This window comes from Paractinoplanes deccanensis, assembly GCF_016862115.1.
GTDB lineage: Bacteria > Actinomycetota > Actinomycetes > Mycobacteriales > Micromonosporaceae > Actinoplanes > Actinoplanes deccanensis.
In genome coordinates, this window is record NZ_BOMI01000165.1 from 57518 (window position 1) to 112886 (window position 55369).

The 55369-nt window shown below is 73.4% G+C and carries 50 protein-coding genes and 2 pseudogenes (1 of these 52 only partly in view); 27 read left to right on the plus strand and 25 right to left on the minus strand.

From position 1 onward, the window contains the following. The first annotated feature begins 63 nt into the window (after positions 1-63). The 3 genes from Ade02nite_RS39720 to Ade02nite_RS39730 are packed head-to-tail and all read left to right on the plus strand — an operon-like array spanning position 64 to position 2494. Entirely contained in the window at positions 64-1008 is a 945-nt protein-coding gene (locus Ade02nite_RS39720) for a glycosyltransferase family 2 protein (RefSeq protein WP_203775258.1), read from the plus strand. Then, positions 1001-2092: a glycosyltransferase gene (locus Ade02nite_RS39725; RefSeq protein ID WP_203775260.1), complete on the plus strand. Its 1092-nt coding sequence runs from the start codon at positions 1001-1003 to the stop codon at positions 2090-2092. The genes Ade02nite_RS39720 and Ade02nite_RS39725 overlap by 8 nt, the downstream gene beginning before the upstream one ends. A 12-nt stretch (positions 2093-2104) precedes the next feature. Next, on the plus strand, positions 2105-2494 hold the full coding sequence (locus Ade02nite_RS39730) for a VOC family protein (protein ID WP_203775262.1): 390 nt from the start codon (positions 2105-2107) through the stop codon (positions 2492-2494). On the opposite strand, the gene Ade02nite_RS39735 is transcribed toward Ade02nite_RS39730, so the two are convergent. Together Ade02nite_RS39735 and Ade02nite_RS39740 are read right to left on the minus strand one after the other, a co-directional pair. Then, positions 2491-3864: a hypothetical protein gene (locus Ade02nite_RS39735; RefSeq protein ID WP_203775264.1), complete on the minus strand. Its 1374-nt coding sequence runs from the start codon at positions 3862-3864 to the stop codon at positions 2491-2493. The two genes, Ade02nite_RS39730 and Ade02nite_RS39735, sit on opposite strands and share 4 nt — an antisense overlap. Next, entirely contained in the window at positions 3861-4715 is an 855-nt protein-coding gene (locus tag Ade02nite_RS39740) for a hypothetical protein (RefSeq protein ID WP_203775266.1), read from the minus strand. The genes Ade02nite_RS39735 and Ade02nite_RS39740 overlap by 4 nt, the downstream gene beginning before the upstream one ends. Positions 4716-4916: 201 nt before the next feature. Between Ade02nite_RS39740 and rho the strand changes: the two are divergent. Further along, positions 4917-6035: pseudogene (rho, locus tag Ade02nite_RS39745) on the plus strand (transcription termination factor Rho); the annotation flags it as partial. Here rho and Ade02nite_RS39750 read toward each other — a convergent pair. The 3 genes from Ade02nite_RS39750 to Ade02nite_RS39760 all read right to left on the minus strand — a co-directional run bounded on the left by Ade02nite_RS39750 (position 6032) and on the right by Ade02nite_RS39760 (position 8274). Then, positions 6032-6562 (minus strand): hypothetical protein, encoded by a 531-nt coding sequence (locus Ade02nite_RS39750; protein WP_203775270.1) that lies wholly within the window; start codon positions 6560-6562, stop codon positions 6032-6034. The pseudogene rho and the gene Ade02nite_RS39750 sit on opposite strands and share 4 nt — an antisense overlap. Before the next feature lie 182 nt (positions 6563-6744). Further along, a complete protein-coding gene (locus Ade02nite_RS39755) occupies positions 6745-7482 on the minus strand; it encodes a maleylpyruvate isomerase family mycothiol-dependent enzyme (RefSeq protein ID WP_203775272.1) in 738 nt (245 codons plus the stop codon). 21 nt (positions 7483-7503) lie between these two features. Continuing rightward, the gene (locus Ade02nite_RS39760) at positions 7504-8274 is read right to left on the minus strand and encodes an ACT domain-containing protein (RefSeq protein ID WP_203775274.1); all 771 of its coding nucleotides are present in this window, start codon (positions 8272-8274) and stop codon (positions 7504-7506) included. 108 nt (positions 8275-8382) lie between these two features. Here Ade02nite_RS39760 and Ade02nite_RS39765 point away from each other — a divergent pair, with 108 nt between their 5' ends. Together Ade02nite_RS39765 and Ade02nite_RS39770 are read left to right on the plus strand one after the other, a co-directional pair. Next, positions 8383-8709: a hypothetical protein gene (locus tag Ade02nite_RS39765; protein WP_203775276.1), complete on the plus strand. Its 327-nt coding sequence runs from the start codon at positions 8383-8385 to the stop codon at positions 8707-8709. 10 nt (positions 8710-8719) lie between these two features. After that, positions 8720-9511 carry a serine hydrolase gene (locus Ade02nite_RS39770; RefSeq protein WP_203775278.1) on the plus strand — a complete coding sequence of 264 codons (792 nt, stop codon included), beginning with the start codon at positions 8720-8722 and terminating at the stop codon, positions 9509-9511. Positions 9512-9635: 124 nt separating this feature from the next. Here Ade02nite_RS39770 and Ade02nite_RS39775 read toward each other — a convergent pair whose 3' ends face one another. Continuing rightward, a complete protein-coding gene (locus Ade02nite_RS39775; RefSeq protein WP_203775280.1) occupies positions 9636-11474 on the minus strand; it encodes a pectate lyase-like domain-containing protein in 1839 nt (612 codons plus the stop codon). 265 nt (positions 11475-11739) lie between these two features. On the opposite strand from Ade02nite_RS39775, the gene Ade02nite_RS39780 reads away from it, so the two are divergent. The 3 genes from Ade02nite_RS39780 (at position 11740) to Ade02nite_RS39790 (ending at position 16962) form a co-directional block, all read left to right on the plus strand. Continuing rightward, positions 11740-14805 carry an ATP-binding protein gene (locus tag Ade02nite_RS39780; protein WP_203775282.1) on the plus strand — a complete coding sequence of 1022 codons (3066 nt, stop codon included), beginning with the start codon at positions 11740-11742 and terminating at the stop codon, positions 14803-14805. Positions 14806-14863: 58 nt separating this feature from the next. Beyond that, positions 14864-16222: an FAD-binding oxidoreductase gene (locus tag Ade02nite_RS39785; protein ID WP_203775284.1), complete on the plus strand. Its 1359-nt coding sequence runs from the start codon at positions 14864-14866 to the stop codon at positions 16220-16222. Positions 16223-16293: 71 nt separating this feature from the next. Then, a complete protein-coding gene (locus Ade02nite_RS39790; protein WP_239169380.1) occupies positions 16294-16962 on the plus strand; it encodes an SMI1/KNR4 family protein in 669 nt (222 codons plus the stop codon). A 213-nt stretch (positions 16963-17175) separates the two neighbouring features. On the opposite strand, the gene Ade02nite_RS39795 is transcribed toward Ade02nite_RS39790, so the two are convergent. Next, positions 17176-18051, minus strand: a complete 876-nt coding sequence (locus Ade02nite_RS39795) for an arginase family protein (protein ID WP_203775286.1) — start codon at positions 18049-18051, stop codon at positions 17176-17178. Positions 18052-18140: 89 nt separating this feature from the next. Between Ade02nite_RS39795 and Ade02nite_RS39800 the strand changes: the two genes are divergently transcribed. Genes Ade02nite_RS39800 through Ade02nite_RS39810 form a run of 3 tightly spaced genes read left to right on the plus strand, consistent with a single transcriptional unit; the run spans position 18141 to position 19833 of the window. Then, positions 18141-18725 (plus strand): hypothetical protein, encoded by a 585-nt coding sequence (locus tag Ade02nite_RS39800; RefSeq protein WP_203775288.1) that lies wholly within the window; start codon positions 18141-18143, stop codon positions 18723-18725. Further along, positions 18722-19192, plus strand: a complete 471-nt coding sequence (locus Ade02nite_RS39805) for an RDD family protein (RefSeq protein ID WP_239169381.1) — start codon at positions 18722-18724, stop codon at positions 19190-19192. Before Ade02nite_RS39800 ends, Ade02nite_RS39805 begins: the two co-directional genes overlap by 4 nt. Further along, positions 19189-19833 (plus strand): potassium channel family protein, encoded by a 645-nt coding sequence (locus Ade02nite_RS39810; protein ID WP_203775290.1) that lies wholly within the window; start codon positions 19189-19191, stop codon positions 19831-19833. Before Ade02nite_RS39805 ends, Ade02nite_RS39810 begins: the two co-directional genes overlap by 4 nt. Here the strand turns inward: Ade02nite_RS39810 and Ade02nite_RS39815 are convergent. Continuing rightward, positions 19830-20723 (minus strand): LysR family transcriptional regulator, encoded by an 894-nt coding sequence (locus Ade02nite_RS39815; protein WP_203775292.1) that lies wholly within the window; start codon positions 20721-20723, stop codon positions 19830-19832. The two genes, Ade02nite_RS39810 and Ade02nite_RS39815, sit on opposite strands and share 4 nt — an antisense overlap. Before the next feature lie 92 nt (positions 20724-20815). Between Ade02nite_RS39815 and Ade02nite_RS39820 the strand changes: the two genes are divergently transcribed. Further along, positions 20816-24211, plus strand: coding sequence for a bifunctional proline dehydrogenase/L-glutamate gamma-semialdehyde dehydrogenase (locus tag Ade02nite_RS39820; protein ID WP_203775294.1), 3396 nt, complete (start codon positions 20816-20818; stop codon positions 24209-24211). A 40-nt stretch (positions 24212-24251) separates the two neighbouring features. On the opposite strand, the gene Ade02nite_RS39825 is transcribed toward Ade02nite_RS39820, so the two are convergent. Beyond that, positions 24252-26891, minus strand: coding sequence for a BTAD domain-containing putative transcriptional regulator (locus Ade02nite_RS39825; protein ID WP_203775296.1), 2640 nt, complete (start codon positions 26889-26891; stop codon positions 24252-24254). 261 nt (positions 26892-27152) lie between these two features. Between Ade02nite_RS39825 and Ade02nite_RS39830 the strand changes: the two genes are divergently transcribed. Then, positions 27153-27506, plus strand: a complete 354-nt coding sequence (locus Ade02nite_RS39830; protein WP_203775303.1) for a hypothetical protein — start codon at positions 27153-27155, stop codon at positions 27504-27506. 9 nt (positions 27507-27515) lie between these two features. Here Ade02nite_RS39830 and Ade02nite_RS39835 read toward each other — a convergent pair whose 3' ends face one another. The 3 genes from Ade02nite_RS39835 to Ade02nite_RS39845 form a co-directional block, all read right to left on the minus strand. Beyond that, positions 27516-28451 carry a phosphoglycerate dehydrogenase gene (locus tag Ade02nite_RS39835; protein ID WP_203775305.1) on the minus strand — a complete coding sequence of 312 codons (936 nt, stop codon included), beginning with the start codon at positions 28449-28451 and terminating at the stop codon, positions 27516-27518. Positions 28452-28514: 63 nt separating this feature from the next. Further along, positions 28515-29459: an HAD family hydrolase gene (locus Ade02nite_RS39840; RefSeq protein WP_239169382.1), complete on the minus strand. Its 945-nt coding sequence runs from the start codon at positions 29457-29459 to the stop codon at positions 28515-28517. Positions 29460-29484: 25 nt separating this feature from the next. Beyond that, a complete protein-coding gene (locus Ade02nite_RS39845) occupies positions 29485-32031 on the minus strand; it encodes a winged helix-turn-helix domain-containing protein (protein ID WP_203775307.1) in 2547 nt (848 codons plus the stop codon). 308 nt (positions 32032-32339) lie between these two features. On the opposite strand from Ade02nite_RS39845, the gene Ade02nite_RS39850 reads away from it, so the two are divergent. The 6 genes from Ade02nite_RS39850 (at position 32340) to Ade02nite_RS39875 (ending at position 37710) form a co-directional block, all read left to right on the plus strand. After that, positions 32340-34502 (plus strand): winged helix-turn-helix domain-containing protein, encoded by a 2163-nt coding sequence (locus Ade02nite_RS39850; RefSeq protein ID WP_203775309.1) that lies wholly within the window; start codon positions 32340-32342, stop codon positions 34500-34502. A gap of 57 nt (positions 34503-34559) precedes the next feature. Further along, the gene (locus tag Ade02nite_RS39855; RefSeq protein WP_203775311.1) at positions 34560-34976 is read left to right on the plus strand and encodes a DUF7144 family membrane protein; all 417 of its coding nucleotides are present in this window, start codon (positions 34560-34562) and stop codon (positions 34974-34976) included. Positions 34977-35037: 61 nt separating this feature from the next. Continuing rightward, positions 35038-35226: a hypothetical protein gene (locus tag Ade02nite_RS39860; protein ID WP_203775313.1), complete on the plus strand. Its 189-nt coding sequence runs from the start codon at positions 35038-35040 to the stop codon at positions 35224-35226. A gap of 2 nt (positions 35227-35228) precedes the next feature. Continuing rightward, positions 35229-36128 carry a YhjD/YihY/BrkB family envelope integrity protein gene (locus tag Ade02nite_RS39865; protein WP_203775315.1) on the plus strand — a complete coding sequence of 300 codons (900 nt, stop codon included), beginning with the start codon at positions 35229-35231 and terminating at the stop codon, positions 36126-36128. A 37-nt stretch (positions 36129-36165) separates the two neighbouring features. Continuing rightward, positions 36166-36789 carry an HNH endonuclease family protein gene (locus tag Ade02nite_RS39870; protein WP_203775317.1) on the plus strand — a complete coding sequence of 208 codons (624 nt, stop codon included), beginning with the start codon at positions 36166-36168 and terminating at the stop codon, positions 36787-36789. A 186-nt stretch (positions 36790-36975) separates the two neighbouring features. Then, positions 36976-37710 (plus strand): DUF998 domain-containing protein, encoded by a 735-nt coding sequence (locus Ade02nite_RS39875; RefSeq protein WP_203775319.1) that lies wholly within the window; start codon positions 36976-36978, stop codon positions 37708-37710. A 10-nt stretch (positions 37711-37720) separates the two neighbouring features. Here Ade02nite_RS39875 and Ade02nite_RS50480 read toward each other — a convergent pair whose 3' ends face one another. The 3 genes from Ade02nite_RS50480 to Ade02nite_RS39890 are packed head-to-tail and all read right to left on the minus strand — an operon-like array spanning position 37721 to position 41440. Further along, positions 37721-38848, minus strand: coding sequence for a hypothetical protein (locus tag Ade02nite_RS50480; RefSeq protein WP_203775320.1), 1128 nt, complete (start codon positions 38846-38848; stop codon positions 37721-37723). Position 38849: 1 nt separating this feature from the next. Then, on the minus strand, positions 38850-39962 hold the full coding sequence (locus Ade02nite_RS39885; RefSeq protein ID WP_203775322.1) for an aminopeptidase P family protein: 1113 nt from the start codon (positions 39960-39962) through the stop codon (positions 38850-38852). After that, entirely contained in the window at positions 39959-41440 is a 1482-nt protein-coding gene (locus tag Ade02nite_RS39890) for an MFS transporter (protein WP_203775324.1), read from the minus strand. The genes Ade02nite_RS39885 and Ade02nite_RS39890 overlap by 4 nt, the downstream gene beginning before the upstream one ends. Before the next feature lie 87 nt (positions 41441-41527). On the opposite strand from Ade02nite_RS39890, the gene Ade02nite_RS39895 reads away from it, so the two are divergent. Genes Ade02nite_RS39895 through Ade02nite_RS39910 form a run of 4 tightly spaced genes read left to right on the plus strand, consistent with a single transcriptional unit; the run spans position 41528 to position 45951 of the window. Beyond that, complete coding sequence (locus tag Ade02nite_RS39895) at positions 41528-42688, plus strand: threonine/serine exporter family protein (RefSeq protein ID WP_203775326.1); 1161 nt, start codon at positions 41528-41530, stop codon at positions 42686-42688. 36 nt (positions 42689-42724) lie between these two features. After that, positions 42725-44182: a glutamate/gamma-aminobutyrate antiporter GadC gene (gene gadC, locus Ade02nite_RS39900; RefSeq protein WP_239169383.1), complete on the plus strand. Its 1458-nt coding sequence runs from the start codon at positions 42725-42727 to the stop codon at positions 44180-44182. Next, positions 44179-44610, plus strand: coding sequence for a hypothetical protein (locus Ade02nite_RS39905; protein ID WP_203775328.1), 432 nt, complete (start codon positions 44179-44181; stop codon positions 44608-44610). Before gadC ends, Ade02nite_RS39905 begins: the two co-directional genes overlap by 4 nt. A 3-nt stretch (positions 44611-44613) precedes the next feature. Next, positions 44614-45951, plus strand: coding sequence for a dipeptidase (locus Ade02nite_RS39910; protein ID WP_203775330.1), 1338 nt, complete (start codon positions 44614-44616; stop codon positions 45949-45951). On the opposite strand, the gene Ade02nite_RS50840 is transcribed toward Ade02nite_RS39910, so the two are convergent. Both Ade02nite_RS50840 and Ade02nite_RS39920 read right to left on the minus strand, forming a co-directional pair. Continuing rightward, complete coding sequence (locus tag Ade02nite_RS50840; RefSeq protein ID WP_369076682.1) at positions 45872-46453, minus strand: DUF1062 domain-containing protein; 582 nt, start codon at positions 46451-46453, stop codon at positions 45872-45874. The genes Ade02nite_RS39910 and Ade02nite_RS50840 overlap by 80 nt on opposite strands. A 21-nt stretch (positions 46454-46474) precedes the next feature. Continuing rightward, on the minus strand, positions 46475-46942 hold the full coding sequence (locus Ade02nite_RS39920) for an SAM-dependent methyltransferase (protein WP_203775334.1): 468 nt from the start codon (positions 46940-46942) through the stop codon (positions 46475-46477). A gap of 45 nt (positions 46943-46987) precedes the next feature. Here Ade02nite_RS39920 and Ade02nite_RS39925 point away from each other — a divergent pair, with 45 nt between their 5' ends. Then, the gene (locus Ade02nite_RS39925) at positions 46988-47221 is read left to right on the plus strand and encodes a hypothetical protein (protein WP_203775336.1); all 234 of its coding nucleotides are present in this window, start codon (positions 46988-46990) and stop codon (positions 47219-47221) included. 259 nt (positions 47222-47480) lie between these two features. Here the strand turns inward: Ade02nite_RS39925 and Ade02nite_RS39930 are convergent, their stop codons facing one another. Continuing rightward, positions 47481-48239: a dienelactone hydrolase family protein gene (locus Ade02nite_RS39930; RefSeq protein WP_203775338.1), complete on the minus strand. Its 759-nt coding sequence runs from the start codon at positions 48237-48239 to the stop codon at positions 47481-47483. A 746-nt stretch (positions 48240-48985) separates the two neighbouring features. Then, on the minus strand, positions 48986-49849 hold the full coding sequence (gene sigJ / locus Ade02nite_RS39935; protein WP_203775340.1) for an RNA polymerase sigma factor SigJ: 864 nt from the start codon (positions 49847-49849) through the stop codon (positions 48986-48988). A 34-nt stretch (positions 49850-49883) separates the two neighbouring features. Between sigJ and Ade02nite_RS49860 the strand changes: the two are divergent. Next, positions 49884-50045 (plus strand): annotated as a pseudogene (locus tag Ade02nite_RS49860) (NAD(P)-binding protein); the annotation flags it as partial. Positions 50046-51041: 996 nt separating this feature from the next. Here Ade02nite_RS49860 and Ade02nite_RS39940 read toward each other — a convergent pair. The 5 genes from Ade02nite_RS39940 to Ade02nite_RS39960 are packed head-to-tail and all read right to left on the minus strand — an operon-like array spanning position 51042 to position 53942. After that, positions 51042-51590: an HdeD family acid-resistance protein gene (locus tag Ade02nite_RS39940; protein ID WP_239169384.1), complete on the minus strand. Its 549-nt coding sequence runs from the start codon at positions 51588-51590 to the stop codon at positions 51042-51044. Continuing rightward, complete coding sequence (locus Ade02nite_RS39945; protein WP_203775342.1) at positions 51587-52039, minus strand: DUF7144 family membrane protein; 453 nt, start codon at positions 52037-52039, stop codon at positions 51587-51589. Before Ade02nite_RS39945 ends, Ade02nite_RS39940 begins: the two co-directional genes overlap by 4 nt. Positions 52040-52051: 12 nt before the next feature. Next, positions 52052-52297, minus strand: coding sequence for a DUF8691 family protein (locus Ade02nite_RS39950; RefSeq protein ID WP_203775344.1), 246 nt, complete (start codon positions 52295-52297; stop codon positions 52052-52054). Beyond that, positions 52294-53088 carry a polyphosphate kinase 2 gene (ppk2, locus tag Ade02nite_RS39955; protein WP_203775346.1) on the minus strand — a complete coding sequence of 265 codons (795 nt, stop codon included), beginning with the start codon at positions 53086-53088 and terminating at the stop codon, positions 52294-52296. The genes Ade02nite_RS39950 and ppk2 overlap by 4 nt, the downstream gene beginning before the upstream one ends. Positions 53089-53093: 5 nt before the next feature. Further along, positions 53094-53942 (minus strand): M48 family metallopeptidase, encoded by an 849-nt coding sequence (locus Ade02nite_RS39960; RefSeq protein WP_239169385.1) that lies wholly within the window; start codon positions 53940-53942, stop codon positions 53094-53096. Positions 53943-54053: 111 nt separating this feature from the next. On the opposite strand from Ade02nite_RS39960, the gene Ade02nite_RS39965 reads away from it, so the two are divergent. Next, entirely contained in the window at positions 54054-55334 is a 1281-nt protein-coding gene (locus Ade02nite_RS39965) for a diacylglycerol/lipid kinase family protein (protein ID WP_203775348.1), read from the plus strand. Here the strand turns inward: Ade02nite_RS39965 and Ade02nite_RS39970 are convergent. Next, a protein-coding gene (locus tag Ade02nite_RS39970) for a hypothetical protein (protein ID WP_239169386.1) crosses the window boundary here: on the minus strand, positions 55306-55369 show its 3' end. It continues 503 nt past the right edge of the window; 64 of the gene's 567 nt are visible here — the last part of the coding sequence; the start codon falls outside the window, past its right edge; it ends in the stop codon at positions 55306-55308. The genes Ade02nite_RS39965 and Ade02nite_RS39970 overlap by 29 nt on opposite strands.

A 55369-nucleotide genomic window follows, 5' to 3' on the forward strand; every position in this document is an offset into this window, starting at 1 on the left:
CACCGAGGCTCCCTAGCGTCCACCTCTCCGTCATCCGCCGCACGTATGCCGAAGCAGGTCGCCATGTCCTCACAGCCGGACGTCAGCGTCGTCATCCCGACGCGCAACCGCCCGGAGCTCGCCGTGCGCGCCGTGCACAGCGCCCTCGGCCAGACCCACCGCGACCTCGAGGTCATCGTCGTGGTCGACGGCCCCGACCCGGCCACCGAGGAAGCGCTGGGGCAGGTGGCGGACGAGCGCCTGCGCGTCGTCGTGCTGCCCGAGAGCGGCAAGGCACCGAACGCCCGCAACCAGGGCGTGCGGCACGCGTACGGGCGGTGGGTCGCCCTGCTGGACGACGACGACGAGTGGCTGCCGGAGAAGCTGGAGACCCAGCTCGCGCTCGCCGCCACGGCCAAGCTGGCCTCGCCGATCGTCGCCACCCGCATGATCAGCCGTACGCCGCGCGCCGACTCGGTCATGCCGCGCCGCCTGCCCGAGGCGGACGAGCCGCTGAGCGAATACCTGACCGTGCGCCGGGGCCTGTTCTACGGCGACGGCTTCATCCAGACCTCGACGATCATGGCGCCCACCGAGCTGCTGCGCCGGGTGCCGTTCACCGTCGGCCTGCGCCGCCAGCAGGAGCTCGACTGGACGCTGCGCGCCCTGCAGCACGACGACGTCGAGCTGCTGTACGCGCCCGAGGCGCTCGTGCTGTGGCACCAGGACGAGAACCGGGAGCGGATCAGCCTGCAGAACCCGTGGGAGGAGCAGCTGGAGTGGCTGCGCGCCAACCGCTCGCTGTTCACCCCCCGCGCGTACGCTGCCTTCACCATGAGCGTCCTCAGTTCCATGGCCGCGCCGACGCGCAGCACCAAGGTCTTCCGCGAGCTGCTCAGCGAGGCCCGGTCGCACGGCCGGCCGGGCGCCATCGACTATGTGACCTACCTGCAGATCTGGGCGCTTCCCCCGGCCGTACGCCATCGCCTGCGCGACGCCGTGCTCGGCCGCAAGACCGCCGATGCCTGAGCCCGCGAAGAGGGTCGCGATCTGGCGCAGCGCCATGCTGCCCGCCTCGGAGACCTTCGTGCGCAACCAGGCCGACAACCTCACCCGCTGGCAGCCCGTCTACGTGGGCGCCACGAAGATGGACTCGGTCCTGGCCCGCGACACCGACCGCATCGTCTTCCCCGCGCCCGAGGACAGCCGCGCGTTCCTGCGCCTGCGCCTCACGGGCAGCTCGCCCCGCCTGCGCCTGCAGCTCGCCGCCGTCCGCCCCGACCTGGTGCACGCCCACTTCGGCGGCGACGGCTGGCTCGTGTCCGGCGAGACGAAGCGCCTCGGCGTGCCCCTGGTCGTGACCCTGCACGGCCACGACGTGACCCGCCAGCCGCAGAGCTCCGGCGCGCACGGCCTGCGCTACCGCCGCAACCTGCGCAGCGTCTTCGACCGCGCCGACCTGCTGATCGCCGTCTCCGAGGTGATCCGCCAGAAGGCGATCGGCTGGGGCGCCGACCCGGCGAAGGTCCGCGTGCACCACACCGGGGTGCCGGTCCCCGCCTCGGTGCCGGTGGCCGAGAAGCGGTGGGACGTGGCGTTCGTGGGCCGCTTCGTCGCGAAGAAGGGCGCCGACGACCTGATCGCCGCGCTCGGCCCGTACAAGGGGCTGTTCATCGGCGACGGGCCGCTGCTGGACGAGATGCGCTCGCGGGCCGGCCGCGCCGGCGTCGACGCCACGTTCACCGGCGCGCTGCCGGCAAGCGAGGTCTACCGTCTGCTGAGCGAGTCACGCGTGCTGGCCGCCCCCTCGAAGACGGCCGCCGACGGCGACACCGAGGGCCTGCCCACCACGATCGTCGAGGCCGCCGCCCTGGGCCTGCCCGTCGTCTCGACGGTGCACAGCGGCATCCCCGAGGCCGTCCGCGACGGCGAGACCGGCCTGCTCGGCCCCGAGGGCGACCGCGAGGCCCTCGCCGCCAACCTGCGCAAGCTCCTCGGCGACGACGACCTCCGCGCCACGATGGGCCGCGCGGCCCGCGCCCACGCCGAGGCGAGCTTCGACGTGGCCACCCAGTCCCGCCGCCTGGAAGACCTCTACGACGCGCTCCGCTAGTACGCTTCCGCGGTGCAGATCGATCTCGTCACCCTCGTCGTCGAGGAGTACGACCCCGCCATCGCGTTCTTCACCGAGGTGCTCGGCTTCGAGCTCGCCGAGGACTCGCCGTCGCTGACGAACGACGGGCGGGCCAAGCGCTGGGTCGTCGTCCGGCCGCCCGGCGCGGGGACCGGGCTGCTGCTGGCGCGCGCGGACGGGCCACGCCAGGCGGCGGTGGTCGGCGAGCAGACCGCCGGCCGGGTCGGGTTCTTCCTCCGGGTGGACGACTTCGACGCGTCGTACGAGCGGATGCGGGCCGCCGGCGTGACCTTCGTGCGCGAGCCGCGCAGCGAGCCCTACGGGCGGGTCGCGGTCTTCCTGGACATCGCCGGCAACCGGTGGGACCTGCTCGGAGCCTAGGCCCGGCCGCGCTTGACCACGGCTCGCACGGCTCGGCGGCCGGCCTTCAGGCCGCCGAGGACCGCCTTGCCGGGTGCCGTCGCGGAGAGCACGGCGTTGATCTGGCGGACGCGCTTGAGCTCGGCGTCGCGGCCGCGGATCTGCTGCTCGTAGAACTCGTGCTTGGCCCGGGCCTCGGCCAGCTCGCGGGCCAGGCGGTCGCGTTCGGCGGTCAGCTCGCGGACGGCGCCGGGCGCGGGGCGCGACGGCAGCGGCGGGACGTCGGCGGGCTCCACCTCGCGGCCGGTCATGCCGGCGATCAGCGCGGTCAGCTCGGCCTCGTCGGCGGGTGCCGGCCACAGGTGGGCGATGTCGCCGCGGATGGCGGCCGCGGCGAAGTGGCTCAGGGCAACGAGCGGATCGCCGGCGGGAGCGAGGGGGGTGAGATCGGAAGCCGCCGGCGACGCGGAACCGGCGATGACCTGAGCGGCGGGAACCCCCGCCGCCGGGCTCTTCTGCCACGCGGTGAGCAGCGCGCGCATGGCCGGCAGGTCGCGCCGCTGGGCAGCAGCGATTAGCTCGTCCTCGAGGGTGCGGCCGCGCGGCGGATCAGCGGCGGCGACGGCCTTTGCGCCCACCACCGCGTCGGGCGTGTCCGCGGCGCCGCCGGTCACCACGACCCACGCGGGGGCGAGCTCCAGCGCGAGCCCGTGGCGCAGCGCGCGGGTGGCCAGGGCCGCCGGATCCGCGAGGACCTCGCCCGTCGTCGCGAGCGCGCCCGCGATCGTGGCCGACACGAAGCCGCTCAGCTCCGCGTCCGCGAGGACCTCGCGGCTGAGCAGGGCGTCGCCGTAGGCAGCGTATTCGCGCACCACGGCCAGCCGCTCGCGCAGCGCGGCGAGCCCGGCGGGCCGGTGCGGATCCCGGTCGTCGGCGACCAGCCACTCGCTGTCGCCGAGCGCCTCCGGCAGGGCGATCAGCCGGTGCACGCCGAACAGGTTCTCCACCCGCAGCAGCAGGCGGCCGCCCGGGCGCAGCAGCGTCAGCAGGTGGGCCAGGCGCTCGTCCCAGCCGTCCAGGGTCTCCGCCTCGGCCGAGCAGAGCCGGTCGAGACCGTCCAGGGCGACGATCGTGTCGAACGCCGGGGTCGCCGCCACCTTGTCGAGGCTGCCCGCCCACACCGTGACGCCGAGACCCGCCACGGCCTCCGCGTCGGGGAGACCGCGCAGCAGCACTGTCGTCCGCTCCGCCGGCAACGACGCGATCAGGTCGTGCGGGTGAGGGCCGGCCACCAGCGTACGGCCGGTGATCTCCCCCACCGGCGGCAGCGCCGGCGTGGCCGGGCGGTCCGACCAGTGCAGCATCTCGCCGCCGATCAGGGTCACGGTCATGAGGTCAACACTCCGGTGAGCTCGATGGCGGCGGTGCTGCGCGGGGCCGGCCAGCCGAAGAGACGGCGCAGCTCGGCGGGGGGCAGGAGGCGGTCCGCCCCGAGCTCGGCGACGGCGACGCGGCGCGCGGTCTCGAGGTCGACCTCGGCGCCGATCATGTCAGACCACTCGCGCAGGATCCGCGCCTGGCCGCCGAAGGCGGACTTCTCGTTCTCGAGCTGCATCGGGTCGCCGTAGACGGCCGGCGCGCACCCGGCCAGCGTGCCGTAGAAGACGGCGCTGCACAGCCTGTTCGACGCCACCCGGGAATGCCGGCGCAGCTCGGCGAGTTGCCGATACAGGAATCCGGGGTCGAGGTCCTTCCACCAGCCGCCACGGTAGCCATGGCAGATCACCCGGAAACCCGCCTTCTCGTACGTGGCGCGCACCGCCTTGTCGCGGTACTCCTGCCAGTACAGGCACACCGTCACCGGGCCCGGCTCGGTCGCCTTGATCTCGGCGATCAGGTTGTCGTGGCTGCCGAGCACGTGCTGCCCCTCCCAGCCGTGGAACGGGTACCAGATGGTGCCCTCCCGCTCGGCCGGCGCGGCCGGTTCCAGGGCCAGCAGGTACGCCCACGGCGCGCCCACCACGTACACGTCGCGCCGCCCCAGCGACCAGGCGCGCCGCCGGACCCGCTCCGACCAGAGGAACTTCGGCACGCCCGGCACGAACTCGTGGTCCGGGGCGAGACCGTCGCCGATGTTCCAGCCGTGCTGGAGGTAGCCCTGGATGCGGGGCGCCTCGTCGTCGAGGCCGCAGTAGCGCGCCAGGACGGCCGAGTGACCGTAGTAGTGGTTGGCATGGTGCACGCCGCATTCCATACCTGCCAGGCGTCCGGTTGGCAAACTGCCGATGACGTACGGGGGTCGGTGCTGTGCCCGGGCGCGGAACGGTGCTACGGTGACCTCACGTTCCGGACGCCGGCGTGCTCTTTCAGCCGCCTCCCGGACAGGCCGTGAGTCGACCGGCCATCACTTTTTCACCCGAGAGGCCCCTTCGTGGCCTCGTACAGGAGTATCCCCATGACAGAAAATGATCTCCGGCATATCGGCGCGCTGCTCGACATCGTCGACGACCGGGCCTGGCTGCGTGCCGACGGCTACCTGCCAGGCCGCCACGACGTTCCCGTCAATTCCCAGGACGTACGCCGCCACGGCCTGCGCCGCGGCGACCGCGTCACCGGCACCACGCGCCGGGTGGGCCAGAAACCCGCCACCCTGCAGGTGGAGACCGTGAACGGCCGCCCGCCGTCCCGCCGTGCCGACTTCTACGAGATGACGTCGCTCTACCCGCAGGAACGGCTGCGCCTGGAAACCGAGCCGCAGCTGCTGACGACCCGCGTCATCGACCTCGTCATGCCGATCGGCAAGGGCCAGCGCGCCCTGATCGTCGCCCCGCCCAAGGCCGGCAAGACGATCGTCCTCCAGCAGATCGCCAACGCGATCACCCGCAACAACCCCGAGTGCCACCTCATGGTCGTCCTGGTCGACGAGCGCCCCGAGGAGGTCACCGACATGCGCCGCTCGGTCAAGGGCGAGGTGGTCGCCGCCACGTTCGACCGCCCGCCGCGCGACCACACCGCCGTCGCCGAGCTCGCCGTCGAACGAGCCAAGCGCCTCGCCGAGCAGGGCGAGGACGTGGTCGTGCTGCTCGACTCGATCACCCGGCTGGGCCGCGCCTACAACCTGCTGGCCCCCGGCCGCGGCCGCACCCTGAGCGGTGGCCTCGACTCCACGGCCCTGCACCCGCCGAAGCGCTTCCTCGGCGCCGCCCGCAACCTCGAGGGCGGCGGCTCCCTGACCATCATCGCCACGGCCCTGGTCGAGAACGGCTCGGCCATGGACGGCCTCATCTTCGAGGAGTTCAAGAGCACCGGCAACGCCGAGCTGAAACTCGACCGCTCCCTGGCCGAGGCCCGCCAGTTCCCCGCCATCGACCTGTTCGCCTCCGGCACCCGCCACGACGAGACCCTGCTCACCCCGCAGGAACGAGCCGTCGTCACCCAGGTGCGCCGGGCCCTGTCCGGCGCCGACCGCCGCGACGCCATGAAGCAACTCCTCGACCAGCTCCGCGCCACCGCGTCCAACCGCGACTTCCTGCGCCGCGCGGCCCTCGCCCTCGCCGCCTAGCCGGGCAGACGCGGCTCGGCGAACGTGAACGCCTTGACCGCGATCGCCTCCAGGTCGTCACCCGGCAACAGCTCGGAGGCGTCCACGACGACGCGGACGCCGCCACCCGCGGTCCGCACCCACAGCTCGTCGTTTCCGCCGCTCCAGGCGCCGCCGCGCCCGAGGCCCCGCACCGGCTCGGCACCGTCGGCCGCGATCCCGTTCTCGATCACCTCGACCGCCTGGGTGTCGCCGTTGGGATAGAAGTAGACATCGATCGACGACGGCCGTTCGACGTCTCTCGCCGTGGCCCGCACCGCCTGCGACCCGAACGCGTTCGTGTCGTAGAGGTAGGAGCATCCGCCGACCCTCTCCACCGCCTCGACCGCGGGCAGCCCGGTCGCCAGCGCCATCTCCTCCTCGGTGACCCACCGGCACGCGCCCGACGGCGTCGCGTGCGCGGGAGCGCGCTCGGCCCCGTCACAGCCGGTCGCCACGAACGCCATCAGGGCCAGCGCCGCCGCTTCTCGCCCCGCCAAGTTGATCATGGTTGCATCATAGAACCGCTGCTCGGGACTGGTTGTTCGCGGTCGCGGGCCGACCGGCGGTTGGCGGCCGGCCACGCACCTGTCCGACGCCCGCCGGGCCCTGATCGAGCCGCGCCTGGCCGCCTGGCGCCAGGCCGGCACCGCGTCGATGCCGGCAAGAAATCGTCGGCCGCGACGTCTCCTCAGACGTCCGCGTAGTTGCGCAGCACCGTCAGGGCCGTCGCGGCGTGGGGGCCGGTCGTGGCCAGGCCCGAGTCCGCCGGCGACAGGCGGCGGGCGCCGACGCGGCAGAAGGCGGCGGCCGGGCCCGCGATGGCCGAGGCGGCGTCGTGCGGGCCGTACTGCCAGCTGGTGCCGTCGGGGGCGGTCAGGTCGCAGAAGACGTCGGCGGGCGGGAGGCCGGCCAGGCGGAACGCGTACGGCAGGGTGCTGTGGCCCAGCCAGGCGATGTGCCGCAGGCGGGCCGTGTCCGGATAGTCGAGGGCCAGCGCCGTGGTGACGTCGAGGGCGTGCGCCCAGTGCTCGGCGAGGCGGGTGGTGGCCAGGGTGCGCGGTTTGAGCGAGCCGGTCACCCAGCGGACCGGCCGGCGCGGGTCGGCGGCGCGCAGGGCTTGCACGGACGCGCGGCGGGCCGTCTGCCAGCGGTGGAAGACCTCGACGTGGCCGGCGCGCTCGGCGCGGACCATGGCGTCCATGGCCTCGTCCACTGTGGGGCCGTAGCGGTGCCAGTCCAGGGCCGACGGGTGGCCGCTTGTCGTGGCGGTCACGGCCTCCTCGGTCTGTGCGAGGTGGAGCACCACGTCGGCGACCGTCCAGCCGGCGGCCGCGGAGGGCGCCGTCCAGTCGGCCGGGGTGAGTTTCAGCAGCACCGACTCCAGTTGGTCCTGCTCGGCTTCCAGGTCGTCGATGACGTCGGGCACGGCGGGTCCTCCTCGGTCGGCTCAGGTGTCACCGACCCTCCTGCGTCCGGCTGCCCGTGGCAAGAGCGTGGGCCGTGGCACGTGGGCCATGGCCTCGCAGAGGTCGATCAGGGCCTGGGCGCGGGCGATCTCCGTCGGGGTGAAGGCGGGCCGGTGCCGGGTCAGGTAGCGCGGGTGTCCCTCGGCGTGCAGCGCGGCGACGTGGGCCGCGCCGGGCGGGGGCGGGCTGTCGGTGAGCTCGGCCGCCAGCAGGCTGCGGACGGCGTCGCCGGCGGTGGCCGAGCGGCGGGCCACGGTGAGCGCGCGGGTGGCCGGGTCGGTCAGGTCGTGGAGATCGGCCGGGGTGACCTCGGTCTGCTCACCGCCGCCGGCCGTGACCGTCTGGGCGACGGCGGCGGCGGTCAGGCCGCGCGGCACGGCGACCAGCAGCTCGTCGACGACGCCGTGCTCGGCGGGGTGGATCTGGATGGCCAGGATGTTGATGCCGCGGGCGGCCAGGCGGCCGCTCAGGGCCGCGAGCGTGCCGGGACGGTCGGGCAGCGTGGTGCGCAGGCGCATGAGGTCGCGGTCGTGGACCGGCGCGGTTTTCGGATGGCGACGGGTCCACCGGCGCCGCACCAGCGCGGCGACCACCACGATCACACCGCTGGCGACGAGCATGGCCTCGCCGTGTGCTCGTTCGCCGAGCAGGGTGACGAAGAGGTGGGCGGCGCCGACGGCGAAGAACACGGCAGCCACTTCGATCAGGTCGGCGGCCCAGTGTGCCGCGCGCGATCGGTCGATGGGCTTCATGCCGGGCAAGCCTGCCGGGATGCCGTGTCGGCGCCGATGACTGGCTGTATCGGCGGCGAAAACACTGCGCGCCCATTGTGAAAGCGGGATTAAGCGTTACGGTGCGGCATGGGCCTGACCAGATCGACGCTCGTCGTCGGCGGGATCGTCCTCACCGCGGCCCTGTGGCTGCTGTCGGGGACGTGGCGGCACGCGGGCGCGGGCGTGGCGATGGTCGCCGCCGGCGTGCTGCTGACCGTGGGCCACCGGTTGCGGGCGCGACGGCGTGAGCGGCGCGAGCGCGACCGGTTCCGCCGGCTGATCGAGGCGGGCTGGACGCCGTGCCCGCGCTGCGACGGCTCCGGCACCTTCTCCACACCGACCGGCTACCTCGGCACCCCCGTCTTCCACACCTGCGGAGCCTGCCGCGGCGAGGGCATGCTGCCACCCGCCTAAGGTCGTGATCATGAACCTTCAGCACGTCGTCGACGAGGTCGTGGCCGGCACGCCCGGCGTCCGGTGGTCGATCAGCCTGCCCGGCCTCGCCGAGCACTCCCCCGGCCTGCGCCTGCGCACCGCCAGCGTCGGCAAGCTCCTGCTGCTCGCCGAGACCGCGCGCCGCTTCGAGACCGGCGAGCTCGACCCGGCCGAGCCGCTGCGCCGCGACCCGGGGCTGGCGGTCGCCGACTCGGGCCTGTGGCATCTGCTCGCCGTCGACACGCTGCCCGCCGCCGACGTGGCCGCGCTGATCGCCGCGGTCAGCGACAACTACGCCACGAACGTGTTGCTCGAACGCGTCGGCCTCCAGCCGCTCGCGGTCCTCGCGGGCCGGCTGGGGTTGCGCGAGACGGCGCTGCTCGACCGCGTACGCGTCAGGCGCGAGCCCCATCACCCGGCGACGCTGTCGACCGGATGCGCGGGCGAGCTGGCCGGTCTCATGCGGCACGTCGCCGACGGCACGCTGATCTCGCCGGGGGTCTCGCGGCGGATGCGCGACTGGCTGGGCACCAACACCGACCTGTCCATGGTGGCGAGCGCGTGGCACGCCGACCCCTTGTGGCATCCGCGCGAGCTCGGCAACAAGACGGGTACGGACGACGGCATCCGCGCCGACGTCGGCGTGCGCGGCCGGCAGGCGTACGCCGTCCTGGCGAACTGGGATCACGCCGAGGGTGACCGGACCGCCGAGGTCCTCGACGGCATGCGCGCGATCGGCACGACGTGGCAGATGTTGGACAGAACCGGTTCTGGCCGATAAGCCGGTGGCGGCCCACCCGCGGCGCGGCAGAATGGCAGGCGGGATGGGTGCTTGTCCCCGCCAGGAGGCATCCATCGCCGCACGGGGGCCCGGATCGCTCCGGGCCCCCGTTCTCACGACAGCCTTACGGCGCCGGATACTCGGTGATGTAGACCGGGGCGCCGACCTTGGTCCGGTCCGCGGCCTCGCCCACCCCGTTGACGACGTGGTCGATCACGCCGGCGTCGAGGTTGACGGTCATGATGTGGTGCAGCTTCACGCCGGGACGGTTCGGCACCTCGAAGCCGTTCTCGGTGTGGATCTCCGGGTTGTTGCGGTTGTAGACGTAGACGCCGCCGCCGTACAGCGTGTGGTTGCGGACGTTGTTGCCGACCTTGTAACCCGCGTAGCCCTCGACGTCGCCGTTCATCCAGTCCGCCTGCGTCGGCGGGTCGTACGGCAGCTCGTTCTGGTAGAGCACCGTGGTGCCCTTCTCACCGTTCCAGACGGTGTTGTACTTCTGGAAGTGCTCGACGAACAGGCCGGTCGCCACGACGTTGTCGCCGTTGATGACCGCTCCGTAGCGACCGGTGTTGATGTTCCAGCGCTGGGTGTCGGTGAAGCCCTCGACGCCGTGGTCGGCGCGCCACACCCACGTGTGGTCGATGAGCACGTTGTCGCTGTTGACCTCGAGCGCCGTGTCGGTCTTGCCGACGTGCGGGCCGCCCACCCGGAAGTAGACGTCGCTCAGGGTGGTCGGGTTCGCCGGCGAGCTGATCTTCAGGCCGTTCTTGTTGCCGACCTGGAGCAGCGTCTTGGACTCCTTCAGGCCGGCGTCGATGGTGACGCCCGCGACGACGACGCCGGGCACGTCGGCGACCTTGAGCGGGGTGGCGCCGTTGACAGCGGTCAGCGTGGCGTGGCCGATGCCGAGCACGACCTGGTTGGGCCGCAGCACCTGGATGCTCTGGTCGATGTCGTACACGCCGGGGGTGAACAGCAGGTTCTTGCCGAGCAGCAGCTGCGCGTTGATCAGCCACTCGGGGTCGGACGGCTTCGCGACGAAGAAGTCGCTCAGCGGGATCGTCCGGCCGGCGGTCTGGCCGTTCGCCCAGGAGGTGCCGCTGGTGTCGCGCTGCGCGGACGGCACCCGCACGTTGTACTTGCCGTTCGCGTCGACGAACAGGTACGGCTTCTCCCGGCTGAGCGGGGTGGTCTCCAGGGTCGTGTACGGCGGGTTCGGGAACGCCGAGTCGTCGGGCGCGCCCTGCACGCCGGCGAAGACCTGGTTCCAGACGCCGTTCGACCACGAGCCGACCGTGCTGTTGCGGGTCAGCCACTGCTGCTGCGAGCCGTTGGTGACACCGCCGAACTTCGAGTCGGCGATGAAGCCGCCGCTGGCGTACTGCGGGCCGGCGGTGCAGTAGTCCATCAGCGTGAAGCCGCCGTCGACCTGGAGCCGGCGCAGCGACACCGCCTGCGAGACGGCCCAGAAGTTGGCGCCGGCGCGGCAGCCGTCCTGGCCGGCGCCGTTGACCTTGATGGACAGGTTCGACAGCGTGCGCCAGAAGTTGACCAGCGCGAGGCAGTTGCTGGTGCCGCCGCCCTCGAGGCAGCGGTTGTAGACCTCCACCTTGCCGTTGATGACCACGTCGGACGGCGACGCGCCGAGGCCGGAGATCTCGGTGTAGTAGCCCACCTTGATCTGCAGCGGCTGCGCGTCGGTGCCGTACGTGCCGGGCTTGAACAGGAACGCGTACCGCTGCGTCCCCATCTCGTTGTCGACCTGCTGGGCGTGCGCGGCGTCGAGCTTGGCCTGGATCTCGGCGATCGGCGTGCTCGGGTCGAAGATCGTCACGTTGGCGCCGAAGGACGGCGCCGCGGCGGGAAGGTGGGTTGCGGGTGAGGCGGACGCGGACGTGCCGGTGAGCGAAGCCGCGGTGACCACGGTCAGCCCGACGGCGAGAAGACGCCGAAGGCGCATGCGTTGAAGTCCCTTCCGTTAACGGGGAGGCAACAAACTGGATCACAGCAAGCAACAGGCGCCGGGGCATGTCAAGAGATGCCCATGCGTGAATCACCCGTGTCCGGACATCTCGCCGCGGTTTCGGAACCGACGTTGCCCGAACGGCCATCGGGCCTGGACGTTCGGCTCCGGTACCGGTTCCGGAATCGGTGTCGGACACCCGACCATGATCCGGCCGAGCGTCGGATGGCCGCGGAGGCGCGGCGCCTCCTAGCGTGGCGGCATGCGCTTCCGCCTACTCGGGCCGCTCGAGGTCAGGTCCGGCGACGGGACGCCGGTCGAGCCGGGCGGTGCCAAGCCGCGAGCCCTGCTGACCCTGCTGCTCAGCGAGGCGGGCCGGGTCGTCAGCATGGACCGGGCGGTGGTCACCCTGTGGGGCGACGCTCCCCCGCCCGGGGCCACCGGCACGATTCAGGCGTACGTGTCGCAGCTGCGCAAGCTGCTCGGCAAGGACCTGATCGTCACCCGCTCCCCCGGATACCTCGCCGACGTCCGGGACGACGACCTCGATCTCGTACGGCTGCCCGCCCTGCTCGACGAGGCGGCCCGCACCACCGACGCCCTCGCCGAGGCGAAGCTGCTCACCGAGGCGGTCGGCCTGTGGCGCGGCGAGCCGCTGGCCGACCTGCCCGGCGAGACCGCCGAACGCGCCCGGCTGACCGAGCTGCACCTGGTGGCCCGGCAGCGGCGGGCGACGGCCTGGACCCGCCTCGGGCGCAGCGGGGAGGCGGTGGCCGAGCTGGAACGGCTGGTCGCCGAGCACCCGCTGCGCGAGGGCTTCTGGGCAGCGCTGATCGAGGCGCTGTACGCGGCGGGCCGGCAGGGCGACGCGCTCGCGGCGTACCGGCGTGCCGTGCGCACGCTCGCCGACGAGCTCGGCGTGGACCCGGGCCCGGAGCTGAAGGCGCTGGAACGGGCCGTGCTGGCGCAGGAGCTCGGTGCGCCGCGGGTGCGCGAGGCCGACCGCCCGCTCGTCGGCCGGGCCCACGAGCTGGCCCGGCTCCGCGAGGTCCTCGCCGAGGTGACCCGCGGCAGCGGCGCCGTGATCGTGCTGGAGGGCGAGGCCGGCATCGGCAAGACGCGCCTGGCCGAGGCCGCCGCGTCGCTCGCCGGGGCGCAGGGCTGGCGGCCGGTGTGGAGCCGCTGCGCCGACGACGCCGGCGTCCCGCCGCTCTGGCCGTGGTCGCAGGTGCTCGAACGGCTCGGCGGCGGCCCGCTGCACGCGGGGGCCGGCGCGGACCCCGACCAGTCGGCGTTCGCGCTCTTCCACGAGCTGCGCCGGCGTCTGTCCGGCGCGGCCGCCGCCACCCCGCTGCTGGTGGTGCTCGACGACGTGCAGGCGGCCGACACCACCTCGCTGACCCTGCTCACGATGCTCGCCAGGCACCTGGACGGCGTACGGCTGCTGCTGATCGTGACGGTGCGCACCCTCGGCGAGGAACTGGCGCCGGCCGTGACCGACTGCCTGGCCGCCCTGGCCCGCGAGCCGCGCGCCCAGCGGTTGCAGCTCACCGGCCTGACCGCGGCGGACGTCCGGGAGCTGATCGCGCCGCGCTCGCCCGGCGCCGACGTCGACGAGCTGGCCCGCGTGGTGCACGAGCGCACCGACGGCAACCCGTTCTTCGCCGGCGAGCTGGTCGAGCTGATGGCCGCCGAGGGCCGCGCCGACGTGCTGCCGCCCTCGGTGCGCGACGTGCTCGACCGGCGCCTCGACCGCCTGAGCGCCGCCACCGTCGAGCTGCTCCGGCTCGCCGCCGTCGTCGGGCGCGACGCCGACCTGGCCCTGCTGGAGGCCGCCGCCGGCCTCGGCGCGGCCGACGTCATCACCACCCTGGAGCCCGCGGTCGCCGCACGGGTGCTGCGCGCCGACGAGACGGCGTGGCAGTGGCGGTTCAGCCACGCGCTCGTGCGCGAGACCCTGCTGGCCGGGCTGAGCCGGATCGACGCGGCCCGGCTGCACGCGCGGGTCGCCGCGGCCCTGCAGGACGGCGGCGCGCCCGTGGACCGGCTCGCCCACCACTACTTCCACGCGGTGCCGGTGACCGGCACCGCCCCGGCCCTGCACTACGCGCGGGAGGCCGCCGCGGCCGCCCGCGAGCAGCACGCGCACGCCGAGGCGGCCGGGCACACCCGGCGCGCGCTGTCGCTGGCCGGCGGCGACCCGGCCGCGCGGCACGGCCTGCTGGTGGCGCTCGGCGACGACCTGCTGCGGGCCGGCTCGCTCACCGAGGCGCAGGACGTGGTCGCCGAGGCCCTGGCGGTCGCACGCCGGCTCGGCGACCGGGAACGGCTCGCCGCCGCGGCCAGCGTCTGGGGCGGCATCACCCTGTGGAACTGGCGCGGCTACGGCGTCGTGGACGAGCCCATGGTCGCGCTGCTGGAGGACCTGCTGCACGGCGCCTGCGACCGCGACCGGGCGCGCCTGTACGGCACGCTCGGCGTCGAGCTGGCCTACAGCGACCGGCGCGCGGACCGCGTCGCGTACGCCGAGAAGGCCGTCGACCTGGCCCGGGAGATCGGCGACCCGGTGCTGCTCGGCCGCACGCTCAACAACTACCTGATCGCCACCTGGGGCTCGGCCGACCGGGTGGCGCGCTGGCTGCCCGCGACGTCGGAGGCGCTGGCGATCGACGGCCTGCCCGTGCGGACGCGCTTCTTCGCGCTGCTGCACCGCGGCCCGCTGCTGCTGCACCTGGGCGACGCCGACGGTTTCGCCGCCGACCTGGCCGCCGCCACCAGGCTCGGCGCCCGCCTCACCGGCCCGGACGTGCGCCCGCACCTGCTCTACCAGGAGACCGGGCGGTGCATGCTGACCGGCGACTGGGAGCTGGCGGAGGAGCTGTCCGAGCAGGCGTACCGGCAGTATCGCCAGACCAGCATGTGGGGCGCGCAGTTCTGCCGCGCGCTGCACGACTTCACGTTCCGCCGCCGCGACGGCCGCCTCGGCTCGGTGCTCGGCTCGCTGGTGGACGTCGCCGAGGAGCTCGGCATGCCGCTGATGCACGCGCTGGCGGTGGTCGCGGCCGCCGAGTCCGGCGACGTCACCGAGGCCCGCCGGCTGCGCCGCCGCTGGCCCGACGTGGTGCCGCTCGACTGGACCACCGACTCTCTGCTGGCGGTACGGGCGTGGAGCGCGCTGGCGCTCGGCGGTGACCTGGCCGCCGCGTACGAGTCGCTGCTGCCCTATCGCGGACGGCAGATCGTGGTGGGCACCGCGGGCGCGTGCTGGGGTTCGTACGACCTCGTGCTGGACCGGCTGACCACAAGAATGTCGCAAGGCCGTTCTTAAGCGGATCGCAAGCGGTCACCGGCACAGTCAGGGCGTCAACCGACGAAAGGACCCTGCCATGTTCACCGCCCTGGCCCGCGATCTCACCGGCGCCCTGACCCTGCCCGGCGAGCCGCTCTACAAGGAGCTGGCCGGCGGCTTCAACGTCGCGATCGCCGCACGCCCCGCCGCGATCGTCGAGGCCCGCGACCCGCAGGACGTGGTCGCCGCCGTGCGGTTCGCCGCCGCCACCGGCCACCCGATCGCCGTGCAGGCCACCGGGCACGGCCTCGCCGACGCCATGGACGGCGCGATCCTCGTGCACACCGGCCGCCTCGACGAGTGCGTGGTGCACCCGGACGGCTGGGCCCGCGTCGGCGCCGGCGTCCGCTGGCAGCAGGTGCTCGACGCGGCCGCGCCGCACGGACTGGCCCCGCTCTGCGGATCGGCGCCGGGCGTCGGCGTCGTCGGCTACACCACGGGCGGCGGGCTCGGCCCGGTCGCGCGCACGTTCGGCTGGGCCTCCGACCGCGTCCGGGCGATCGAGATCGTCACCGGCGACGGCGCGGCCCGCCGGGTCACCGCCGACGACGAACCGGACCTGTTCTGGGGCATCCGCGGCGGCAAGGGCGCCCTCGGCATCGTCACCGCCCTGGAGTTCGACCTGGTGCCGCTCCCGGCCGTCCACGCGGGCGCGCTCTACTTCGACGGCACCGACGCGGCGGCCGTCCTGCACGGCTGGCGCTCGTGGACCCGGTCACTGCCGCGCGAGGCCACCACGTCGATCGCCCTGTTGCAGCTGCCGCCCCTGCCCGGCGTTCCCGCGCCGCTGGCGGGCAGGTTCACGGTGGCGGTCCGCTTCGCCTGGACGGGTACCACGGAGGACGGAGAAACCGTGCTCGCCCCCATACGGGCCGTCGCCACACCGCTGATCGACACGGTCCGGACGATCCCGTACGCGGCGATCGGCACGGTCCACGCCGACCCCACCGACCCGATGCCCGTGCACGAGTCCACCGACCTGCTGAGCTCCCTGCCGGCCGAGGCGGCCGACGCGCTGCTCGCCGTGGCCGGCCCCGCCGCCGGTTCCCCGCAGGTCATCGTGGAGCTCCGCCACCTCGGCGGCGCCCTGGCCGACCCGCCGCGGCACCCGAGCGCCCTCTGCCACCGCGACGCCGCCTACTCGCTGATCACCGTCGGCGTCCTGGCACCCCCGATCGCCGCCGCCGTCCCGGCACACGGCGAGCAGGTGCGGGCGGCCCTCGCCCCGTGGGCCACCGGCGGCGCCCTGCCCAACCTGGGCGCGGCCACCGGCGCGGAACGGGTGGCGCGCTCCTACGACGCGCTCACCCTGGCCCGCCTCACCGAGCTGGCCGAGCGCTACGACCCGGCACACGTCCTGCGCGCCGGCCAGGTCCCCGTGCGCGCCGCGGCCTGACCCACCGCGGCCCCCATCACGTGCCCCCGCTGAGGCGCACGCCGGCAGCGAAGAGCATCTATCCTGGCGCCGTGATCAACCACGACTGGCCGGGCACGGCCGCACGGCTCGCCCGCATCGCGGCCCACCCCGGCGCGGGCGAGGTCTTCGGCGCCAAATGGCACGAGTGGCGGTTGCAGCCTCCGTTGACCGAGGACGAGGTGGCCGAGGTCGAGTCGCAGCTGCACGTCACCCTGCCGGCCGAGTACCGCGGCTTCCTGCTCCAAGTGAGCCGCGGCGGCGCCGGCCCGGGATGCGAGCTTTTCGACCTGCGCCGCACCGACGGCGTCTGGCGCTGGCACGGCGACGGCGGCGACCTGACCGATCGCGAGAGGCTGTGGCTGCCGTTCGAGCACACGGAGGCCTTCAACCCGGCCGACGTCCTGCCCGAACGCCCCGACGACCGCACCTTCGACACCGAGGACGAGTACGACCGGGCCGACGATGCCTGGTGGGAGCTGCACGACGCCGCCGTGTTCGCCCCCGAGCACTCCATCGGCCTGCTCTACCTCTGCCACCTCGGCGGCGCCTACCGCGAGGCACTCGTCGTCAGCGGCGCCGCCCGGGGCCAGATGTGGGCGGACGACCGGGCCGCCGGCACGGGCCTGCGCCCGCTGCTCCGCCCCGACGGCAGCCGCGTCGACTTCCGCACCTGGTACCAGACCTGGCTGCACGAGGCGGAGCAGCAGCTCGCCATCTGACGACCCGGCGGCCGCTTCTGCGCCCCTACGCGGCGACCCGCGAGATCGGCGGCCTGCGCCGCCGACGCCGGCCTGCTGGAGGCCGAGATCCTTCGCCGCCTGGGAACGGCGGCGGCGCGATCGAGCATCCAGGACGTCGCCGAGCGACTCGTCACCTGGTGGGACGACAGGCAGAGCCGCCGCGCGGGAGACTGATCGAGCGCGCACCCGATGTCAGGGGCGGGCCTCGCCGACCGGCGAGCGGGCGAGGCCGGCCAGCAACGTCAGCAGCGCCACGGCGGTGTGCGCCATCCGGCCGTGCGGGTCGTACGCCGGATCGTAGGAGGCCAGCGTCGCCGAGGCGATCGGGGCGCGGGCGGCGACCTGCCGGGCGACCTGCCGCACCTCGTCGGCGGACAGCCCGTCCGGGGCGGCGTAGCTGTTCGCCGGTGCGATCGAGGGATCGTGGACGTCGAGATCGACGTGCAGGTGGACGATGTCGACCCGCCCCGCCAGCGTCTCGACGGCCCGCCGCAGGCTCGTGCCGTCGCGGACGTGCCCGGGCGGCAGCCAGGCGACCGCGGAGCCGCGCAGCGCCGACTCCTCGGCGGGGTCGAGGCTGCGCGCGCCGGCCAGCAGGACGCGATCCTCCGGCAGCACCGTGGACGTCAGGGCCGTCCAGCACCGGCCCACCGCCATCGCGAGCCCCTGCCCGTCCAGGAACCCGGACGCGTCGGTGTCGGGGGTGTTGAAGTCGCCGTGCGCGTCGAGCCACACGAGGCCCACCCGGCGGCGGGCGGCCGTCAGCGCGGACAGCATCCCGAGAGTGGTGTTGCAGTTCCCCGACAGCAGCAGCGGTACGTGGCCGGCGTCCAGCGCCGCCGCGGCCTCGACGGCGACGAGCCTCTGCAACTCGAAGGCGGTGCGCACCTCGGCCCGCCACGCCGGCGCCTCGACAAGCCGTTCGATCACCTGATGCCCCTGGGCGCGGAGCTCGCGGACGGCGCCCGCCTCGATCAGGGCCGGCGGGCCGGCTCCCATGCGCACGGCGCGGTTCCCGGAGTCGTAGGGCACCTCGATCAACCGCACGGTCTTCTCATCGCCGGCCATGGCCGTCAGTGTGCGGGCTCGCCGCCGGCGGCGCTCTCATCCGCCCGAGATGAGGCAGCGCCGCGCGGGCGGGCGGCACGATGGGCGCGATGGGCGCGAGAGACGAGGTGAGCGCGGTGGCAGACGGTCTCGGCAAGTGGCGCGACGCGGCGCTGGGCGCCGTCTTCCAGGCGCAGGACACCACAGTCCGGATCTTCGTCGAGGTGCGTGAGGCGGGGACCGGTGCGGCCGGGCGGGTGCGCGCGGCCGGCAGTGACGCGGCCGGGCGGCTCGGTGCCGGCTTCGACGGGCTGGCCGGGCGCGGCGCGGTCGAGCGCGAGCAGGCCACCTTCGGGCTGCGCGCCCGGGCCCAGCGGGCCCGGGCCGCCCTGGACGCGGCCGTCATCGCCGTCGCGACCTCGGAGCTGGCCGACCGGGTGGTCGACGCGCAGCTCGAACGGGTGCTGCGGCCGGTGGTGCGTACCGTCCTCGACGACGTGCTGGCCCTGCTCGCCGAGGAGCCGGAGCGCATCCAGCCGCTGGTGCGCGGTCAGCGCGACACGATGGTGGACGAGCTGGTCGGGCGCATCCGCAACGGCGCCGCCGCCGGGGACAGCGCGGTCGACCGGGTGACGACCCGGGTGCTGCGCCGCGGCGGCGACCCCGTTCCGGCGCCGCCGGCCGAGCTGCGGTGAGCGACGCCGGCATCTCGGTGGCGCCGCGCGGGGACCTCAGGCCCGCACCGGTCTACGCCGGCCCGGTCAGCCGCCTGCTCGCCTACGTCGTCGACGCCCTGCTCATCACGGTGGTGGGCACCGCCGGCATCGCCGTCGTAGCACTGATCGGCCAGGTGGCCGGCGTGGTGGTCCGCGACCTGGGCACGCTTCTGGCCGGGGCGTACGCCATCCTGCTGCCGGCCGTCTTCGCGGTCTACTGCGCGGTGTTCTGGCTGCTCGCCGGCCGCACACCCGGGATGGCCCTGCTCGGCCTGCGGGTGGTCACCGCCGCGGGCCGCCCGGTGCGCTGGTTCCCGGCCCTGGTCCGCGGCGTGCTCCTGGCGTACTTCCCGATCGGCGCCGCCTGGCTCCTCGTGGACCGCCGCCACCGCGCCCTCCACGACCTGATCGCCCGGACCGCCGTGGTGCGACACCATCCCGGATGAGCACACCCCGCTCGTACCTGCCGGTGATCGCGCTGATCGCCTTCACCTACGTGCTCGGCACGTCGATCAGCGGCGCCCGGGCCATCTCGCTGATCCTGCTCGTGCAGGTCGGCACGGTCTGGTACGCGCTGCGCGTCTCCGCCGGCCGCCGCGGCCTGCGGGTCGCCGCCACCGTGGTGCTCATGCTCGCCCTGCTGGCGGCGGCCTGGAATTCCGTGCACCCGGGCAGCCGGGCGCTGCTGGCGGCCACCTTCATCCTGGGCAGCGCCCTGTATCTGATCGCACCCCTGTCGATCGTCGGCGACGTGGCCCGGCGCACCACCGCCGACCGCGAGCTCATGCTCGGAGCGCTCTCCGCGTACCTGATGCTGGGCATGGCCTTCGGCTTCGCCTACCGCTGCATCGCGACCCTCCAGCCCGGCCCGTTCTTCGGCCCGGACATCGGCGACGGCGACCTGGCCGACACCCTGTTCTTCAGCTTCGTCACGCTCACCACCACCGGCTACGGCAACACCGTGCCCGCCGGCAACCCGGGGCAGACCCTGGCCGTGCTGGAGGCCCTGGTCGGCCAGCTCTTCCTGGTCACCGCCGTCGCCAAGGTCGTCGAGGCGTGGCGCCCGAAACTGTGGAAACGCGATTAGCGACTCGCCGTCTCCTCCAGCGCCTCGCGGAAGGCCCGGGCCGCCGGGGAGGCCGCGCCGGCGAGGCGCTGGGCGGTGAAGATGGTGCGGCGGGGCAGGTCCGGCAGGTCGAGCAGGCGGCAGGAGGTCTGGCGGCCGGCCCAGACCAGGTCGGGGATGAGGGCGACCGCGTTGCCGGACTCGACCAGGCGGATGTGGGCCTGGAGGTCGGCGGTCTCGTAGCGGACGTCCGGCTCGAAGCCCGTGCTCCGGCACAGCTGCTCGGCGAAGTGGCGCGACGCCGCGCCGCGCGGCTCCATCACCCAGGGCATGTGGCGGGCCTCCGCCAGCGACGCGACCGGGTGCAGGGCGACCTCGGCGGCGGGCAGCGCGAGCCGGATCGGGTCGGTGGTCAGGGGGCGGCGGTCGAGGCCGGGATGGTGTGGCGCCGCGTGGGCCGGGTATTGCTCTGCGATCACCATGTCGAAGTCGCGGGCCCAGGTCTCGCGCAGCGCCTCCTCGGGCTCGCGCTGCACCATCTCGACCCGGACCTCGGGGAAGCGGGTGGCCATGGCGAGCAGCGTCGCCGGCATCAGCGCGAGCGCCGCGGACTGGAAGACCGCGACGCGCACGCGGCCGCTCACCGTGTTCACCGACGCCTGGAGGCGGGCCTCGGCGCGTTCGAGGGTGTCGAGGACCTCGCCCACCGACGCGACCAGCACCTCGGCCTGCGGGGTGAGCCGCACCCGCCGGCCGGCCTTGCGCAGCAGCGGCATGCCGGCCTCCTTCTCGAGCAGGCTGAGCTGCTGGGACACGGCCGACGGCGAGAAGTTGAGGGCCTCGGCGACGGCCGCGATGGTGCCGCGGACGGCGAGCTCGCGCAGCAGCACCAGGCGCCGGATCTCGAGCATGGTCAACCCCCGGGAAAACGTAAGAAGAACTGAAGAGTACTCGTCATGAACCGTCGCTTTTCCTGAACGGAACTCGGAAGGACACTTTCGGCATGACAGACGTCGCCCACTCTCCGGCCGGTACCCCCGCCGCAGACACTGACATCGCCGACGAGGCGGTTGCCCTGGTCCGCCGCTGGCTCCACGAGGCCGCGTCGATCCCGGTGGGCGGCTCCGCCGCACAGCTCGCGGGCGTCCTGCGCGACCCCAAGGGCCTCGCCTTCGCCGTCGGCTTCGTCGACGGGGTGGTCCGCCCCGAAGACCTCAAGGTCAGCGCCCGCGCCCTGCACGCCCTCGCGCCCGACGTGCCGCGCTTCCTGCCGGCCCCGCTGCGCGGCGCGGTCCGGCTCGGCGGCGCCCTCGCCCCGATCCTGCCGGGCGTGGTCGTGCCGATCGCCCGCCGCGTGCTGCGCCGGATGGTCGGCCACCTGATCGTCGACGCCACCGACGCCAAGCTCGGCAAGGCGATCGCCCGGATCAGGAAGCGCGACGTGCGCCTCAACGTCAACCTGCTCGGCGAGGCCGTCCTCGGCCGCGGCGAGGCCACCCGGCGCCTGCGCGAGACCGAGCGGCTGCTCGGGCGCGCCGACGTCGACTACGTGTCGATCAAGGTGTCGGCCACCGTCGCCCCGCACAACCCGTGGGCGTTCGACGAGGCCGTCGAGCACATCGTCGAGCAGCTCACCCCGCTGTTCACGCTGGCCGCGACCGCGCCGACCCGCAAGTTCGTCAACCTCGACATGGAGGAGTACAAGGACCTCGACCTCACGATCGCGGTCTTCACCCGCCTGCTCGACAAGCCCGAGCTGCACGACCTCGAGGCGGGCATCGTCCTGCAGGCGTACCTCCCGGACGCCCTCGCCGCGATGATCCGCCTCCAGGAGTGGGCGGCGCGGCGGCGCGCGAGCGGCGGCGCCGGCATCAAGGTGCGCCTGGTCAAGGGCGCGAACCTGCCGATGGAGCAGGTCGAGGCGACGGTGCACGGCTGGCCGCTGGCCACCTGGCACACCAAGCAGGACACCGACACCAACTACAAGCGCGTCCTCGACTACGCCCTCGACCCGGAGCGCATCAAGAACGTGCGCCTCGGCGTCGCCGGCCACAACCTCTTCGACGTCGCGTACGCCTGGCTGCTCGCCGGCCGCCGCGAGGTCCGCGACGGCATCGAGTTCGAGATGCTGCTCGGCATGGCCGAGGGCCAGGCCGAGGTGGTCCGCCGCGAGGTGGGCGGGCTGCTGCTCTACACCCCGGTGGTACGCCCGGAGCAGTTCGACGTCGCCATCGCCTACCTGATCCGCCGCCTCGAAGAGGGCGCGAGCAGCGACAACTTCATGTCCGCGGTCTTCGAGCTGGACAGCGACGAGGCCCTGTTCGCCCGCGAGCGCGACCGCTTCCTCGCGTCGCTGGCCGCCCTCGACGACGCCGTGCCGCCGCCGCACCGCGTGGCCGACCGGTTCGCCGCCGTCAGCCCCTCGCGGCCCGGCCACTTCGAGAACACCCCGGACACCGACCCGGCCGTCGCGTCCAACCGCGACATGGTCCGCGCGGTGCTCGCCCGGGTGCCCGGCTCGGAGGTCGGCGTCGCCACCATCGAGGCCGCCCGGGTGACCAGCGAGTCGCAGCTCGACTCCCGGCTCAGCGCCGCGGTCGCCGCCGCGCAGGGCTGGGGCGCGCTCACCGGCAAGGAGCGCGGCGAGATCCTGCACCGGGTCGGCGAGGCCCTTGAGGCCCGGCGCGCCGACCTCATCGAGGTGATGGCGTCCGAGACGGGCAAGACCGCCGACCAGGCCGACCCGGAGGTCTCCGAGGCGATCGACTTCGCGCACTACTACGGCGAGCTCGCGGCCGGCCTCGACAACGTCGACGGTGCCGTGCACGTACCGGAGAAGCTGACCCTCGTCACGCCGCCGTGGAACTTCCCGGTCGCCATCCCGGCCGGATCGGTCCTCGCCGCCCTCGCCGCCGGCTCCGCCGTCGCGCTCAAGCCCGCCGGCCAGGCCGAGCGCTGCGGCGCGCTGCTCGCCGAGATCATCACGCCGCTGCTGCCGGACCCCGGCCTGCTCACCCTCGTGCAGGTCGAGGAGCAGGCGCTGGGCCGCCAGCTGGTCGGGCACGCGCTGGTCGACCGGGTCGTGCTGACCGGCGCGTACGAGACGGCGCAGCTGTTCCGCTCGTTCCGTCCCGACCTGCCGCTGCTCGCCGAGACCAGCGGCAAGAACGCGATCATCGTGACCCCCAGCGCCGACCTCGACCTGGCCGTCAAGGACGTCGTCACCTCGGCGTTCGGCCACGCGGGCCAGAAGTGCTCGGCCGCGTCGCTGGTCGTGCTGGTCGGCTCGGTGGCCCGCTCGGCGCGGTTCCGCAACCAGCTGATCGACGCCACCCGGTCGCTCACGGTCGGCTGGCCCGCGAACCCGGAGAGCCAGATCGGCCCGGTCATCGAACCGGCCGCCGGCAAGCTGCTCGACGGGCTCACGAAGCTCGGCCCGGGCGAGACCTGGCTGCTGGAGCCGCAGCGCCTCGACGACACCGGGCGCCTGTGGAGCCCTGGCATCCGTGACGGCGTGCGCCGCGGCTCGGCGTACCACCGTACCGAGTACTTCGGCCCGATCCTCGGGATCATGACGGCCGACAGCCTCGACGAGGCGATCGACCTGGTCAACGAGGTGGATTACGGCCTCACGTCGGGCCTGCACACGCTCGACCCGGCCGACCTCGGCACGTGGCTGGACCGGGTCCAGGCGGGCAACCTGTACGTGAACCGCGGCATCACCGGCGCGATCGTGCGCCGCCAGCCGTTCGGCGGCTGGAAGCGCTCCGCCGTCGGCGCCGGCACCAAGGCGGGCGGCCCCAACTACCTGGTCGGCCTCTCGGCGTGGCAGCCGGCCGAGTCGCACGCCACCGCGACCATCGACCACCCGGCCGTTCGCAAGCTCCTCGACGCGGCGCCCAGCGACTTCCTGACCCGGGCCGCGCGCAGCGACGCCGCCGCATGGGCGGACGAGTTCGGCAGGGCGGCGGACGTCTCCGGCCTGTGGGCCGAGCGCAACGTGCTCCGCTACCTGCCGGTCCCGGTCGAGGTGCGCCTCGCCGAGGGCGAGCCGGTCGAGTCCCTGCTGCGCGTGGTCGCCGCCGGCCTGCGCGCCGGAGCACCGTTCCGCGTCTCGACGGCGGCACCGCTGCCCGTGGAGCTGCCGGTCGAGGTGCGCGTCGAGGACGACGCCACGTGGGCGCGTGGCCTCGACGGCGTCACCCGCGTACGGCTGATCGGCGGCTCCCTGGCGCAGGTCACCGCGGCCACCGGCGGCCGCCCCGACCTCGCCGTCTGGCACGGCCCGGTCACCGAGGCCGGCCGGATCGAGATGCTGCCCTTCCTGCACGAGCAGGCCGTCAGCATCACCGCCCACCGCTTCGGCAACCCCGACCGGCTGGCCGCCTCGGTCCTCTGAGGCACCGGGCGGGAGGGCCGGTGACGGCCTTCCCGCCCGCTCAGGCGTTGCGCAGCTTGGCGCGCAGGTTCGGGGCCGGGTGGTCCAGCTCGTCGAAGATGTCCAGCGCCTCCGACCAGGCGGCCCGCGCGGCGTGGCCGTCGCCCAGGGCCCGGCGGCAGTCGCCCAGGTGAGCCAGCGTGTCGGCGAGGAAGAAGCGCTCGCCTATCTCGCGGCACAGGCGGATTGCCTCCTCGTAGTGCCCGATGGCCGCGCCGAAGTCACCGGACTGTTCCCGGGCGTAGCCCAGGGTGCCCTGCGTGGCCGCCGCACCGTCGCGGTCGCCCACCTCGCGAAAGAGCGTCAGCGCCCGGGCACAGTGCTCCACGGCGAGGCCGTGCTCCCCCACCGCGGCATGGCACCAGCCGGTGGCGTTGAGCGCGCGGGCCATGCCGGCCCGGTCGTCCATCGCCTGGTAGACGCGCAACGCCGTCCGCGCGTGCCGCAACGCCTCGCGCCGCTCCCCCATCCGGTCGAAGACGTCGGCCAGGAAGTGATGCGTCTGCGCCTCGCTCTCCTGGTCGCCGAGCTCGCGGAAGACGCGGGCGGCGGCCAGCGCGTGCTCGCGTGCCTCGTCGTGATCGCCCGTCATCAGGTGGGCCCGGGCCAGGCTGCGCAGCAGTTGCGCCTCGGCCGCCCGATCGCCGGTGTGCCGCGCCGCGCGCAACCCCGTCCGGTCGAGCTCGACCAGGTCGCCCCACCGGCCCTGCCGCACGGCGAAATGGTCGCGAGCCCGGGCCAGCCGCCACGCGTGCCCCTCGAAGCCGGCCGTCCCGGCCAGCCGGATCAGCGCGATCAGCACGGCGTCGTTGGCGATCAGCCACTCCAGGGCGGCGCCGTCGCCGGCGATCTCGTCCACCACCGTTCCGGGCCGGGCCGGCGGCGGGGTCAGCGTCGACGGCGTGTGGTTCAGCCGCATCGCCGTGCAAGCGCCGTGCAGGTAGTGATCGAGCAGGCGGTGCAGCGCGTCCCGCTCCCCGGTGCCGGCCAGTTCCGCGGCGTACGCGCGCAGCAGATCGTGCAGGCGGTAGCGCCCGGCCGCGGCCGGCGCCACGAGGTGAGCCCGGACCAGCTCGTCCAGCGCCCGGCTCGCCGGGCACCCGGCGAGGCTGGCGGCCGCGGTGGCGGTGAACGATGGCCCGGGATGCAGCCCGAGCAGCCGGAAGAGGCGCGCGGCACCCGGCGTCAGCTGCCGGTAGGACCACGAGAAGACGACCCGCACATTGCTGCTGGCGTCGTGGCCGTCGAGCAGGTCGAGCCCGGCACCCGTGGTGAGCTGCTCGGCCAGCGCGGTCAGCCGCAGGTCCGGGCGACCGGCGGCGCGGGCGGCCACGACGGCCAGCGCGATCGGCAGGTGGGCGCAGGCGGCGCCGAGCCGGCGCACCACCGCCGGTTCGGCGTCCACCCGCTCGTCGCCGAGCCGCCGGGCCAGCATCGCCCGCGCCTCGGCCGGGGTGAACAGGCCCACCTCCACCGGCCGGGCCGTCTCGATGGCGACCAGGCTCAGCAGCCGGTCGCGGCTGGTGACGACGACGACCGAGCCCGGCACGCCGGGCAGCAGCGGGCGCACCTGATCGGCGTCCCGGGCGTTGTCCAGGATGATCAGCAGCCGGCGCCGGGCCAGCAGCGTGCGGAACATGGCCGATCGGGCCGGTAGCTCGCGCGGTATCCGCCGGCTCGGCAGGCCGAGGGCCTCCAGGAAGCCGCGCAGCGCCTCCTCGGGCGGCAGGACCGACTGGGCCGGGCCGAAACCGCCGAGGTTGACGAAGAGCTGGCCGCCGGGAAACCGGTGCCGCACCCGGTGCGCCCAGTGCACCGCGAGGGTGGTCTTGCCGACCCCGGCCGTGCCGGACAGCACCACCGGGCGGTCGTCGCCGATCGCCTCGTCCAGCCGGCGCAGCTCCTCCTCGCGGGCGGTGAAGCCGGCCACGTCGGCGGGCAGCTGGGCCGGCCCGGCCGGCTCCGGCGCCCGGGCCGGCATCGGCTCGTTGCGGCGGAGCAGTTCGACGTGCAGGTCGCGGACGGCGGCGCCGGGCTCGCTGCCGAACTCCTCGCCGACCGCGGCGCGCAGCCGTGCGTACCATTCCAGGGCCTCGGCCACCCGCCCGCCGTCGCTCAGCGCGCGCATCAGAGCCGCCACCACGGATTCCGCGGTCGGATGGTCGGCGGCGACCGGCCTCAGCCGCTCGACCACCGCTTCCGGGCAGCCCAGCCGCAGCTGAGCCTCGGCCTCCTCGGCCAGCAGGTCGAGCCGTTCCCGGTGCAGGGCCTCGCGCACCCGGGCCGCCCAGTCACCGGGCAGGCCGGCCAGCGCGACCGGTTCCCACTCGGCCACGGCCTGCCTCAGCAGATCGGCGGCGAGCTTGCCGTCCCCCGCCTGGTGGGCCTCGCGGGCGGCCGACGCCAGCCGCCGCGAGCGGTGCAGGTCGACGTCCCCGGCCGCGACCTCGGCGCGATAGCCGCCGGAGACGAACCGCAGCATCCCCGGGTCGCCGCCGGCACCGGCGATGATCCGCCGCAGCCGGGCGATGTACGGCGCGACGGCGTTCCCGGCCCGCGGCGAGTCCTCGCCCCACACCCTGTCGACCAGAGTGGCCACCGGCACGCTGCGGCCCGGCGTCAGCAGGAGCACCGCGATCACGCATTGCTGCTTGGCCGGCCCCAGGTCGACGTCCGCACCGTCCCTCCGCCACCGCAGCGGCCCCAGCAGGCGCCAGGGCGCCCCATCCCCCGATCGACTGCCCACGCCATCGAGAGAAGCACGCCCGTCTATGCCGTGCAATCCAAAAGCAACTCACCGACAATCGCGCCTCCCCAAGCTGTCTCCACCGGTAACGGCACCCGCCGCGTGCGAGGGACGCGGACCCGCCGGACCGGCCCGACCCACGACAAGGGAGGACCGATGAGGAAAACGATCAAGGCCGTGGCCGCCGGCGCGGCAACCGCGGCGGCGGCCCTGGTGATGACGCCGGGCACGGCACTCGCGGCGACGCCGATCGAGTGCACCGTGCAGAACAGCTACTGCTGGGTGGGCTACATGCCGGCGAACTCGGCCCACCAGATCTTCTTCAACACCAGCAACATCTCCGTGCCGTACACCGTCACGGTCAAGGACTCCAACAACCAGCGGATCGTCTACAGCGCGACCTACAGCGGGCAGGCCTGGAAGACCTTGACCGGCGTGTACTCCACGTACGAGGCGTGGATCCAGTGCATCCGCAACTGCCCCGGCACCAAGCTGAGGATCTGGAACTGACGCGAACGGCTAGACCACGTTCTTGAGGGGCCGTCCCGCAAGAAACGCCCGCACGTTGTCCATGACCAGGCCGGCGGCGCCCACCGGGCGTCCGCCGGCCGCGTGCGGGGTGATGATCACGTTCGGCTCGTCCCACAGGGGCGAGCCGACCGGCAGCGGCTCGGTCTCGAACACGTCCAGGGCCGCGCCGCCGATCCGGCCCGCGCGCAGGGCGTCGAGCAGGGCGGACTCGTCGAGGGTCGCGCCGCGGCCCACGTTGATCACCCAGGCGTGTGCGGGGAGCAGCGAGAGCACGCGCGCGTCGAGGGCGTGCCGGGTGGCCTCGGTGGCCGGCAGGATCGAGATGAGCACGTCGGCGCGGGGCAGCAAGGCCGGGAAGGCCTCCTCGGTCACCACCTCGAAGCCGTGCCGCTCCCCGGCGCTGCGTGCCACGCCGGTCACCGTGGCGCCCAGCGCCTTCAGGTGGGGCGCGAGGGTCGCCGCGATGCCGCCGAAGCCCCAGATCACCACGTGCGCCTCGCGCAGCGTGCGGAAGCTGGACGGGTCGCGCACCGGCTGGAGGCCGCCGAGCTCCTGCGCCCAGCGGCGGCCGACCTGCGCTCGTACCAGCAGGTTGAGGCGCCGGGCGGCGGCGAGGGTGAGGGCCAGCGTGTGCTCGGCGACCGTCAGATCGTGCAGCCCGGCGCCCGAGGTGATGACCACGCCGGGCGCGAAGCCCGCGGCCAGCACCGCGTCGGGGCCGGCGGCGAGCGTCTGCACCCAGCGCACCTTCGTCAGCCGCCGCGCGGTGTCGCGCAGCTGGCCGGCGGGGTTGCCCCACACCACGATCGCGTCCGCGTCGGCCGAGGAGTCCGGAACGGGCTCGTCGACGGCGTACACCTCAACAGTCACGCCGGGGGGCGGGGAGACGGCCAGCTCGACGCTGCCGGGCAGGAGAAGCTTCATGGTCCACAACCTAACCTCGGGTGCGCGGGGATCGCCCTCCCCGCGCACCCTCGGTTTCCCCCCTCAACGTGGGCCGAAGACCTGTGACCAGTCCCCGGCCATGCTCACGGCCACCCAGTTCTCCGCCTCGGCGGCGGCGATGGCCTCGGCGGCGCCCGCGGTGTAGGCGAACTCGCGCTCCGCGTCGTCGTGGATCACGAGCAGGCGCAGCGGCTCGCGGCGGCCGCCGCCCGCGGCGCGCAGCATCGGCAGGTCGCCGTTCGCGTTGCCGGCGGCCAGGATCGGATGGCGGCCGATACGGCTCCAGATGCGCACCGGCTTGGCGGGGCCGTCGTCGAAGACGTCCAGCCGGGCGGTGTGCACGATGCGGCCGTCGCGGTATTCGAGCGCCACCGAGCTGCCGATCACCCGGTCGGCCGGGATGCCGTAGACGTCCTGGCTGACCGTGCGGAGGAAGTCACGCCCTCCCCCGGTGGCGATGTAGCAGGTGAAGCCGTGCTGCGCCAGATAGCTGATCAGCTCGGTCATCGGCTGGTAGGCGGTCTCCACGTAGGGCCGGCCCAGGGCCGGATGCTCACATTTGACCAGGAAGTCGCGCGCGAGGTGGGCGAACTCGTCGACGGTCGTGCCCTCGTACGCCTGGAGCAGGCCCGCCGCCATCTCCCGCAGGTCGGCGTCGTCGCCCTGGTAGTGCTTGGTGATGGCGCCGCCCAGCCACTCGTGGTCGCGCTCGGCGACCGCCTTGAACGGCTGGCGGCTGCGCAGCGCCGGATACCGCTCGGCCAGCTCGCCGATGCGCCGCAGCAGGAAGTCGGCCTGCACGGGCAGCGGCTTCTCGCACCACAGCGTGCCGTCGTTGTCGAAGACCGCGATCCGGTCCTCGGGCGGGATGCCCGCGACGGCGACCGCGACGAACTCGACGATCCGCTGCCGTGCCGCGGTGTCCCGCCACGAGGGGAGCTCGGTGGTGTCGGTCATGCCGACGAGCATCGCCACGGCCGGCGCCACGGTCGTCACCCCTCCCGGATGAGCGCTACAGCAGGCCGAGGTCACGGGCACGGCGCACCGCCTCGTTGCGCCGGGTCGCGGCCAGCTTGCGCAGCACACCGCGGACGTGCGTCTTTACCGTGTTGACCGAGACGTACATGGTCCGGGCGATCTCCTCGGTGGAGAACAGCTGCGCCAGGTAGCCGAGGACCTCGGTCTCCTTCGCGGTGAGCGGCTCCACCATGACCGGCGCCGCGGGAGCCGCCTGAGGCGGGGGCCCGGCGGGCTGCGGCGCCGTCGCGGCCCGGGGCACGACCCCGAGCCAATCGTGGCGTACGGCGAGCTCACGGTCCTCGCGCAGGAACCGCCGCACCGGCGTCGCCGCCTCGAGCAGCGGCCGCCGGAGCCGTTCGGGCTCGGCCAGCCCGAGCGCGCGGTGCAGGGCGCGGCGGGCCCTGTCGCGGCGGCCGTCGCCGAGCTCCGCCGCGGCGGTGATCAGCCAGCCGTTCACCCGGATCTCCAGCGGCAGGCCGGGACGCTCGCCGAGCGTGGCCACGACGGCCCGCGCCCGCACGGTCTCGCCGGCGAACACGGCGGCCGTCGCCTCGGCGATCGCGTGCTCGTTCGTCGTGCCCGCGGCCGGCGGACGGCCGGGGGCGAGCAGGGCGTCGCGGGCGAGGTCGAGCACCTCGGTGAGCCACGCCGGCCGTGGCCCGGCCGGCGCGGCCGCGATCGCCTCGGCCGCCTTGGCGACGTCGCCGTTGCCGCGGTGCACACGCGCCCGCACCAGCGCCAGCAGGCCGCCGAGCAGGGCGTCCGGCGTCTCCTCCAGCCGGGCGGCGGCCTGCTCGGCATGCACCCGGGCGGCGGTCAGGTCGTACTCGTCGGCGCGTGCCCAGGCCAGCGCCACGTCGGCCGCCGCGTCGCCGGGCCCGTCGTCGTCGTGGCTGCGGTCGAGCGCGCGGCGGGCGTGCTCGTCCGCGCGGCGCAGCCGGCCGCAGAGCGCCTCGGCCAGGGCCAGCCGGCCGAGCACCTCGGCACCGTCGTGCTCGGACGGTTGCAGCACCGCGCAGGCGCCGACCAGGTCGCGCTGCCAGAGCAGGCTCTCGGCGCGGGCCAGCCGGATCAGCGACGCCAGGCCGGCCGGGACCGCGGCCCCTTCCACGAGCGCGCCGTCGAGCAGCCGCCAGGCGGCCTCGGCGGTGGCGGCCAGGTCGTCGGGGCCGCCGTGCCGGCGCGCGCGGGCCACGTCGACCGCCGCGAGGCTCAGCGGCAGCGCGACGCCCCGGCCGCCCGCCATCTCCCCGGCGCGCAGCAGGTGTTTCGCGCACGCCTCCGGGTCGTCGAGGTAGTGCGCGACAGCGGCCGCGACCACCGCGGCCTCGGGCAGGTCGAGGTCGGGTGGCATCGGCGTGAACGCCGCGGCGCCCTCGCCGTTGAGCACCTCGGCTATCCCGAGGCCGCGCACCACCGAGGTGGCGGCGAGCGCCCACTCCTGAGCCCGCAGCGCGTGCGGCAGCGCCTCGCCGTGCCGGTCGAACCCGGCGTACCAGCGGGCGGCCCGGCGGTGCAGGCCGGTGATCCGGTCGACCGGCCCCTCCCCCAGCGCGGCCAGCAGCACGCCGCGCACCTGCGGATGGTGCACGTAGGTGCGCTCGCCGCCGGCCCGCGCGGACACGAAGATGCCCTGGTGGGCGAGGCGGTCGAGGACCTGCGCCGCGTCGCGGCGGCCGCTGAGCTCGACGGCGAGCCCGGCCGGCAGGCGCTCGGCCACGCAGGTCCGCAGCAGCAGCTCGCGCGTCGCGGCGGTCTGCTCGCCGAGCAGCTCGTTGCGGATGTAGTCGGCCAGCTCGTCCTTCTTGTCGCCCGGCATCGGCAGCGCACGGGCCTCCAGCCGCAGGGCGGCAGCCCACCCGTGGGTCTGCTCGGTCAGCTCGGCCACGGCGTTCGGGCCGAGCCGGGTTCCGTGTGCGGTGAGCAGCGCGTCCGCCTCGGCCGGGGTGAACGCCAGCTCGTCGTGGCGGATCTCGGTGATCGAGCCCGCCAGCCGGTAGCGGTGCAGCGGCAGCGGCGGGTCGGTGCGGCCGATCAGCACGCACCGCAGCTGCGGTCCGGCGTGCTCGACGAGGAAGTGCAGCCCGTCGATGATGGACGCGCGGGTCAGCGCGTGCACGTTGTCGAGGACCAGCACGACGGGCCGCGGCTCCGAGGCAAGGGCCACCACCAGCCGTACGAGGAACGAGCGCTCCGCCTCCGGCCGCCACTCGCCCTGCACCTCGGCACCGGCGCGCCGCAGCGCGGCCACCACGTACGGCCAGAAGATCCCCGGCTGGTCGTCGCCCGGCTCGAGGGTCAGCCACGCCACCCGGCCGCCGGCTCGGCCGCTGGCCGTCCAGTCGGCCACCAGGCTGCTCTTGCCCGAACCCGCCGGCCCGGTCACGACGGTGAGGCGGCGGCCCGGCCCGGCATCGAGCCGTTCGCGCAGGCGCTCGCGCACCACCCACCACGGTGGAAGGCCCGGCGGCTCCAGCTTCACCGTCATGATCGGCTCGCCGTCGGACGTGGTCAACTCGGTAGCGATCTTTCCTGGCATCCGATACCCCCATCGCGATCGCCCCGCCTCTCGGCACCGGCACGCCTTCGGGCACGTCGCGGCCTACCCGTCGAGCCGCCGGTGTCTACGCAGAGTTTTCTCCCGATCATCAACAGTCACATCACCCAGCCTGGGTGATTCCGAAAGTGGACGACGGAACCGGACAGTTGCCAGGTCACGACCACCCAAGAAGCAAAAACTTGTGCGACGAGTCATTGCGGCGAGCGCACACTGTGCGATTGCATGATTACTCGACCTCGCCGGTCCGCGACCGGCCTGGCGTTGGCGGACGGGGGTCAGGGGCGACGATGACGCGTGCGGAGCTCGTGCCGCGGCGACGGCTGGTCGGCGACCTGACCGCCGTGCGCGACGACGTGCCGTTGATCCTGGTCGTCGCCCCGCCGGGCTACGGCAAGTCGATCGCGTTGCGCCAGTGGGCCGACCGCGACCAGCGCGCCTTCGCCTGGGTCACCGCCGAGCCGGCCGACGGCGATCCGCACCGGCTGCTGCGCCGCATCGCCCGCGCCATCGGCGAGATCCGGCCGGTCGAGCCGGCCACGTGGCGGTCGCTGGCGCTGCCCGAGGAGCAGCTGACCGCCGAGGCCCTGCCCCGGCTCGCCGCGGCCGCGCCGCCGGTGCTGGTCATCGACGACCTGCACGTGCTGCGCGGCACGCCCGCCCAGCAGCTCGTGCTCGCCCTCGCCGAACGGCTGCCGGCCGGGTCGCACCTGGCCGTCGCCGCGCGCAGCCGGCTCGGCCTGCACGTCGGCGGCCTGCGCAGCGAGGGCCGGTGCGCCGAGTTCGGCCCCGCCGACCTGCGGCTGTCGCGGGCCGAGGCGCTCAACCTCATCCGGGCCACCGGCGCGGTCCTCCCGGCCGAGCAGGCGCTGGGCATCAACCGCCGGTTCGAGGGCTGGCCGGCGGGGGTCTACCTCGCCGCGCTGAGCCTGCGCGGGCGGCCCGACGCGGCCGCCGCGGCCACCCGGGTCACCGGCGCCGACGCGTACCTCAGCGAGTACTTCCGCGACGTGGTGCTGGCCGCCGAGCCGGCCGACACCGTCCGGTTCCTGCTGCGCTCGGCGGTCCTCGACACGCTCTCCGGCAGCCTCTGCGACGCGATCCTGCGCCGGCACGGCTCCGGCCAGCTGCTCGCCGGGCTGGCCGCGCGCAACGTCTTCGCCGCGCCGATCGACCCGGCCGTGCGGTCGTACCGCTATCACCCCGCGTTCCGCGAGATGCTCCTCGCCGAGCTGCGCCGCCGCGAACGCGCGACCGAGCAGGCCCTGCACCGCCGGGCGTCCACCTGGTTCGAGCGCCGCAACCAGCCCGAGGCGGCGGTACGCCACGCAGCGGCGGCCGGCGACGTCCGGGCCACCACCCGCCTCGTGCTGCGGCACGGCCGGGCCCTGCTCGACGAGGGCCGCGCCGAGCAGGTGGCCGACGCGCTCGACATGCTGGGGCGCGGCGCGGCCGAGCGCGACCCCGGTCTCGCGGCACGCGCCGGGTGGGTCTACGCCTTCGCGGGCCGCTCCGTGCCGGCCGCGGCATGCCTGGCCACGGCTTCGATCCCCCGGCAACGGACGTCCGGTTCGTCGCCGGCCGCGGACGCGCGGAGCACCGCCGCCGTCGACCGGCTGCGCGCCGCCCTGGCACCCGGCGGCGTCGACGGGATGCTCGGCAACGCGCGCCGGGCCGCCCGCGCGGAACGTCCCGGCTCCGAGTGGTACGCGACGACGATGGCCCTGCTCGGCGTGGCCGAGGAGCTCACCGGCAACACTGTGCTCGCCAACGCCCGCTACGCCCGGGCCGCCCGGGCCGGCGCCGAGCACCCGATCCCGTCCGCGCTGGCGCTGGCCGCGCTGGCCTGGCACGCCGCGGACCAGCACGAGTGCGCGGCCGCCGCCGCGTACGCCGAGGAGTCCGCCGCCCTGCTCGGCCCCGAGCTGCGCACCTGCGGCTGGTCGGTGCTGACCCACCTGATCGGCGCGTCGATCGCCCTCGAGGCGGGCCGCCGCACGGAGTTCGGCGCGCTGGTCGGGGCCGCCACCGACGCCCTGGAACGCGCGCGCCCGTTCCCGTGGCTCGTCGCCTCGGCGTCGATCCGGCTCTCCCGCCTCATGCTCGGCCACGGTGACCCCACGGCCGCGCGGAAGGCCGCCATCCGCGCCCGGCTGGCCCTCGACCAGCTCACCACCACGGGCGTGCTCGCCGAGCGGTACCGCGCGCTCACCGCCGACCTGGGCCGCGACGGCACGCCGGACGAGACGGCCGACACCGCCGGTCTCACGGCCGCCGAGCAGCGGGTGCTGCGCCTGCTGCCGACCCACCTCACGCTCAACCAGATCGCCGGTGAGCTGCGGCTTTCCCGCAACACGGTGAAGACCCAGGTGGCCGCCGTCTATCGCAAGCTGAGCGCCTCCACCCGCGCCGGGGCGGTGGTGCAGGGACGCGAGCTCGGGCTGCTCGACTGACGCCGCTCATTCCTCGCGGGTGAGGCCGTGCCGCGCGCGGCCGGTCATCCTACGGCCATGTCCGTACAGCATCGGCCGACCAATGTGAGCCCCTGGGCGGCCTGGGTGGTCTTCGCCGGGGTGATGCTCTCCATCGTCGGGATCCTCCAGGTCACGATCGGCATCGTCGCGCTGGTCCGCGACGACCTCTTCGCCGTGGACGCGTCGCGGCTGCTCGTCGCCCCGAGCTGGACCGCGTGGGGCTGGATCCACCTCGTCATCGGCGCCGCGCAGATCGTCGTCGGCCTCGGCCTGCTCGCGGGCACGAGCTGGGGACGGATCTTCGGCGTCGTCCTGGCGTTCCTGAACTCCCTGACCAACCTGGCGTTCCTCGCGGCGTTCCCGGTGTGGACCGCGCTGATCATCTCGTTCAACATGATCACGATCTACGCGATCACGGCGCACGGCACCGAGGTCAGGCCCGACTACGACTGAAGCCACCGCGCCATCCGTTGCGGGTGAGGCCTTCCGGCGTACCGAGATGGAGGATCCTGTCATGAGGAAAATGTCCCGGAAGAAGAGCAAGGCATCGAAGCCCAGCCGTGCCGCCGTCGTCGCCACCGCAGGGCTGGCCGTCGCCGGCGTGGCGGCCGCGGTGATCGGCCGGCGCAAGAGCCGCGCCGAGTCGGAGCCGGCGCCGGCCGACGCCACGCCGCTCACGCCCGTGAGCTCCGACAGCCGCTGACAGTGACGACCCGGCCGGTGCTCGCCCCACCGCGCTGGGCGACAGCGGTCTGGGCCTGGGCGTCCACCCGCTGGCCCGGCCGGGTCGGTCTCGGCACCCTCGCGTCGATCGTCCGCCTGGAGATCTTCGACCGGGCGATGACCCTCGCCGCGCAGCTCTTCACGTCCATCTTCCCGCTGCTGATCATGATGGCGGTGCTGCTCGGCCGCTCCTTCGACGAACGGCTCGCCTCGGTGGTGAAGGTGCCCGAGGAGGTCGCCCGCGTGCTCGGCGAGGCGGTCGCCGGCAGCAGCCTCAGCGCCTTCGGCGTGGTCGGCGGCCTCATCGTGCTGGTCTCCACGACCAGCCTGGCGCGGGCGTTCACCCGGGCGTACGCCACGATCTGGAACCTGCCCCGGCCGCGCAGCAGCCCGCGGCACGCCTGGCGCTGGCTGGTCACGGTGATCGTGCTGGCCCTCAGCGTGGTCGGCATCCAGCTGCTCGTCCGCGCCGCGATGGAAGCCCCGGCACCCTACCTCACCACGGCCCTGGTAACGCTGCTGGCCGACTTCGGCGGCGCGCTCTTCGTACCGTGGATCCTGATGGCCCGTAAGGTCCCCGCCCGCATGCTGGCCCCCGGCGCCGCCCTGTTCGGCGCGGCGATGCTGATCCTGCGGCCGGGTGGGGCGCTCTACCTGCCGCACGCGCTGGAGGTCAGCTCCGCGCGCTTCGGCACCATCGGCGTCGCGTTCACCTACATCGGCTGGCTGTACGTGCTGTCGTTCGCCTACCTCGTCACGGCCGCCGCCGGCCAGGTGATCGCCACCGACCAGGGCCGGCTGGGCGAGTGGATCCGCGGCCATTCCTTCAGCCGTACGACGCAAACGGGATCTCCGCCCGTAACCCTCGACCGGCGAGAATGATCGGCATCTATCCCCCACCCGGTTGGGAGCCCGATCCATGCGCCGCATCGCCACGCCGGCCGCCCTGATCCTCGGCCTGTCCCTGACGTACGCCGTCCCCGCCGCCGCCACCCCGCCCAACATCCCGTCCGCCACCACCGCGCAGTCCCAGCTGAACGCCCTGACGGTGGCCGCACAGGGTTCCACCAGCGGCTACTCGCGCGACCTGTTCCCGCACTGGATCACCATCAGCGGGGCCTGCAACACCCGCGAGACGGTCCTGAAGCGCGACGGCTCCAACGTGGTCACCAGCTCGGCGTGCGCCGCCACCTCGGGCAGCTGGTACTCCCCCTACGACGGTGCCACCTGGACGGCCGCCGCCGACGTCGACATCGACCACGTCGTCCCGCTGGCCGAGGCCTGGCGCTCGGGCGCGAGCAGCTGGACCACCGCGAAGCGCCAGTCCTTCGCCAACGACCTGACCCGGCCCCAGCTGATCGCCGTGACCGACAACGTCAACCAGTCCAAGGGCGACCAGGACCCGTCCACGTGGCAGCCGTCGCGCACGGCATACCGGTGCACCTACGCCCGCATGTGGATCGGCGTGAAGTACTCCTGGGACCTGACCTTGCAGTCGGCCGAGAAGACCGCCCTGCAGAACATGCTCGACTCCTACTGCTGACGCCGAGCGGGTGAGCCCGGGCGGCTCGCGACTCCGGGGGCGCCCGCGCGCGAGGCCGAGTCGCGTGTCAGCGCCGTGTGTGCGCCGTGTATGCGCCGTGTGAGCGGCACCCGTCAGCTTTGACGTGTGGCCGAGAACAGCCCGGACCACCGGGCGGCGAGCCACCGCTCACCCCAGGGAGAAACCATGACCGACGTCCGGACCGAACCGGCCGACCACTCCCCTGCGCCGGCTCCGGTCGTGCAGAGCCGCGCGGCGGCGGCCGCGCTCATCGCCGGCGGCATGATCTTCTTCGTCGCGGAGCTCATCACCGCCGCGGCGTGGACCGACCCGCCGTACAGCTACACCTACCACTTCATCAGCAACCTCGGGGTGCACGACCGCTCCGTGGTGTTCGACCAGCTCATGTACTCACCGCTCGCCGTGGTCATGAAGACCGGCTTCGTCCTGTTCGGTCTCGTGGCCTTCGCCGGTGTCGTCCTGCTCAAGGGCATGCCGCCCCTCCGCCGCCTCGGCGTCGTCGCGACGGCGGCGCTTCTGGCGGTCGGCGGCGTCCTCGTCGGCCTGTTCCCCGGCTCGGCCGAAGCCGTGGCCGACGGCACGGACACATACCACACTCTGGGGGCCTTCGCCGCGTTCGCCGGTGGCAACGTCCTGGTCATCCTGATCGGCCTGGCGCACCGGCACATCGGGATCTCGCAGCGCCTGGGCCGAGCCCTCATGGCGCTCGGCACGCTCGGCCTGATCTCGATGGTGACCTTCATGGCCGTCCTGGTCTCCGGCGCCAACGTCCTCATCGGGCTCTTCGAACGCGGCGGCGTGTACCTGTTCCTGATCGGCCTCATCGCCGTCGGCGCGACCCTGTGGAAACACCGGAACCGCACCGCCGGCCGCGGTGTGGCCGGCGGTGTTGAGAGATAGAACGTTCGGTCTAGGGCCCGGGCGGCGCTCCCGGGTCCGCGCCGTATGGAGGCTGCGGGCCGGGCGGAGGCATTCCGACGCCGGGCGGGGGCGCTCCGGCGCCCGGTGGGGAGGCCGACGGGTCCGCGTACGGGTCGGTCGGTGGGGTGGGGGCCAGCTGAGCGTTCAGGGCGGCGAGCACCGCCTCGACCTGCGGGCGCAGGAGACGCCAGTCGCGGGCGGCGGCCTGGGCGGCGGTCTCGTTGTCGATGGCGGTGACCAGGTCGCCCAGCATGCCGGTCACCTGGGTGGCGGTGGCCTGGCGCGGGCCGTCGTCCGGGGCTCGGGCGGCGAGGGTCTCCCAGCGGGTGATCATGGCCAGCAGGTCGTCGCGGACAGGGGGCCAGGCCAGGCGGCGCTCGGCGAACGTGGTGGTGTCGAGCACGCGGGGAAGGGCACGGTCAAGGAGGGCCCGGGTTTCGGCGGTCAGGCCGTCCAGGGCGGTGTCCCAGGAGTCCTTCTTGCGGGCGCGGGCGATGAGCACCGCCGCGATGACGCCGCCCAGGACCAGGAAGAGGAGGAACCACGCGACGAGGCTGCCGGCGTCGCTGTCGTCGGAGGCGGCGACGGCGGCAGCGGACGAGGAGGTGGCGGCGGCCTGCGCGGGCGTCGTTGTGCGGGTCGCTTCCGGAGTGGTGGTGGCCGGGCGAGTCGGCGAGGGCTCGGTGGTCCGGGCCGGCTCCTGGGTGCGCGTGGGCTCGGGCTCGGTGGTCCGCGTCGGCTCGGGCTCCGCGGTCCCGGTCGGATCGGCGGTCCGGGGAGGGTCGGTGGTGCGGGGAGGGTCGGTGGTTCGGGCAGGGTCGGTGGTTCGGGCAGGGTCAGTGGTCCGGACAGGGTCAGTGGTCCGGACAGGTTCGGTGGTCCGGGCATGGTCGGCGGTGCGGGTGCGGGTGGGCTCGGCGCCACCAGTGGCGTCACCGGTGGCGTCGCCGGTCGAGTCCGCCGTCGGGTCGCCGGTGGCGTTCGGCCGGTCGAGGGTGATCGACGGGCGGGCCGACGGCAGCGACACCCCGCCGTCCCCGTCCCCGCCGTCGCCGCAGGCGGTGAGTGCCAGCAGGGCGGCGGCCGCCACCGTCAGGCAGAGCCGGGCGGGCCGCATGTCAGGCGACGATGTGCAGGTCGTGGCTGGTGTTGTTGAGGCGGCGGCCGCCGTTCTCGGTGACCGTCACGATGTCCTCGATGCGCACGCCGAAGCGGTCCGGCAGGTAGATGCCGGGCTCGATCGAGAAGCACATGCCGGGCACCAGCGGCCTCGTCTCACCCTCCACCATGTACGGCGGCTCGTGCGTGGTCAGCCCGATCCCGTGGCCCGTACGGTGGATGAAGTTGTCGCCGTAGCCCGCCTCCGTGATGACCGCGCGGGCCACCCGGTCGATCTCCTGGCACGCGACGCCCGGCCGGACCGCCTCGAAGGCCGCCTGCTGGGCGCGCCGGACGATGTCGAAGACCTCCCTCTCCTCGGGCGTGGGCGGGCCCACGTGGACCGTGCGGGTCGTGTCGGAGCCGTAGCCGTCCTTGAGGCCGCCGAAGTCGAGCACCACCATGTCGCCCTCGGCGATGACCCGGTCGCCCATCTCGTGGTGCGGGTTCGCGCCGTTCGGCCCGGAGCCGACCACCGTGAAGTCGACCTGCGAGTGCCCGCGCTCGGTGAGGAACCGCGCGAGGTCGCGGCCCACCTCCGTCTCGGTGCGGCCGGCGAAGCGTACCCCCTTGATCTGCTCGTAGGCCGCGTCCGCGGCGGCACCGGCCGCCTCGAGCCGGGCCACCTCGTCGGCGTCCTTGACCGCCCGCAGCATCGGCAGCGCGGCGGTCATCGAGGTGTAGCGCGACTGCGGCAGCGCGGCCTGGAGGCCGAGCAGGTGCATGGCCCAGGCCGCGTCGGAGATCGCGTAGTGGCCCTGCGGGTCGAGCAGGCGGGCGACCGGCGCGTACGGGTCGGTGCCGTCCGCCCAGTCCGTCGTCTCCACCGCCGAGTATCCGGGCGCCTCGGCGGCGTCGGGGCGCTCCAGCGTCGGCACGATGAGGTGCGGGTCGTGGTCGCCGTCGAGGACCAGCAGGGTGAGCCGCTCGGTGATCGCGGTGGGCTTGTAGCCGGTGAAGTACGTCAGGTCGGGGCCGGGCGCGACGAGCAGCCCGGTGAGGCCGGCCGCGGCCGCCTGTGCCACCGCGCTCTCCATGCGGCCGGCGAAGTCCTTGCTGGTGAACGGAATCATGAGACGGAAACTCCCGGTCGTGTGGGGATGGTGTGGCTGGTCGCGGCGGCCGCCGCCGCGAGGTGGACGGCGCGCGCGGGCTCGGCGCGGTGCCGGCGCAGGAACACCACGAGGGCGATGCCGGCCACCGACATGATCGTAAGGAACAGGGACGCCGCGCCGAGGCCCGCGGCGAGCGCGTCCTCGGCGGGTTCGCCGGCGTGGTTCCGGGTGGCCGCGGTGGACACCGTCGCGGCGGCCGCCACGGCGAGCGAGCCGCCCACGTAGCGGGCCATGTTGGAGATGCCCGACGCCTGGCCCACCTGGCTCGGGTCGACCGCCGAGGTGGACGCCGAGCTGGCCGGGCCGTTCGCGAAGCCGAGCCCGATCGCGAGCACGACGAGCGGGATCACGAACGCCGCGTACGTCCAGCCGGCGTTCACGAAGATCAGCGCGCCGGCGCCGAGCGTGGCGAGCAGGAACCCACCCCCGACCGCCACCCGGCCGCCCAGCTTCACCGCGAGCGGCGTGATCAGCGGGGTGACGGCGATCATCGCGGCGGCGGCGGGCAGCGTCGCGAGACCGGCCTCCAGCGCGGTCATGCCGAACCCGGCGGGGTCCTGGAAGTAGAGGCTGAGCAGGTACATCAGCGCGTTGATGATGCCGGCCACGAGCAGGATGGCGATCGTCGAGCCGACCAGCACCGCGTTGCGCAGCAGCTTCAGGTCGACCAGCGGGGCGGCGGCGCGCTTCTCGACGGCCACGAAACCGGCGCCGCCGAGGACGGCCACGACCAGGCACGTGATGGTCGGGACGGAGAGCCAGCCCCAGCTGCCGCTCTCGCTGAGCGCCAGCACGAGCGGCACGAGCAGCACGGCCACCAGCACCGTGCCGAGGATGTCGATCGAGCGGCTGCGGTGCTCGTCACGCGATTCCCGTACGGCCGACAGCGTGATCGGCACGCAGGCCGCCGCGATCGCCGCGTCGATCCAGAACAGGCCCTGCCATCCCGTCGAGCCGACCAGCACACCGCCGATGAGCGGGCCGATCGCCGCGCCGATCGCCGACGCGGCGCCCCACATCGTGATGGCCTTCATCTGGGCGGCCCCGGACGAGGCCACCGACAACAGGCTCATCCCGCAGGCGAGGATGGTCGAGCCGGCCGCGCCCTGGATCATCCGGCCGGCGATCACCCCGGCGGCGTTCTGGGACAGCGCGATCAGCGCGCACGACGCGACGAACAGCAACAGGCCGCCGAGGAAGATGCGCCGCCGGCCGAAGACGTCGCCGAGCGCGCCGGAGGTGACGATGACCGCCGCGCCGACCAGCATGTAGCCGGTCACCGCCCACTGCAGGACGTCGACCGAGGCGCCGACGTCCTCGCTGATCGCGGGGAGCAGGATCGTGACCGCTGAGGTGTTGGCGTTGACGACCAGCGCGGAGACGCACGCCGCGAGGAGCACGCCGGTGCCCGCGGCCCGGCTCGTGGTGACCGTCATGGGCTCAGCGTCGCGGTCGCCGGCGGGCGCCGGGATCCTTCGTTCCGGATGAATCGTCGGACGAACCCGCCCGGCTAGCTTCGCCGCATGGATCTGCTGGGCCCGCTGGTGGAGTGGCTGCTGCGCGGCAGCTTCGAGGGGACGGTGCGAAGCGAGCGCATCGTCCGCGAGGTGGCCGCCCGCTACGGCTACTCGGTCGAGGTCACCTTCCTCGCCGACTCCGCGCTGCTGACCGTCGACGGGCGGGCCTGTTCGTACGCCCGGGAGCCGGGCGTGCCCCCGCTCGACCAGGTGACCGCGTTCAAGGCGCTGCTGGCGGACCTCGGCGAGCTCTCCGAGGCCGAGGCCGCGAAACGCCTCGCCGAGATCCAGCGCATGCCGCCGCGCTGGAACAAGGGCTGGCAGGTGGCCGGGCTGGTGCTCTTCAGCGTCGGCTTCGGCATCTCGGTGCAGGCCACCTGGCAGCAGGTGGGCGTCTCGGCGATCACCGGGCTGCTGGTGGGCCTGCTCGTGGTCTCGGGGCGGATGCGGCTGCTCCAGCCGTTCGTCGCGTCGATCCTGGTCACCGTGGTGGTGCTGTGGCTGTACGACCGGGGCACGCTCGACGGGGGCCCGATCCAGCTGATCGTGCCCGCGCTCTTCTACTTCATCCCCGGCGACGCGATCAGCGCGGCGGCCCTGGAGCTGGCCGACAACCGGATGACCGCCGGCGCGGCGCGCCTCGTCTACAGCTTCGTCGCCCTGCTGGTGCTGGCGTTCGGCGCCCTGGTCGCGACCGTGCTGCTGCAGATGCCGCCGAGCGTGCTCTTCGACGTGACGGTGCCCGGCAACCTGGGCCCGTTCGAGGTGTGGGGCGGCTGGGTGCTCTTCGCGCTCGGGGTGATGTTCGTCTTCCAGATGGCGCCGCGCGACTTCCCGTGGGCGCTCGGCCTCATCCTGCTGACCGCCGCGGCGGCCGAGCTGGCGACCCGCGCGTTCGGCGACCCGTTCGGCACGTTCGCCGGCGCGGTGGTGATGACGGTCGTCGCCCTGCGCCTGGGCCGCCGGCGAGGGCTGCCTCCGGCGTACGTCCTCTATCTCGGCGCCTTTTATGTCCTGACGCCGGGATCGCACGGCCTGCGCGGGCTGGAGAGCTGGATCGGCGGTCATCCGATCCAGGGCGTGGGCGGCGTGGCCGACATGGTGTCGCTGCTCGTCGCCATCGCCGTGGGAATGCTCGTCGGCGCGACAGTCACCCGTAAGGGGTGAGGTGAGCGGCATCCAGCGATGCCGATGATCTGGGGCATGAGCGCGACGGACGTGCCCGCCAACACGGGCGACAGGGCCGCGAGAACCCAGCAGGCCGTCAGATACATCTCCTGGGTCGCACTTGCCCTGATGACGACGAGTTCGGTGGCGAGCCTGCGCCCCGCGCCGACGATGGCGGTCTACGGACTGGCCAGCATCTTCCTCTACCTGCTTCCCGCCCTCGTGTTCCTGCTGCCGACCGCTCTGGTGTCGGCGGAGCTCGCCTCCGGCTGGAACGGCGGGGTCTACAAGTGGGTCAGCGAGGGCATCTCGAAGCCGATGGGCTTCCTGGCCGTCTGGTGCCAGTTCGCGATGACCATCTTCTACTACCCGAGCCTGCTGGGCTTCGTGGCCAGCACCCTGGCGTACGTCATCAACCCCGACCTGGCGTCCAGCGGCGTCTGGACCGCGCTCGTCATCATGGTCTGCTACTGGACGGGTGTCTGGGTGTCGTCGCGCGGCACGAGCGGTGTCGCCGGACTCGCCAGCGCCGGCCTGGTCATCGGCACGCTCATCCCCGGCACGCTGCTGGTCATCCTCGGCATCGCGTTCCTCGGCCAGGGCAACGAGTCGGCCGCCCCGATGACCGCGAGCAACCTGCTGCCCGCGTGGGCCGGGCTGTCCAGCCTGGTGCTCATCGTCAACAACTTCCTGTCGTACTCGGGCATGGAGATGAACGCGGTGCACGTGTCGTCGCTGCGCAAGCCGGGCCGCGAGTTCCCCCGGGCGATGTTCCTCGCCATGGGTCTGGTCCTGCTCATCTTCATCCTTCCCGCGCTGGCGATCAGCTGGGTCGTCCCGGCCGAGGAGCTGTCGCTCACGGCCGGCGTCATGCAGGCGTTCGACGCGGTCTTCGCCGCGTTCAACTCGCAGTGGCTCACCCCGATCCTCGGCGTCATGCTCGTCGCCGCCTCGCTCGGCGGCATGCTCACCTGGCTCGCCGGGCCGTCCAAGGGCCTGCTGCTGATCTCGCGCCAGGAGGGCTACCTGCCGCCGTTCCTGCAGAAGCTCAACAAGCACGGCGTGCAGCAGAACATCCTGGTCACCCAGGGCCTGATCACCACGGTCATCGCCCTCGCGTACGCGCTGATCCCGGACGTGTCCAGTGTGTACTGGATCTTCTCGGTGATCACCACGCAGGTCTACCTGATCATGTACCTGCTGATGTTCGTCGCCGCGGTGCGCCTGCGCCGCAGCCACCCCGACCACCCGCGCGGCTACCGGGCGCCGATGCTCACCGGCCTCTGCGGCGTCGGCTTCGCGGCCTCGCTCGCCGCGCTGCTCATCGGCTTCGTCCCGTCGTCGCAGTTCGGCGGCGGCAGTGCCGGCGCCTACCTGGCGATCGTGGCGGGCGGCGCGCTCGGGCTCGGCCTGCTCGTGCCGTTCCTCTTCTACCGCCTGCGCAAGCCGTCCTGGAAGACCGCTTCGCCGGACGAGGAGGTCGAGGTCGCATGAAGGTCTCGGTCAAGCACAAGAGCAACACCGTCACCTACATCGTGCTCGGCGTCGCGTTCCTGATCATGCTGGGCACCGCGCTCTTCGCCTTCGGCAGCGCCCACGAGTCACGGGAGGCGTCGGAGAAGGCCCAGCAGCTGCAGTCCGAGCTCTCCGCGGCCGGCCTGCGGGTGCCCACCGAGGAGCAGATCATCCGGGTCCTCGGCGACGACGGCGGCGCGGTCTGCGACAGCCCCGGCAACGCGCTGCGCCGGGCCACCCTCTACGGCCTGCTCACCAACGGGGCGGCCGGCCCGGGCCAGCGCCCGGTCATCGCGGACAACAAGGTGGTCCAGGGCCAGCTGATGATCATCAAGGTCTACTGCCCGCAGTACATCGAGGAGTTCCAGGAGGTCGTCGACGACCTCAAGCTCGAGAAGGTGGCCTGAGCCGTGACCCTGCGTTCCCGCATCGACGACCTGATGGGCCGGGCCCGGACGGACCTCGCCGACCTGGTGTCCCTCCGCTCGGTGGCCGACCCCCGGCAGTACCCGGCCACCGAGTGCGCCCGCGCCGCGCAGTGGGTGGTGGACAACTTCGCCGAGGTCGGCTTCACCGACCTGGCGCTGGAGGAGACCATCGACGGCAGTCGCGCTGTCTATGGCGTACGGCGGGCAAGCGCCCCGGACGCGCCCACCGTGCTCCTCTACGCCCACTACGATGTGCAGCCGCCGCTCGACGAGGACGCGTGGCGCACCCCGCCGTTCACCCTGACCGAGGCGAACGGGCGCTGGTACGGGCGCGGGGCGGCCGACTGCAAGGGCAACATCGTCATGCACCTGACGGCGTTGCGCGCGCTGGGGCCGGACGTACCGGTGAACCTGAAGCTGATCGTGGAGGGCTCCGAGGAGCAGGGCACCGGCGGGCTCGAGGACTTCGTGCAGCGCAACCCCGAGCTGCTCGCCGCCGACGCGATCCTGGTCTGCGACACCGGAAACGCGGCCGTCGGCGTGCCCGCGGCCACCGTCACCCTGCGCGGCATGGTCAACGTGGTGGTGTCGGTGTCGGCGCTCTCCGGTGAGCTGCACTCCGGCATGTTCGGCGGGCCGGCGCCCGACGCGCTCGCGGCGCTGATCCAGATCCTCGCGTCCCTGCGCGACAAGGCGGGCAACACCACGATCGCGGGCCTGGACGCCACCCAGACCTGGTCCGGCGCGCCCTACCCCACCGACCAGTTCCGCGCCGACTCCGGCCTGCTGCCCGGAGTCGGCCTGCTCGGCGACGGCACGGTCTCGGACATGATCTGGGCCCGGCCCGCGGTGACCGTGCTCGGCATCGACTGCCCGCCGGTGGTCGGCTCGGCCGCGGCGATCCAGCCGCACGCCCGCGCCCGGCTCAACCTGCGGGTGCCGCCGGGCACGGACGCGGTGAAGGCTCAGGACGCCCTGATCGCCCAGCTGCACGCCGCGGCGCCCTGGGGCGTCCAGGTCACGGTGGAGAAGGAAGCCATCGGCCAGCCCTTCGAGGCCCGCACCGGCGGACCCGCCTACCGCGCCCTGGCCGCCGCCATGAAGGAGGCCTTCGGCCGCGAGATGACCACCCTGGGCCAGGGTGGCTCCATCCCGCTGTGCAACGTCTTCGCCGACACCTACCCCGACGCCGAGATCATCCTGATGGGCGTCGAGGAGCCGCTGGCCCTGATCCACGCCCCTAACGAGAGCGTCGACCCCACGGAGATCGCCGGCCTGGCCCACGCCGAGGCCGTGTTCCTCCAGACCTATCGCCGGTGACCCGCCCGGCCGCCGGCCGCTCCACGGCCGGCGGCCGGTACGGCGCCGGAAGGCCCCGCCGCAGCGTGAAGCTGAAGTCGCCGGCCGACTTGCCGGTGAGCCGGCGCGCCGACGACAGGCTGCCGTCCGCGACGAGCCGGCGCACCTCGGACCGGGACATGCCGAGGCCGGCCGAGAGCACACGCAGCAGCCGGACGGGGCTGCGCTGAACGAAGTGGACCGACACGTGCAGCACGCCGGCCTCGAGCACCGCGGGCTCGCGCAGTACCGTCGGCCCGTGTCGCCCCGGGCCCACCACCCAGACGGTCTGTCCCGCCACAAAGTTGATCACCAAAGTCACACCTGTTCCGCTGAGATCCGCGCACGCTGAAGAAGCGCGTCGCGGGAGAAAAGTCACGACGTGCCCGTTCGGAATCTCAGCTGGTGTACAACGGCCTGTCCTCGTCGGTGCGCAGAACACTGTGGTCCCCGAAGCTAGCAGCGCGCCGCCGTGGGGCTCCACCGGTTTTCGCCCGCTCCTCGCCTACGGCTTGAAGTAGTCCGCCATCACGCCGCCCACCCACGCGGGCTGCTCGACGCCGGCCGGCACGAACTCGGCCATCACCGGCTTCAGGTCGACCACCGGGGTGCCCGACACCGCGTCGAGACCCACCACGGTGAGCTCACGCCCCTTCACCGACTCGATCGCGCAGCACGTCACCCCGAGCCGGTTCGGCCGGCGCGGGCCCCGCCCGGCGAACACCCCCATCGGCGGAAGACCCTCGATCCCCCGGTACGGGCGCGGCTCGCGAAAGTCGCCGTCATCCGGAAACCGGTCGAAGACGAAGAGCACCTCCACGTGCGAGAAGCCCTCCAGCCCTTGTAGGCACGCCTCCCCGAAACGCTCGTCGACGGTGATCGTGCTGCGCACGGCGCCCCAGTTGTCGGTGTCCTGAACATCCGTCCGCTCGTTACGGACCGTCCCGATCGGAGTGATCTCGAAGCTCGGCATGGCCCGAGGCTAACCCGGCTTGACAGACCGGCCCACGATCATGCCGTGGCAGAGGTCACCTTCGGAACATGCCCGAACTGCGCCGGCGACGACATCATCCGCATCCCCAGCGGCCCCGGCGACGGGCACGGCGCCGGCGGCATCGGCATCGGCATCGGCGCCTTCCGCGGCGTCTGGATCGCCCGGCTGATCTGCCTGCGGTGCGGCATGGTGCGCGAGTTCGTCGACAACCGGAAGGACCTCGACAAGCTCCGCGAGAGGTACGGTCGCCGGCGCTGAACCGCTCGGCAGGTGGGCGGGAGCCCGCCCACGGGGGATCGGCTGAGCAGTTGGCCGCCGCCGCTTCCTGTGCCTGGCCTCTCCGCGGTGCGGCGACATCGGGCGGCTCGCTCGCGTCGACGAGAACGCCACCCTGGCTCACTTCGTGGGCAGCGTCTCGCCCCAACCGCCGCGCCGTAGGTGTGACCGGGCTAGCGGCGGGCGTGGGCAGGGACAGTACGTAGCGGCTGACCGCGCGGCGGCGCGGGCTCCTGCGGTGTCAGGAACTGCTCGGCACGCCAGCGTTGCCCAGGTGCCTAGCGAAGAATCGGATCGAGCTGTCGATTTCGAAAGCGGGGATCCGGAAGTGGCCACCGGGGTTGGCGTGCAAGGTCTTCTCGGCGGAGCCGAGTGCGTCGAACAGCTTCATGACTGAGTCCCGCGGATTGCCTTCATCGTCCCACTGCAGCAGGTACTCGACGGGGATCGTGATCCGCGCTGCGGTGTCCAGGAGCCAGTCGCATGCCATGAGGCCGAGGACCGCAGCAGTGATCCGGGGTTCGGCCGCGACAAGGCGGATGCCCGACTCCCCGGCAGCGGACAGGCCGTAGTACCCGACGGGCTGGCTGTCGCCGACGGAGTCCAGCTTTTGCAACGCGTCCAGGGTGGTCTGCCAGTTGGGGATGAGTTCTGCCGCCACGGTTTCGTAGAGGGCGGGCAGCGCGGGTCCGAAGGGCTCGCCCGCAGCCTTTCGTTCGTCGATCAGCGCAACGAGCCGCCGGATCTCCGGATGCTCCGGCCTGTCACCAGTACCTGGCGCGTCGATCGCGGCGACCGCAAAGCCGCAAGCGGTGACGTACGGGAAGGCTCGGGAGACGACCTCCCATCCCTTCTTGTGCTGGCCGCCGCCGTGCCCGATCAAGACCAGGGGACGGGGACCGGAGCCTTCGGCGGGCGTCCAGAGCACTCCAGGGATGTCGCCGACAGTGAAGAGCTGTTCACGGATGCCGTCGGCGACGGTTCCTGCGGTGATACGCATGGAGGAATTACATCGACAATCCCCCTGACGCGGCGAGTCAATTCTCCGTCGGGCCGGCGACGGTGGCGGCCGCCGCCCGTTCCTCTCCTCGCCACGGTTCCGACTACCCACACCCCGTTTCAACTACCGCGGCTCGGCTCAACCGATGACGCCGCCATCGAGATCGACATCGCCACCTAACGCGCTCAGCTTCGCCAACGGAGATCCACAGTCACAGCTCTCTGTGACTTGCTCAACGCCCACACAAACCCGAGTAGTTGCGCGAACGTTCTGTCTCGCGCACCAAAGCGGCCAACGGCAGACAGCGGGCAGGCCGCGCGCCCACATACCCAACAGCAGAACGAACGTTCTGTCTCGCGCACCGCAGCGGCGGGCGGGCGGCGGGGGCCGCGCGACACTTCCCGGGTCGGCTCGCTCGTGGGCAAGAACGAACGTTCTGTCTCGGGTGGCGACTGGCCGGTGGTGTGGTGGCGGGCGATGATGCGGCACCGCGGGGCGACTGGGTCGTCCGTCCCGGTAGGCGACAAGGAAGGTTCCGGCTCGCCTGGAGGCGCGGGGAAAGGCAACGCAGGGCCCGACGCGGCGGCCGGAAGGCAACGCGGCGGTAACGCGCACAGCGACACGCGGGTCGAGGCCCGCGGTGGCGAGGCCGGTGTGTTGGCGCAACGAACGCGCGACTCACCGAAGGACCGATCGCCGCTAGGACACCGGTCGCGGCGCTGAGCCCCGGACCGGCGCCGTAGCGGTCACACCGACGAGACCGGCCAGGACGGCACCTTCGCAGGGTTCACCACGAGATTGAGCTCCGCGATGCGCCCGCCGGCCGTCTCGATGCCGACCACGCCCAGGACGGCGCCGTCCCGTTCGAGCACGAAGCCGTCGCCCGCGGCCAGCGACACCGGCTCGAGGCGTACCCCGGCGTAGCGGCGCGCCAGGCCGGACAGCAGGGTGAGCACCCGCTCCGGGCCGTGCACCGGCTTGCGTGCCGTGGGGACCGCACCGCCGCCGTCGGAGCGCAGGACTATCTGGGGATCGAGCAGGTGGACCAGTTCGGACAGGTCGCCGTCGGCGCTGGCCGCGACGAACGCGGCGAGGACCCGCTGCGTTTCCTCGGCCGAGACGGGTTTGCGCGGGGGTGCCTCGTCGCGGACGCGCCGGCGCGCCCGTGAGGCGAGTTGCCGGCACGCCGCCGGTGTGCGTTCGAGCACCGTTGCCAGCTGGTCGAAGCTCATGCCGAACGCGTCGTGCAGGACGAAGGCGACACGCTCCGCCGGCGACAGGGTTTCCAGGACGAGGAGCACGGCGGTGCGCATCGACTCGCGCAGCGCCACCGTGTCGCCCAGGTCGGTGTCGTCGTAGCCGATGAGCGGTTCGGGCAGCCAGGTGCCGACGTACGTCTCCCGGCGGGCTCGGGCCGAGCCGAGGACGTCCAGGCAGATGCGCGAGGTCACCGTGGTGAGCCAGGCCCGCTCGTTCACCAGGTCCGGTGGCGTCGCGCCGCGCAGCCTCAGGTACGCCTCCTGCACCGCGTCCTCGGCGTCGGACGCGTTGCCCAGCAACCGGTACGCGACGGCGAAGAGGTAGCGGCGGTGCTCCACCCAGGCCTCCATGTCACACGATTGTGCCCTACGTCGTCACCGGGTCATGCAGACAATCACTGTCGTCGGCGGCGGCTTCGCCGGGCTCGTCGCCGCGATCACCTGTGCCGAGTCCGGTGCCCGCGTCCGCCTGTTGGAGGCCCATCGCACCCTGGGCGGCCGCGCCCGCGCCACCGAGCCGCCGTACATCGCCCACGAGGGCCCGCACGTGCTTTACAGCGACGGGCCCTGGTGGGGCTGGCTCGCCGACCGTGACCTCATCGGCGCCTTCAGCGCGATCCCGCTGCGCGGGCTGGCCGGGGCCCGGTTCCGCCACGGTGGCCGGCTGCGCCGTACGCCACCGGCGGCGCTTCTGGGCGCGGTCTCGTCCCGCCGCCGTGACGCGCCGGTCGACCTCGATTTTCACGCCTGGCTTCGCGAGCGGCACGGGCCGGACGCGGCGACGATGGCGTCGAACCTCATGGGAGTCGCCACCTTCGACGCCGACCCGGGCCGCCTGTCGGCCGCGTTCGTGTGGCCACGTCTGCTGCGAGTCACCGCACCCGTTCCCGTCGTCCGGTATGTCATCGGCGGCTGGACCGGCCTGGTGGACCGGCTCGCCGCGTACGCCCGCGGCCTGGGCGTGCGGATCGAGACCGGGGCCCGGGTGAACAGCCTTCCGGCCACCCCGGTCATCGTCGCGACCTCGCTGGACGCCGCCGCCACGTTGCTCGGCACCTCGCTGCCGCGTGGGGAGAGCGGCCGGGCCGTCCTGCTCGACCTGGGCGTGCGCGCCGCGCACGGTGACGCGTTCGTCGTCGCCGATCTCGACGAGGCCGGGTGGCTGGAGCGGTACAGCCTGCCCGATCCGAGCCTGGCACCGGCCGGGGAGTCCTTGATCCAGGCGCAGATGCCGCTGCGCCCGGGTGAGCCGAAGGCCGGCGGTCTGGCCCGCTTGGAGGCGCTGGCCGACCTGGCGCTGCCCGGCTGGCGGTCCCGGGTCACCTGGCGGCGCGACGCGGTCGCGCATCGCCGCACCGGCGCGCTGGATCTGCCCGGGCGGACCTGGCGGGACCGGCCGGCGATCGATCGGGGCGGCGGCGTCTATCTCGCCGGTGACCAGGTCGCCGCGCCGGGATTGCTGAGCGAGGTCTCGTTCCACAGCGCGGTGGCCGCGGCCCGGCTCGCCCTCGGCCGGGCCCCGGCGCGCACGCCGGCGGTGCCGCTAGTGGGCCATGGCCGGCCGGGCTCGCATGCCGGCTATCGCGATGAAGATCAGGGAAAGGCCGACGAAGACCAGCACCGTGGCGCCGAAGAACAGGAACGCCTTCAGGCCGATGCCCGGCCACACCAGCAGCGCGACCGCCGCCAGCACCGCGACCAGCCCTAGGCCTATGCGCCAGCTGCCGCCCGGCTCGCCGCTGCCGACCGCCACGAAGATCTCGGCCAGGCCGTCGAGGATCCAGCCGATGGCGACCACCAGGAGCAGGACGCCCACTGACGCCACCACGTTGCGCATGCAGAGCAGGCCGAGCAGGGCCGTCAGCACGCCCAGGATGATCCCGAGCACCCGGTTGAGGACCGGGTACCCGGGGCTCATCAGCAGCGCGACCATGCGCACCACGCCCGCCACCAGCAGGTTGAGGCCGAACAGGAAGCCGACCACCTTCAGCGTCGCGGACGGCCAGGCGTACGCGACGACGCCGAGGACGACGGCCAGGATCCCCCCGGTCAGTCGCAGCCAGTCGAGCGGGCGGTTCACGGCTGCGCTCACTTGACCTCGCGGCCGTGCACCGCGAGGGCGTAGATGATCAGCACGTCCATGGCGATGACGATCGCGCACCAGATCGGGTACGCCGGCAGGAAGGCCATGTTCGCCAGGGCGCTCAGGCAGGCGATCACGATGCCGACCACGCGGGCCCACATCTGGCCGGCGAAGATACCGATGCCGGTGCCGACCGCGATCAGCCCGATGATCAGGTGGGTCCAGCCCCAGGCCGTGTAGTCGAGGGTGAGGACCAGGCCGTTCCTGGTCGTGAGGTAGTAGTCGTCGCGGAAGATGGCGACCAGGCCCTCGATGACCTGGAAGCCGCCCATCAGCATGAGCATCACGGCCGCGAAGATGACGACGCCCACCCAGGCGGTCGGCTCCGCCGTGCGCCGCTTCCCGGGCACGTACGGCTCGTCGGCCACGTAGTTGGACCTCGCCTGTGTCTCCGACATCTCGATCGTCTCCTATCGTTTGTCGTCCCGGTCGGCCGGGAGTTCCACGTCGTCGGGCGGGAGCCGGCGGACCTCGATGAGCCGCAGCCCGAGGCCGTGGATGCGCGAGATCAGCCCCACGACCGCCGACTGGTCCGGCAGCGACCCGTGCAGGACCGTCTCCGGCGGCTCCACGCTGACCGTCAGGTCCCGCAGCTCCTCCAGCAGTTCCTCCGGGATCACCCCGGAGACCCTGACCTGGTACGTCGCGTCGGTCATGACCATGTGCCTCCCTCCATGAGGGCGACCTCCTCGTCGCCCGGCACGACGATCCGCGGATCCGGCGTGAAGTCGAGGTCGGGCGCGCGTCCCTTGTAGTCGACCGCGTTGAGGATGACCTTCATGGTGTTCAGCCGTGCCTGTTGCTTGTCGTTGGATCGCACGATCACCCACGGCGCCTCGGCGGTGCCGGTACGCCGCAGCATGTCGTACTTGCGCATGGTGAAGTCGTCCCAGCGGTCCTGCGCCTGGAGGTCGATCTCGCTGAGCTTCCACTGGCGCAGCGGGTCGGTGCGGCGGCGTTCGAAGCGCCGCGCCTGCTCCTCACGCGTCACGCTGAAGTAGAGCTTGACCAGGATCGTGCCGGTGCGGACGAGGTCCTTCTCGAAGCCCGTCACACCCTCGAGGAAGTCGTTGTACTCCTTCGGCGAGCAGAACCCGAACACCTGCTCGACCATCGCGCGGTTGTACCAGCTGCGGTCGAACAGGACCATCTCACCGCCGGCCGGGAACTGGGCCACGTAGCGCTGGTAGTACCACTGCGACCGCTGCTCCTCGGTGGGCCGGCCGAGCGCGACCACCCGGTACCGCTTCTCGTTCATGAAGCGGGTGACCCGGCGGATCGCCCCGCCCTTGCCGGCGGCGTCGCGCCCCTCGAAGAGCACGATCATCCGCGCTTCCTGGTCCTCCAGGTACTGCTGGAGCTTGAGCAGCTCGACCTGCCAGGGCCGCAACGCACGCTCGGCGCTCAGTTTGCGGGCCGCTTTCTCGTACGCGTCGGCGTGATCCATGACGGTCAGCCTGTAACGGTGTGGGCGGCCCGCACGTCATCCTTCGCGGATGACCGCAGCAGACCGAGGGAGAAAAGCCTTTCGAGGCGGCGGACCGTGTACGGGTGGGACATGGGCAGCTGGGCCAGCCCGACCCAGAAACCGCGCAGCCGCCGTCCCTGGCTGACCAGTTCGCCGATGTCGACGGTGTGCTCGGTGTAGCGACCGCCGGCCAGCAGCACCAGCCCGGTCGCCCCGTCCGGGCACAGGTAGGCGCCGTGCCGGTCGCACGAATACTCCCGCAGGCGGGACAGCGTCGGGCCGAGGATCGGGATCCGCTCCGAGTAGGCGACCGAGAGCTGGTACCACAGCGAGACGTGGTGCAGTTTGATGTGCCCCACCTCGTGCCCGAGGATGAAGCGCAGCCCCTCGTGGTTGTTGTCGCGCAGGTTGACGAAGAGCTCGTTGGCGACCACCACGTAGTCGTGCCCGGTGGCCTGGGCGGCGAAGGCGTTGAGCGTGCCGTTGCCGTTGGCCAGGTAGATGCTCGGGCGGCGGGGCAGGCCGAGTTTGTGGGCGAACTCGTCGATGGTGCGGTACAGGTCCGGGTACTGCCGCGGGCTGAGCTCGACCGCGGTGCCGCGGACGGACGCGCGCTGCGTCTCGCGGATCACCACCAGCGCCGGTACGAGCAGCAGCAGCCCGAGGAAGGCGGAGCGCACGGCCGTGCCCCAGCCGCCCTCGCGGATGCGGTCGGGCAGGAACGGCAGCGTGAAGGCGGCCTGGAGGATCGCCCAGATGATGACCACGTTGAGGATCACCATGAACACGTACATGGGGATCTCGGCGGGATGCCGCAGGCGGGATTTCGGCACGACGGGGTCCCTTCTCGAGGAGGCTGATGACGACGCTCCCCCGGCGCGTTGCGCCGCACCTCATCCCGCTGGTATGAGGTGCGGCGCCCGGCACCCGCCGAGGGTGGGTGCATGACCGAACGCTGGCTGGCGCGGCTCGCCTTCGTCACGATCGCGGCCGCCGGAGTGCTCGTCCTCGCCGCGGCGGGGATCCGCGGCAGCCTCGCGCTGCTGATCACCGGCGCGGCCGGGGTCGCGATCGGCCTGGCCGCCGCGTGGTGGTTCCTCACCCACCACGGCGTGCTTCGCTGGCTGGCCGGCGCTGTCGTGGTGCTCGCGCCGCTGACCGTGGCCGTGCTGTTCGCGCGCGCGAACCTGGTGTGGGTGGTGGTCCTGTTCGGCCTGCTGTGGGCGGGCGCCGTCGCCGCCGGGCGGCGGGCGCTGACGACGGACGCGAGCGAGCCGGACGAGTACGAGTCGCCGCCTCCCCGGAAGCCGTACCTGATCATGAATCCGCGCTCCGGGGGCGGCAAGGTCGAGCGCTTCCACCTGGCCGAGCGGGCCCGCACCCTCGGTGCCGAGGTGTACGTGCTGGACGGACCGGCCGTGGACGTGGCCGACGTCGCCCGGCGGGCGGTCCGCGACGGCGCCGACCTGCTCGGCGTGGCCGGTGGCGACGGCACCCAGGCCCTGGTGGCGGGGATCGCCGCCGAGCACGGCCTGCCGTTCCTGGTGATCTCGGCGGGCACGCGCAACCATTTCGCGCTCGACCTCGGCCTGGACCGGGAGGATCCGTCGACCTGCCTGGACGCGCTCTCCGACGGCGTGGAGATGCGCATCGACCTCGGCTCGATCGGCGGCCGGACCTTCGTCAACAACGCGTCGTTCGGGGCGTACGCCGAGATCGTGCAGAGCTCCGCGTACCGCGACGACAAGATCGGCACCGCGCTGGAGATGCTGCCGGCCGTGCTGACCGAGGACCGGCCGCTGCGGCTGACCACCGAGCAGGGCACGCTCACCGGGCCGCAGGCGGTGCTGGTCAGCAACAACCCCTACGCGAGCGGTACGGGCCGGCGGTCGAGCCTGGACCGCGGGGTGCTGGGCGTGCTCGCGGTGACCGTGCGCGGCGCCGTCGACGCGGCGAACCTGATCAGCGCGGGTGGCCGGGCACGCTCGGTGGCCACCCGCGAGGTCACCGAGGCCGTGATCGACGCCGACGTCGCGGAGCTGCCGGTCGGCGTGGACGGCGAGGCGCTGGTGCTGCCCACGCCGGTGCGCTGCACGATCCGCCCGGGCGCGCTGCGCGTCCGGGTGCCCAGGCACCGGCCGGGCGTACCCCCGGCCCGGCCGGACCTGGACTGGGCGAGGCTGCGCAGGCTGGCCCTCAACGGCGGCGGGCCGTCCGCCGGCTGACCCGGCGGGCGGCTCGCCGGCGGGTGCGGCGGGCG

What these genes read in the sequence shown, in the direction of transcription:
- ppk2 (WP_203775346.1), bottom strand. Translation starts at nt 53,088, where the DNA reads ATGGATCACGCCGACGCGTACGAGAAAGCGGCCCGCAAACTGAGCGCC.
- Ade02nite_RS39895 (WP_203775326.1), top strand. Translation starts at nt 41,528, where the DNA reads ATGGATCTGCTGGGCCCGCTGGTGGAGTGGCTGCTGCGCGGCAGCTTC.
- Ade02nite_RS39855 (WP_203775311.1), top strand. Translation starts at nt 34,560, where the DNA reads ATGTCCGTACAGCATCGGCCGACCAATGTGAGCCCCTGGGCGGCCTGG.
- Ade02nite_RS39860 (WP_203775313.1), top strand. Translation starts at nt 35,038, where the DNA reads ATGAGGAAAATGTCCCGGAAGAAGAGCAAGGCATCGAAGCCCAGCCGT.
- Ade02nite_RS39815 (WP_203775292.1), bottom strand. Translation starts at nt 20,723, where the DNA reads ATGCTCGAGATCCGGCGCCTGGTGCTGCTGCGCGAGCTCGCCGTCCGC.
- Ade02nite_RS39820 (WP_203775294.1), top strand. Translation starts at nt 20,816, where the DNA reads ATGACAGACGTCGCCCACTCTCCGGCCGGTACCCCCGCCGCAGACACT.
- Ade02nite_RS39780 (WP_203775282.1), top strand. Translation starts at nt 11,740, where the DNA reads ATGCGCTTCCGCCTACTCGGGCCGCTCGAGGTCAGGTCCGGCGACGGG.
- Ade02nite_RS39965 (WP_203775348.1), top strand. Translation starts at nt 54,054, where the DNA reads ATGACCGAACGCTGGCTGGCGCGGCTCGCCTTCGTCACGATCGCGGCC.
- Ade02nite_RS39800 (WP_203775288.1), top strand. Translation starts at nt 18,141, where the DNA reads ATGGGCGCGAGAGACGAGGTGAGCGCGGTGGCAGACGGTCTCGGCAAG.
- Ade02nite_RS39835 (WP_203775305.1), bottom strand. Translation starts at nt 28,451, where the DNA reads ATGAAGCTTCTCCTGCCCGGCAGCGTCGAGCTGGCCGTCTCCCCGCCC.
- Ade02nite_RS39950 (WP_203775344.1), bottom strand. Translation starts at nt 52,297, where the DNA reads ATGACCGACGCGACGTACCAGGTCAGGGTCTCCGGGGTGATCCCGGAG.
- Ade02nite_RS39830 (WP_203775303.1), top strand. Translation starts at nt 27,153, where the DNA reads ATGAGGAAAACGATCAAGGCCGTGGCCGCCGGCGCGGCAACCGCGGCG.
- Ade02nite_RS39810 (WP_203775290.1), top strand. Translation starts at nt 19,189, where the DNA reads ATGAGCACACCCCGCTCGTACCTGCCGGTGATCGCGCTGATCGCCTTC.
- Ade02nite_RS39725 (WP_203775260.1), top strand. Translation starts at nt 1,001, where the DNA reads ATGCCTGAGCCCGCGAAGAGGGTCGCGATCTGGCGCAGCGCCATGCTG.
- Ade02nite_RS50480 (WP_203775320.1), bottom strand. Translation starts at nt 38,848, where the DNA reads ATGCGGCCCGCCCGGCTCTGCCTGACGGTGGCGGCCGCCGCCCTGCTG.
- Ade02nite_RS39930 (WP_203775338.1), bottom strand. Translation starts at nt 48,239, where the DNA reads ATGCGTATCACCGCAGGAACCGTCGCCGACGGCATCCGTGAACAGCTC.
- Ade02nite_RS39875 (WP_203775319.1), top strand. Translation starts at nt 36,976, where the DNA reads ATGACCGACGTCCGGACCGAACCGGCCGACCACTCCCCTGCGCCGGCT.
- Ade02nite_RS39885 (WP_203775322.1), bottom strand. Translation starts at nt 39,962, where the DNA reads ATGATTCCGTTCACCAGCAAGGACTTCGCCGGCCGCATGGAGAGCGCG.
- Ade02nite_RS39795 (WP_203775286.1), bottom strand. Translation starts at nt 18,051, where the DNA reads ATGGCCGGCGATGAGAAGACCGTGCGGTTGATCGAGGTGCCCTACGAC.
- Ade02nite_RS39720 (WP_203775258.1), top strand. Translation starts at nt 64, where the DNA reads ATGTCCTCACAGCCGGACGTCAGCGTCGTCATCCCGACGCGCAACCGC.
- Ade02nite_RS39735 (WP_203775264.1), bottom strand. Translation starts at nt 3,864, where the DNA reads ATGACCGTGACCCTGATCGGCGGCGAGATGCTGCACTGGTCGGACCGC.
- Ade02nite_RS39945 (WP_203775342.1), bottom strand. Translation starts at nt 52,039, where the DNA reads ATGTCGGAGACACAGGCGAGGTCCAACTACGTGGCCGACGAGCCGTAC.
- Ade02nite_RS39920 (WP_203775334.1), bottom strand. Translation starts at nt 46,942, where the DNA reads ATGCCGAGCTTCGAGATCACTCCGATCGGGACGGTCCGTAACGAGCGG.
- Ade02nite_RS39760 (WP_203775274.1), bottom strand. Translation starts at nt 8,274, where the DNA reads ATGAAGCCCATCGACCGATCGCGCGCGGCACACTGGGCCGCCGACCTG.
- Ade02nite_RS39765 (WP_203775276.1), top strand. Translation starts at nt 8,383, where the DNA reads ATGGGCCTGACCAGATCGACGCTCGTCGTCGGCGGGATCGTCCTCACC.
- Ade02nite_RS39785 (WP_203775284.1), top strand. Translation starts at nt 14,864, where the DNA reads ATGTTCACCGCCCTGGCCCGCGATCTCACCGGCGCCCTGACCCTGCCC.
- Ade02nite_RS39770 (WP_203775278.1), top strand. Translation starts at nt 8,720, where the DNA reads ATGAACCTTCAGCACGTCGTCGACGAGGTCGTGGCCGGCACGCCCGGC.
- Ade02nite_RS39890 (WP_203775324.1), bottom strand. Translation starts at nt 41,440, where the DNA reads ATGACGGTCACCACGAGCCGGGCCGCGGGCACCGGCGTGCTCCTCGCG.
- gadC (WP_239169383.1), top strand. Translation starts at nt 42,725, where the DNA reads ATGAGCGCGACGGACGTGCCCGCCAACACGGGCGACAGGGCCGCGAGA.
- Ade02nite_RS39750 (WP_203775270.1), bottom strand. Translation starts at nt 6,562, where the DNA reads ATGATCAACTTGGCGGGGCGAGAAGCGGCGGCGCTGGCCCTGATGGCG.
- Ade02nite_RS39845 (WP_203775307.1), bottom strand. Translation starts at nt 32,031, where the DNA reads ATGCCAGGAAAGATCGCTACCGAGTTGACCACGTCCGACGGCGAGCCG.
- Ade02nite_RS39870 (WP_203775317.1), top strand. Translation starts at nt 36,166, where the DNA reads ATGCGCCGCATCGCCACGCCGGCCGCCCTGATCCTCGGCCTGTCCCTG.
- Ade02nite_RS39905 (WP_203775328.1), top strand. Translation starts at nt 44,179, where the DNA reads ATGAAGGTCTCGGTCAAGCACAAGAGCAACACCGTCACCTACATCGTG.
- Ade02nite_RS39850 (WP_203775309.1), top strand. Translation starts at nt 32,340, where the DNA reads ATGACGCGTGCGGAGCTCGTGCCGCGGCGACGGCTGGTCGGCGACCTG.
- Ade02nite_RS39775 (WP_203775280.1), bottom strand. Translation starts at nt 11,474, where the DNA reads ATGCGCCTTCGGCGTCTTCTCGCCGTCGGGCTGACCGTGGTCACCGCG.
- sigJ (WP_203775340.1), bottom strand. Translation starts at nt 49,849, where the DNA reads ATGGAGGCCTGGGTGGAGCACCGCCGCTACCTCTTCGCCGTCGCGTAC.